Source organism: Pseudomonas aphyarum, assembly GCF_028657055.1.
Taxonomy (GTDB): Bacteria; Pseudomonadota; Gammaproteobacteria; order Pseudomonadales; family Pseudomonadaceae; genus Aquipseudomonas; species Aquipseudomonas aphyarum.
Window position 1 is genome coordinate 113,342 of sequence record NZ_JAMDGS010000002.1, and the last position, 56,032, is coordinate 169,373.

Here is a 56,032-nt window from a genome sequence, read left to right on the forward strand (position 1 = left end):
AAGCAGGTAGACGCCACGGGCATCAGCGACGGTATATAACTATATTAATGGTTTGAAGAATAAATCTAGAACTTTTTTATCAAAGTGCCATTATTCCTGCTTCAGCGATCCTCCCGACGCCGACGCTCCACCAGCGGCACCAGATAAACCGGCACCTTGGACAATTGCAGCAGCCGGGCTGCCGTTCGCCCCAAAGGTGTTTCCGCCCCGACCCCGTGGCTGTGACTTCCTACGATCAGCAAATCGACAGAGAGTTTCTGCACCTGATCGAGAATCACCTGTGACGGATCGCCCTGCAGCACCCGCACCGCGCGTATCCGTTGCAGGTCCTGCTCGCCCTCGTCCCCCAGCTCTTCACGAAAACTGTCGAGCACCCGCTGCTCGATATTGGCGATGACGGTTTTCAGACCCTGACTGTGAAATTCGTTCAACGCCTGTTCGTCGAGATAGCTCTGCAACACCGATTCGGCAAACAGCCCCATGGGTTCCACCGCGTGCACCACGTACAGATCGGCATTGAACGTTCGCGCCATCGCCAGGGCATGCTGCATCACTAACGGTGCGTACAGACCGAGGTCAGTGGCATACAGCATCGAACGAATCATATGACCTCCTCGCGTGCCAACATGGCGGAGATTTGATTCAGCTTAGCAGTGCCTTGGCGAGTACGACGTGCGACGCAACGTCTTGAACCACGTGGGCTTTAGACCGCCGGTTCGTTGCTGATGCCGTGGGGCACGTGACCGGTCGCCACGACTTCCCGGGCCAGCTCGCAGTGGCCGGCCTGATCGTCGAAAAACACGTCGGCGGCGAAGGCTTCGAGGAACGCCGATTTGGTCAGGCCACCGAGAAACAGCGACTCGTCCAGACGAATGTCCCATTCGCGCAAGGTGCGGATCACCCGCTCGTGAGCCGGCGCCGAACGCGCGGTGACCAGGGCGGTGCGAATCGGGCACTCCTCATCGGAGAACTCGCGCTGCAACAGATTGAGCGCCGCGAGAAAGCCCTTGAACGGCCCGCCGCGCAATGGTTCGCGAGCGGATTCACGCTCCTTGGCCTGGAAGGCTTCGAGGCCACCGGATTGATAGACCCGCTCCGATTCGTCGGAGAACAGCACCGCGTCACCGTCGAAGGCGATGCGCAATTCATCGCTGGCCGCGCGACTGGCGCCGCCGGACAGAATGGTCGCCGCCGCGAAACCGGCATCCAGCGCAGCACGCACGTCCTCAGCGTGAGTAGAAAGAAACAGGTCGCAACCAAAAGCCTTCAGATACGGATAAGGACTGCGCCCGCCGACGAACGCCGCACGGGAAATCGCCAGGCCGTAATGACCAATGGAGTTGAAGACGCGCAGGCCGGTGTCGGCACTGTTGCGCGACACCAGAATCACCTCGACCCGGGCGCGGCCGAGGCGACTGTTGAGGTTGAGCAGTTTTTCCACCAGCGGAAAGGCATCACCCGGCGCGAGGATTTCGTCTTCGTGATCGATCTGATATTGCCGGTAGGCTTCCACGCCACTCGACTCATACACCTTGTGGCTTTCGCTCAGGTCGAACAGGGCACGGGACGAAATCGCCAGCACCAGTTTGTCATCGATGTTCTTGGCCATGCCTTTCCCCCAGTACAACCGGTTTAAACGTTACGCCGGTCGATAAAGCTCAATGTGCGATGCAACGATTCGATTCGCGGCAACTCGCAGCCTGCCGCTTTTGCCGCCGCCAAAGGACGAGCGTAGATCGCCTCGAGCTCCAGCGGTCGCTTGTGCAAAAAGTCGTGGTACATGCTCGGCCAATAGTCGGGCATTTTCTCGGTCATCATGAACAGGTATTCGGCGTAACCGGGCGGCATATCGTGACCGCAGGCCTTGGCGCCCTGCACCACTTCAGCCATCAGCGCCTGAATCAAGGCGCGGCTGTCCGCGTCGGCCATCAACGGCGTGGTGCTGGCACCGAGCAACACCGAAAGGCCGTTGTAGGGAATGTTCCAGACCAGTTTCTGCCAGCGCGCCTGATGCAGGTTCGGCATCGCCTGGGAGTCGAGACCGGCGGCGCGGAACAGGCCGGCGCCCTCCTCGACGATTGCCATACGCGCCGCATCATCCGGTGCCGGGCCGCTGTGATACCCGACGTTCACCGCCCCCAGCGCCTGGTGAGTGATCTGCCCCGGCCCTTCGCGGTGGACGCAGATCAGACACAAACCACCCAGCAAGTGCAGGGAGTCGGGCAGCAACGTCCGCAAGCTGTCTTCGACGTCGAGGCCGTTTTGCAAGACGAGCACTTTCGCGTCGGGTTTGGCCGCCTGAATGATCGACGGCGCCAATCCGGCATTGCTGGTGGTCTTGGCGCCGACCAGCAGCCAGTCGCAAGGCGGCATGTCTTCCGCTGACGAATAGGCCTGCACCGGGTTCAGCGTCAATGCGCCATGCACGGCACTGTCCACCTGCAAACCGCGCTCGGCGACTGCGGAAAATTCACTGCGCAACAGAAAGTGCACATCGAACCCGGCCCGGGCCAGCATCACCCCGTAAAATCCTCCGATGGCGCCGGTGCCGATAATTCCCACCACCGGTTTGTTCACTGCTCCCATCACGGCAACTCCTCTGCAATTCGACCCAGCGCCTGCGCCACGGCTGCGTTCAGCTCATCGACATTCAGGCGCGTGTGCACTGCCCCAAAGAACTCGCCGTCGCGCACCACAAACAGCGCCGGCAAATGAAAGACCTGATAACGCTCGACCAGTCCGCCGTTGTCACCGGCATCGATCCAGCACACGCGATCGACGGCAAGATCGAGCCCCGGCAACACTTCGCGGGCATAACGGCAACTGGCGCAGCCGACGCTGGTGAAGATCACCAGCGAAATGCCGTTCATCGCCAGCAGCCGTTGGTCGGCGTCAAAATCGGTCAGCTGCGATTCGACCACTATACTGGGGGAAACAATGTCAAATGGCCGACACAGGGAGTCTGTGCTCATGGGACGGTTTATTCCTCATCCGGATGATGTGCCCGTTGAATTGACCTTGCTCACACCGGAGTGTATTTCGCGTCAACGGCTGCACACTATCAGCCTCGGCGGCATCGCTTGCAATTACCACCGTGCCTGGCGCCATGGCACCGCCTTGCAGGTGCGCATGCCGACCATCAATGCCGATTTCGCCTATCCGGGCTATGTGGCCTGGTGCCTGCGTCGCAAAAAAGGTTATCTGGTCGGCATTGCATTCACTGATGAGCAGACGCTGTTCAGCGCGCGAATGGGTGAGCAGGTGTGTCAGATCGAGCGCTATTGCCGAATCAACGATGCCCACGATGACCTGCAGGATATCCAGGCGCGCGCCCTGCAATGGGTCGAGCAACACGCCGAAGAGTTCTCCCACGATAGCGTTCGCAAGGCTTTTGCGTAACCAGAGCTGGACTGAACAGTTACTTGCCCATTGTCTAGCAGGCGTCTAACGCGATAAGGTTCGGCTCCCCGACGCGCTTAAATCCGCTGTGCTCCGCCGCGCGGGGATCGCTGGCGGCCGGCACCCGTGACCTGACGAGTAAACGATGGCTGATTTACCGATCAACGACCTGAACGTCGCTTCCAACGAGACCCTGATCACTCCCGATCAGCTCAAGCGTGATATCCCTCTGAGCGACGCTGCCCTGCGCACCGTCACCAAGGGTCGCGAGGTCATCCGCAACATTCTCGATGGCACTGACCATCGTCTGTTCGTGGTGATCGGCCCCTGCTCGATCCACGACATCAAGGCTGCCCACGAATATGCCGATCGCCTGAAGGTGCTGGCGGCAGAAGTCTCGGACACCCTGTATCTGGTCATGCGCGTGTATTTCGAAAAGCCACGGACCACCGTCGGCTGGAAAGGCCTGATCAACGACCCGTACTTGGATGACTCGTTCAAGATCCAGGACGGTCTGCACATCGGTCGTCAGTTGCTGCTGGACCTGGCCGAGAAAGGCCTGCCGACCGCCACCGAAGCCCTCGACCCGATCTCCCCGCAGTATCTGCAGGACCTGATCAGCTGGTCGGCTATCGGCGCCCGCACCACCGAATCCCAGACCCACCGCGAGATGGCTTCCGGCCTGTCCTCGGCGGTCGGCTTCAAGAACGGCACCGACGGCGGCCTGACTGTGGCGATCAACGCCTTGCAGTCGGTTTCCAGCCCGCACCGTTTCCTGGGCATCAACCAGGAAGGTGGCGTGTCGATCGTCACCACCAAGGGCAACGCCTACGGTCACGTGGTGCTGCGCGGCGGTAACGGCAAGCCGAACTACGATTCGGTCAGCGTCGCCCTGTGCGAGCAGGCGCTGAACAAGGCCAAGATCAAGCCGAACATCATGGTCGATTGCAGCCACGCCAACTCCAACAAGGATCCGGCCCTGCAACCGCTGGTGATGGAGAACGTCGCCAACCAGATCCTCGAAGGCAACCAGTCGATCATTGGCCTGATGGTCGAAAGTCACCTGAACTGGGGCTGCCAGGCGATCCCGAAAGACCTCGCCGACCTGCAATACGGCGTGTCGATCACCGATGCCTGCATCGACTGGTCCGCTACCGAAAACACCTTGCGCAGCATGCACGCCAAGCTCAAGGATGTCCTGCCGAAACGTCAGCGCGGCTGACAGCCGTTTCGCAGGCATAAAAAAACGCCGGGCATTGCCCGGCGTTTTTGTGTGTGCGGTGAGGTCAGTCAGATCTTGGCGGTGCGCCGCTGATGACGCTCCATGTAACGCTCCACATAGGAGCACGATGGAATGACCGTGTAGCCCATTTCATCGGCGTACTGCAACGCCCGCTCGGTCAGGGCTGCCGCGATGCCTCGGCCACGCAAGGCGTTGGGCACGAAGGTGCGGTAGATATCCAGGGTCTGTTTCCCCAGATCCATATAGGTCAGGTAGGCACGATGACCGTCCACATTGGTCTCGAACTGATGACCAGCCTGGTCATGGTGGATGGACAACGCCTCGCTCATCACTACTCCTCGCGGGTCTCGAATTCTGACCCCTACCTTACCGATGTTTTCCCGGCGAAGGAACATCTACGCCACCCCGTGCCTGATGGACACCGAGAAGAACTGCACCGATCTCGCGCAACCCGAGCACGTATCAAATAGTAGGCACCATTGGCGAAAATGCTCAAGGTACGCTCGTCATCACGCAGATTGACGGGGCAGTTCCGGTGGACTCAGGGCCGGTTCGGGAGACGATCTTCCCGAGCCGAAAGGCTGAACATCGCCGGATGTTGAGACTTAAGACGAGCCCCCTGTTTTAAAGTCACCTCAACATGGACAAAGATATGCGAGGCGCTGCGCAAATTCGCAACAAAAGTGTGGACGAATCCATATAGACAGACTTTAGCCACTACCTGCAAAACAACGCGCAGCAACGGGAACTTTTTCTCATTAACTCGCTCATCTCGCGGCTTCCAGCTGGATATTTTTTATACAACGCAGTTAAAAGTTGCTCGAAAAAGAATCAACGCCTACAATTTTTTTTGCTTCTTGCCTCACGTCAGTTTACTTACTACAAGTAATGGGTAGTATGTACGCCGGCTATTTCCTCAATCGGAGGAGACAGCCACTTAATTGAAAGTCCTTGAAGGGGAACACGATGAACAACGTTCTGAAATTCTCTGCTCTGGCTCTGGCCGCAGTTCTGGCTACCGGTTGCAGCAGCGCATCGAAAGAAACCGAAGCACGTCTGACCGCTACTGAAGACGCAGCTGCTCGCTCCCAGGCTCGTGCAGACGAAGCTTACCGTAAAGCTGATGAAGCTCTGGCTGCTGCTCAAAAAGCACAACAGACTGCTGACGAAGCTAACGAGCGTGCTCTGCGCATGCTGGAAAAAGCTAGCCGCAAGTAATAGTCCTTCGGGATTGTTATCAAGCCGACCCATTTTTTGGGTCGGCTTTTTTGTGCCTGCAGTTTTCTGCGGGCAATAAAAAACCCGCCGCTGCGCAAGCCTCGGCGGGTTTTGTCTTTCAGCTTACTGCTGCAGGTCGATCGGTGCGCTGGAGACCATCGGCGCCGAGGTGCTCGGCGTGCCGATTTCGGTTGGCAGGCCATCTTCGGCCGCCACCACATCACGCACCACATCCCAGTCCATGCGCAGGTTGTTGGTGATGTCTTCACGCTTGAGCATCGCGTTGATCACGGCGGTGTGCTTGTCGACCACCGACGGGTTGCCCTTGTCGTCGATCGGCGTGTGCGCTTCCAGATATATCTTGCCGCCACTGCGACCGAACTTGTAGGCGTCGTTGAGGATTCGTACCGAAGTCCCCACCGGCACCATGCCGGCCATTTCCAGCACGTTGTTGTTGAACATGCGGAAGCAGCCGTGGCTGGTGCGCATGCCGATACCGAACTTCTTGTTCGAGCCGTGGATCAGGTAGCCTGGCGTGCCCAGGGTGAACTTGAACGGGCCCAGCGGGTTGTCCGGACCGGCCGGCACCACGTTCGGCAGCGGATCACCGTCGGCGGCGTGTTCAGCCTTGATCGAGGCAGGCGGCGTCCAGGTCGGGTTCGGTGTCTTGGCGGTGATCGTGGTGTGCGCGATCGGCGAGCCCCAGCCTTCACGACCGATACCCAGCGGGAAGGTGTACACCACGTTCCGGCCTTTCGGGAAATAGTAGAGGCGGTATTCGGCCAGGTTGATCACGATACCTTCGCGCGGGCCCGGCGGCAGGATGAAGCGGGTCGGCAGAACGATTTCGGTGCCGGCACCCGGCAACCAGGCATCGACGCCCGGGTTGGCCGCGACCATTTCCGAATAACCCAGATCGTAGGTGGTGCCAAGATCGGCAAAGGTGTCTTCGTACTTGGCCTTGATCACCTGCACCTGGCCGATGATGTCCTCACCGGGCGGTGGCAGTGGAAACTCCAGTGCGGCAACGGGACCGGCCACACACAGGGCGGCAAGAGACAGGCAGCGGGTGACGGCAGGAAAACGCGGCAACATCCGGAGAATCCTTCGCAAGATCGACAAGGGTAATAAGAACGCGATTGTACACCGCGCCCAGAGAATTCGGGGAGATACGCCGATGGGCTGGCATCACTCTTCATGATTGAAGCGGCTGCCCGCCCAAACTGCATTCAAAAGAATGATTGCGCTTAGAGCTCGAAACGCAGCTCGGGCCAGATCGGCGAGGTGCCGCGCTTCTGCGATTCGAGGATCGCCCGGCACAGCGAACACAGGCGCTGATCCTGGAACACCCGGCGATCCACACTCGACCAGCGCGGTTGCGCAGGCAGCAGACTGCCGCACAGGGTGCGGTCAGCCGAGCCACCGAGCTCCAGTTGACGGGTCACCAGATGCACTCGCACTTCCTGGCAGGCGAACAGATCCAGCTGTTCGTCAGGCTCGATCAGTTGGTAGGCAAACAGGGACCAGGCAGAACGCGGCATCGGGGGCTCCATTTAGGGGGGCGCCACATTAGCCGAAAGCCTGCCGCTAGAAAAGCCTCATAGCAGCGGTTTTAGCGTCGGCCAGACATTTTCCAGCAACTTGCCCTGAGCCCCGGCCGCCGGGTGCAGACCGTCGGCCTGCATCAAGTCCGGATGCCCGCCCACACCGTCGAGGAAAAACGGCACCAGCGGGATTTTTTTCTCCTCGGCGAGTTTGCCGTAGACCTCGGCAAAGGCATCCGTGTAACGCTTGCCGTAGTTGGGTGGCAACTGCATGCCGAGCAACAGCACCTTGGCACCGCTTTGACGGGAGCTGTCGATCATCGAAGCAAGATTTTGTTGCAATTGCGTCGGCGGCATTCCGCGCAGGCCATCGTTGCCGCCCAATTCGAGGATCACCAGTTCCGGTTTGTGCTCTGCAAGCAGCGCCGGCAGCCGCGCCTGGCCTCCGGCACTGGTGTCGCCACTGATGGACGCATTGACCACTTTGTCGTCAAAACCTTCGGTCTTGAGCCGCTGTTCGAGCAACGACACCCACCCCAGCCGGGTATCCAGTCCGAAACCGGCGCTGATACTATCGCCAACGATCAGGACTGTACCCGCCGCTGCGTTCTGGGCCATGCACATCAAGGCCAGGCCAGCACTCAAAAACCACACACGCATCGGATTCTCCATGGGCGCAAGCATTCTCACCGCGAAGAACCTTAGCAAAGTGGTTCCCAGCGCGGAAGGTGAACTGACCATCCTGCACGAACTCAGCCTGGAATTGAACAAGGGCGACAGCCTGGCCATCGTCGGCGCGTCCGGTTCCGGCAAATCCACCCTGCTCGGTCTGCTCGCCGGCCTCGATCTGCCAAGCAGCGGCGAAGTGACGCTCGCCGGTCAAGGCCTGAGCAATCTTGACGAAGACCAGCGCGCGCGCATTCGCGCCGAACACGTGGGTTTCGTCTTTCAATCTTTCCAGCTGCTCGACAGCCTCAACGCACTGGAAAACGTCATGCTGCCGCTGGAGCTCGACGGCCGCAAAGACGCCCGCAGCCGCGCCACCGAACTGCTGCAACGGGTCGGCCTCGGCCAGCGCCTGACTCACTCGCCGCGCCAGCTCTCCGGCGGTGAACAACAGCGCGTGGCGATTGCCCGGGCGTTCGCCGCCGAGCCGGACGTGCTGTTCGCCGACGAACCCACCGGTAACCTCGACAGCCACACCGGCGAGCGCATCAGCGACTTGCTGTTCGAATTGAACAAGGAACGCGGCACCACCCTGGTGCTGGTGACCCACGACGAACGCCTGGCCCATCGCTGCCGGCGCCTGATCCGTCTTGAAGCCGGCCTGTTGGTCGCCCCTCTGGAGCCTTGATGGCACGTCTGCCGCTGTTGCGTCTGTTCAGTCTCGCCCTGCGCCAACTGCTGCGCGATGCCCGCGCCGGTGAACTGCGGGTGCTGTTTTTCGCCTTGGTCGTGGCGGTCGCGGCGAGTACCGCGATCGGCTATTTCGGCGCCCGCCTCAACGGCGCGATGATGCTGCGCGCCACCGAGTTTCTCGGCGCCGACCTGTCACTCGAAGGTAGCTCGCCGGCTCGCCCGGAACAGATCAGGAGCGGCACCGAGCTACGCCTGGATCATGCGCAGGTGGTGGAGTTTTCCAGCGTCATTGCCACGGACAACGGCATTCAGCTCTCCAGTATCAAAGCCGTCGACCGCGCCTATCCGCTGCGCGGCGAATTGAAAAGCGCCCCCGCGCCCTACGCGACAGAAGAAGCCGGTGGCGAGCCGCAGCCCGGTGAAGCCTGGGTCGAAGCACGCCTGCTGACGGCGCTGGACCTGAAGATCGGCGACAGCATCGACGTCGGCATGAAGACGTTGAAACTGACGCGAGTGCTGACTTACGAACCGGATCGCGCCGGCAACTTCTACAGCCTGACGCCACGAGTACTGATCAACCTCGACGACCTCGCTGCGACCGGCGTGGTGCAACCCGGTAGCCGGGTGAGCTACCGCGAACTGTGGCGCGGTGAGCCGCAGGCGCTGGAAACCTATCGCCAACTGATCAAACCGGGCCTCGCCGCCAACCAGCGGATTCAGGATGCCCGCGACGGCAACCGACAAATCGGCGGCGCACTGGGCAAGGCCGAACGTTATCTGAACATGGCCAGTCTGGTCGCCGTGCTTCTGGCCGGTGTCGCGGTGGCGCTATCGGCCAACCGCTTTGCCAGCCGCCGTTTCGATGCCAGCGCCCTGCTGCGTTGCCTGGGCCTGTCGCGCCGGGAAACCCTGGTGCTGTTCAGTCTGCAACTGACGGTGCTCGGCCTGCTCGCCAGCCTCAGCGGCGCCCTGCTCGGCTGGCTCGCGCAATTGGGATTGTTCGCGCTGCTGCATGATCTGCTGCCGACCGACGTTCCGCCGGGCGGCTTGCTGCCGGCACTGGCCGGCATCGGAACCGGACTGGTGGCGCTAGCCGGTTTCGCCCTGCCACCGCTCGCCGCACTGGGCCGCGTGCCGCCATTGCGGGTTTTGCGGCGGGACATGCTGCCGATTCCATCAAGTACCTGGATGGTCTACGGTGCGGCACTCGGTGCGCTCGGGTTGATCATGTGGCGACTGAGCCTCGACCTGCTGCTGACGTTCGCCCTGCTCGGCGGCGGTGTGGTCGCCGCGCTGGTGCTCGGCGGTTTGTTGCTGTTGCTGCTGCAAAGCATGCGTCGCCTGCTCGCCCGCGCCTCCCTGCCGTGGCGTCTCGGGTTGGGTCAGTTATTGCGCCACCCATTGGCGGCAGCCGGCCAGTCATTGGCTTTCGGGCTGATTCTGCTGTCCATGGCGTTGATCGCCTTGCTGCGAGGTGAACTGCTCGACACCTGGCAGAACCAGTTGCCGAAAAACGCCCCCAACTATTTCGCCCTGAACATCCTGCCGGCGGACAAACAGGCGTTCACCGATCACCTGATCAATGTCTCGGCCCAGGCCGCGCCACTGTATCCGGTGGTGCCGGGACGGCTGATCAGCATCAATGGCGAAGCGGTGCAGCAGATCGTCAGCAAGGACTCGGCCGGCGACCGCGCGATCCAGCGCGACCTGAGCCTGACCTGGGCGGCGGATCTGCCGGCGGGCAACAAGATCACCGCCGGTTCGTGGTGGAACGGCCAACCTTCGGATGACGTTCCGGGCGTTTCGGTGGAAGGCAAGGTAGCCGAGAGTCTCAAGCTCAAGCTGGGCGATCACATGGTGTTCAGCGTGGGCGGGGTCAATCGCGAAGCGAAGGTCACCAGCCTGCGGGAGATCAACTGGGACAACTTCCAGCCGAACTTCTTCATGATCTTCCAGCCTGGCACCCTGAAGGATCTGCCGGCGACCTACCTGACCAGCTTCTATCTGGCCCCCGGTCACGATCAGCAGATTGTCGAGCTGTCGCGAGCATTCCCGGCGGTGACCATCCTGCAGGTCGAAGCCTTGCTCGAACAGCTGCGCAGCATCCTCGCCCAAGTCACCCTGGCGGTGGAGTATGTGTTGTTGTTTGTGTTGGCGGCGGGGATGGCGGTGCTGTTTTCCGGGTTGCAGGCAACCCTGGATGAACGCATTCGCCAAGGAGCGTTGTTGCGCGCGCTGGGGGCCGAGCGGCAGTTGCTGATCAACGCGCGACGGATCGAGTTCGGCTTGCTCGGCGCGGTCAGCGGATTGCTCGCGGCGATCGGTTCGGAAGTGGTGAGTCTGGTGCTGTATCGCTTCGCCTTCGACCTGCCGTGGCATCCTCATCCGTGGTTGCTGCTGTTGCCGTTGATCGGCGCGGCGCTGATTGGCGGCGCCGGCGTGTTCGGCACGCGGCGTGCGCTGAACGCCAGCCCGCTGACAGTGTTGCGCGAGGGTTGATAGACTCCAGCCGTCTTAATCAAAAGAAGTTGCCATGAGCCGTTATCGCCCTCCCCGCACCGCCGGCACCGCGCTGATCACCCCCGAAGGTGAAGCGCGGATGCGCGCCGAATTCCATGAGCTGTGGCATGTGCGCCGTCCGCAGGTGACGCAGTCGGTCAGCGAGGCGGCGGCTCAGGGTGATCGTTCGGAAAATGCCGAGTACACCTACGGCAAGAAAATGCTGCGCGAGATCGACAGTCGCGTGCGCTTTCTCACCAAACGCCTTGAGGCGTTGAAAGTGGTCAGCGAAAAACCGAGTGATCCGAACAAGGTCTACTTCGGCGCCTGGGTGACCATCGAAGACGAGGACGGCAAACAGTCGCGCTATCGCATCGTCGGCCCGGACGAACTGGACCTGAAACTCGGCCTGATCAGCATCGACTCCCCGCTGGCCCGCGCCCTGATCGGCAAGGCGCTAGATGCGGAAGTACGGGTACAGACGCCGACCGGCGAACAGTTCGTCTACATCGTGGCGATCGAATATCCCTGACGCTCAGCGCCGGGTGATCAGGCCCTGGCGTGCGACACGGGTCAGTTGGCGAATCATTTCCGGCGCTTCTTCGAGGCTCGGGGCCTGAATGACGGCCAGATCGAAACTGTCATCGGCAAAACGCGCCAGCGACTCACCGTCTTCAACGAACTGGATCAGGAAGGCGGCAGGACCGCCGCTGCGACGTGGCCAGCCATCGAGATAACGCAACAGCGTCGGCTGATGTTTGCCGCCAAGCAGGATTTTCGGATTGCGCTGGGTGATGTGTGCCGTGATCGGCGCGGGACGTGCTGGAGGGCGTAGTGCATTCATCGTGTCGTGTCTCTGCCTCAAAAGTCTGCATGGCAGGTGAGAGGCAACACCGAACCAGCGCTTTAGCGGTATTTCGAAGCCCTGTTCCGGCTTCTGACGGCAACTGAAGAATAGTCACCTGGCGCCCCGCAAGTAGCTGTTTAAATCGGCGCATGAGCGGCATCCTAGAGAACGTGACCGGCCAGTGTCAAGAATCAGCCGCAACAAAAAAGGCCCGCACAATGCGGGCCTTTTGCTTGAGCCAGAGCCTTCAACCGGCGATGGCGCGATCCACCGAGAGCTTGCCGGCGCCTTCGATCAGCACCGCGAGGCTGCCGCCGAGCAGGGCCAGAGCGAACTCGTAACCGTTGTTGGCCATGAACAGACCGTTGCTGATGTGCACGGTGAAGATCGCCACCAGCGACAGGAAGGTCAGACCCAGTGCCGCCGGGCGAACCAGCAGGCCGATGATCAGCGCCAGACCGGCGAAGAACTCGGTGCCGCCGGCCAGGGTGGCCATCAGGTAACCCGGGGTCAGGCCGATGCTTTCCATGTATTGCGCAGTGCCTGCCAGACCGTAGCCACCGAACAGGCCGAAGAGTTTCTGCGAACCGTGGGCGGCGAAGATCACGCCGACGGCAATGCGCAGAATGGTCAGACCGTAGCCGGCGCGGGTGAACAGAACCTTGTTGATCAGAGAGCTCATGTTGCGTTTCCTTGTTGTCAGAAGTGCTTGTTGGTTGGCCGCTATATTAATCAGTTAATTTCATGTTAAAAGCGCAAAAATTCCGCCATAACAATCAATTTATTAGATCATTTGCGTGAGACCACTTTCTGCCCCCGGGGCTCCAACGACTCCCGCTCCCGGTCGAACGCCAAGTAATACTTGTTCACGCTATTAACATAGCTGACGGCCCCCATTCCCACCTGCTCCATGGCGATGCGCTCGACCTGGAAAAACCACTGGTTGGGATTCAGGCCGCGACGCCGCGCCTCGGCGCGCATGCCTTGCACCCGCTCCGGGCCGATGTTGTACGCCGCCAGAGTGAACGCCATGCGCTCGCGTTCGTTGAGCTTGGGACTGTTGAAGAACTTGCGGCGGATCATCGCCAGGTACTTGGCCCCGGCCTGCACATTTGCATCGAGATTCTGGATATTGTTGACGCCGACCCGCTGCGCGGCGGACGGGGTGATCTGCATCAGCCCGGTCGGCCCGCTGCCGCTGCGCGCGTTGGGCTGCAGCGCCGACTCCTTGAACGCCAGCGCTGCCAGGTTGAGCCAGTCCATGTTCTGCGCTTCGGCGTGCTTTTGCAGGGTCGGGCGCAGTTTTTCCAGGCGCTGACGGTCAGCCTTGGCCAACGGATAGTGCACCTGATAGAGACGGCGGTAGATCCGCAGGAACGCCGCATCTTCGTTCGACGGTTTTTTGTAGCCCGTCAGGAAGCGGTCGATGCTGGCCCGCAACATCGAGGCATCACGGCGCACGAACCAGTATTCCTCGCCCGGTTCGCTGATCATCACCTGACGGTCGAAACGCAGCTTGGGCAGGATCTTGCCCCAACGCTCGGCAATCGGTTGCTCGACGATGGTCAGGTGGAAGATCCCGCCCTGAACCATCTCCAGCACATCCTCGACCGCCAGCGTCGGATCGACCCATTCGATCTTGATCGGCGCCAGCTTGTGCAGCGCCAGCTTCTGGTTGAGCTGGCTGACCGCCTCCCCCGCCGCACTGCCGGTGGGCAGCGCCAGGGTTTTGCCGGCCAGTTGCTCGACCTTGGTGTAGCGCTTTTCACCCTTGATGCCGACCAGCACCAGTGGCACGTTGCTGGCGATCGGCTCGCTGCTGGCGACCGCGTGGCCCGGTTGCAGCTCGAGCAGTTCACCCGGCGCAACAAGATCGCCTTCGCCGCGCTGCAACGCGCCGAGCAGTTGATCCTTGGCTTTGGGGATGATCTTGAGGGTGATTTCCTGGCCATCGCGGGAGTGGCCATTGAGGTATTGCTCGAAGGCGCGCAGCCGGTGGTATTCGATGCCGATGGCCTGGCCCTGGACTTCGCCGGAGCTGTTGCGGCTCTGATTGACCAGCACTCGCAAGACGCGGCTGCTGCGGATTTCGGTCAGGTCGCGGACCTTGGCGGCCGGCACGGCTTGCAGCGGCCCGGGCAGCCGCGCGACCGCCGTCATCGGCAGTAGCAACGAACCACACAGCAGGAGCAAAACCGAGGGACGAACCATCCACTCTCCGGAAAGAATACGGGGCGCTTTCACCGCTGAGCGGTCGCAAAACACCGACGAAAACAGAGCGCCTGGAGCGCTGATAAAGTGCGAGAGACTGGCACAGTGATGGCAACTCTGCCACCCCAGCCTGCCTCGCGGCCTCAACAGACAGCCATAAGCCGTTGTAGTTCTTGGCTTTTCTTATAAATCTACAGCTCTGATATGCTTTCCGGCCTTCGGCCCGAGGTAGCACCATGCAACTCATCGATATCGGCGTCAACCTGACCAACCCCAGTTTCGCCGACAAACACCAGGCCGTGCTCGACCGCGCTTACGATGCCGGGGTCTGCCAACTGGTGCTGACCGGCACCAGCGTCGAAGGCAGCGAACAGGCACTGGAGCTGTGCCAGCAACTGGATCCGGACGGCCAGCGACTGTTCGCCACCGCTGGCATTCACCCGCATTCGGCCAGCGACTGGAACGCCGACAGCGCACGGCGTCTGCGCAGCCTGCTGCAGGAATCTAACGTGGTGGCGGTGGGCGAATGCGGGCTGGATTTCAACCGCGATTTCTCGCCGCGCCCGCAGCAGGAAAAAGTCCTCGAAGAACATCTGGCGCTGGCTGCCGAACTGCAATTGCCGGTGTTTCTGCACGAACGTGATGCGAGCCAGCGCCTGCTGGAAATCCTCCGTGACTTCCGCGACCGATTGCCCGCCGCTGTGGTGCATTGCTTCACCGGTGAGCAGACAGCGCTGTTCAGCTACCTCGATATGGACCTGCACATCGGCATCACCGGCTGGATCTGCGACGAGCGTCGCGGCACCCATTTGCATCCGCTGGTGAAGGAAATCAAACGCGGTCGCCTGATGCTGGAAAGCGATGCGCCGTACCTGCTGCCGCGCACATTGCGGCCGAAGCCGAAAAACGGCCGCAACGAGCCGGCGTATCTGACCGAAGTGCTGCGCGAAGTGGCATTGCATCGAGGCGAAACCGAAGAGGATCTGGCGGCCCACACCACCGCCTGCGCGCGTGCGTTTTACGGTTTACCTACCCTGCCCTAGCCGAGGCGAATGCATCACTTGTTGATGCACATCAAGATCCGGACACCTGCGTAGCGGCACAATAATGGCACCTTGCCAAAACTGTTTCCGCTATCAGAGAAGACCTCCATGGGTGCCTGGCTTAGCAATATCTCGCTGAAATACAAATTCTGGGCGGTCAACGCGGTCGCCTTTGTCACCACCCTGTTACTGGTGCTGTACGCCGTACAGCTCGAACAACAAGCCCGCAGCCACGCCGCGCAAACCTCGGCCCAGGCCCAGGCGCAGTTGCTCAAGGCCTGGCCGGCCGGGCAAGCACTGCCCAAATCCGATCAGGTACTGACTTTCAAACGCGGCGAAGCGCCGCGCCTCAACGATCAGCCTCTGCTGGAGATTACCGACAGCAGCGGCTGGATCGAGATCAGTCACCTGCCATTGTTCGGTGAAAATCCGCTGCTCGGCGCCGAGGTCTTCAGCCGTGCCGATGGCCAGCAGGTCGCCGTGACCGCCTACGCCCCCAGCCTCAGCCAGGTGTTCAGCGAGCGCTTCGCCAACTACGCGGTGGCGGTGTTCATCCTGATGCTGGCGATGCTCGGCGCTTCACAATTGTTGATCCGCTTTCTGCTCAGCCAGCTCAACACCCTCAAGGACGTGATGCTGCACGTGGAGAAAACCGGCGACCTCGCCGCCCGCGTGCCGCTGGCCTGTAAGGATGAAGTCGGTCAGATGGCCAACGCGTTCAACGCGATGCAGGCCGGTTATCAGCGAGTGGTGACCACCGTGGCCAACACCGCGCGACAACTCGACGTCGGCGCGGCGCGACTGGCTTCGAGCATGAACGAGGTACGCCACGGCATGCTCGGCCAGCAGAGCGAAACCGATCAGGCCGCCACGGCGATCAACGAAATGACCGCCACCGTCTACCACATCGCCCAGCACGCCGGCGCCACTCGCGATCTGTCGCAGACCGCGGATGGCCTGGCCGGCAGCGGCCAGCAAGTGGTGAGCCGGGTGCAGACTTCGATTGCCGGGCTGTCCAGCGGCGTGCAACAGACCGCCGAGATGATCCAGCGTCTGGCCGAGGACAGCCAGAAGATCAACGGCGTGGTCAGCGTGATTCATAGCATTGCCGAACAGACCAATCTGCTCGCACTTAACGCCGCGATCGAAGCGGCGCGCGCCGGGGAAATGGGGCGCGGGTTCGCGGTGGTCGCCGACGAGGTGCGCAACCTCGCCAAACGCGTGCAGACCTCCACCGATGAAATCACCACCATGGTGTCGGCGTTGCAGGCCGGCACCCGCGACGCGGTGGACTTCATGCAGGAGAGTTCGTACAAGGCCGACGACTGCGTGCAGCAGGCGCAAGAGGCCGGCGAAGCGCTGGCGGAAATCACCGGAGCGGTGGCGCAGATGCGCGAGAGCAACACGCAGATTGCGGTGGCGGCGGAGCAGCAAAGTCAGGTGGCCGAAGAGATGAACCGCGCGGTGGTGAGCATTCGCGATGTCACCGAAAACACTGTGCAACAGACCGTGGATTCGGCGACCACCAGTAACGAGTTGGCGACACTGGCCGGGGAACTGAACAAGGCGATAGGCCAATTGAAGCTCTAGGGGGCAACATCAAGATTGGCCATTGTTCCTATCACTTCAATAGCCAACCTTGATTCGCCGCCCCGGCTGCCCGGGCCTATTCTTCAACCATGTACCGAACATGGAATGAGGAGCAGCAACATGGGCAAACGTCACCCCAACCTTCCCGCGTGGCAATGGCGCGCGTACCCGAACAACCATCAGCACCCGACCAATCTGGTGCTGCACCTGATTGCCGTGCCGCTGTTCATTGTCGCGTTTCTGTTAATCGTCTCGGGGGTGTTCAGCCTGAGTCTGGCGAGCGTGGCGATCGGCGTGATCGGCATCATCGCGGCGCTGGGTCTGCAGCGTCACGGTCACAGCCTGGAGGCGCAAGCCTCCGAGCCGTTCAGTGATCGCAAGGACGCCGTCTCGCGTCTGCTGGTCGAGCAGTTCCTGACGTTTCCGCGGTTCTTCCTCAGTGGCGGCTGGTTCCGCGCCTGGCGCGAACGCCATCGCCGCCATTGAGTCAGGCGAAGATCGTCACCGTCTGCCGACTCATGGCAATCAGCTCACCCTTCGCGCTCCACAGCTTGGCGGCGACATGGCCGTAACCGTCAGCCGCATACTCGATGTCCGCCAGGTATTGGCAAAAATCCAGCGTGCTCAAATCGCGTAACGGATGAACGAATTCGATGGTCCAGGTCAGCGTGCTGCCCGGTGCCGGTTTCTTCAGGTAAGGCAACAGCGCGGGAGGCCAGGCATCGACCAGCGCCAGCAGGTGCGCCTCGTTGACCGGCTCTTCCTTCACATCCCCGCGCAAACGCACCCAACCGCCCATCAGCCGCGATTGATTGCCCGTGAACGGCATGCCGCCGACACTCCAGCGCATCGCCAGATGACGCATGAACTCGGGCGTTACACCTTTGATGTACGGCAGTTCCTGGCAGTCGTCCCAGTGCTTCATCTCCGGCGCGGGATACGCTTCAACCGCCACTTCCGACGGCCGCGAAGCCCCGAAGCTGCCTTGCACCATCGTCACCACCTGGCCGTTTTGCACCGCACGCCCCAGCACCTGACTGACCGCCTTGCCTTCGCGCAGCACTTCGACTTCAAAGCTCACCGGCACTTCGGGCTCGACCGGGCCGACAAAAGTGATCGCCAACGAACGCACCGGCCGATCGGCAGGCACCTTGCTCCGCATCACTTCAAATTGCAGCGCGGCCACCAACCCGCCAAAACTGGCCCGGCCCTGCCCCCACTCCGCCGGAATCGTGACCTCCGGTTGACGACGGACAGCATCGATCAGATCGCAAAAGCGCATGGAAACCTCGGACACGAAAAAGGGAATGACCGGATCTTAACCAGCGCGGCAGAGCGGCGCAGCGTCCATTCCGGTCAAAGAGACTGACAGATAAGACAGCGGTGCTGCGCGCCAGCGGGTTTCAGGACTTGAAGCAGGCCGCGCTGAGTTTTTCCAGCACCCGGTCGGCCTTGATTTCGGCCTGGATCATGGTCGCCTGCCAGGTGGCGACGCAGGGTTGCAGATCCGGCTCCAGCTCGGCGCGGGCCAGCCATTGCCAGCAATCGTGCCAGTCACCGAGGGCGCCTTGTGCGGATTTAAGACGGGTCAATGCGGGTTTCGGCAGGCGATCGAGTTCGGGATAGGCCTCGATGCCGTAACGTACACGCTTGATCAGCAGCCGCAGGCGATGGCGGTCGTGGGCCGGATCGTGCAGCGCCACGTCGAGGTTCTTCCATTGTTTGCCCAGACGTTTTTCGATGCGTTTGTCCAGGCGTTCGAGCAATCCCTGGCGCTGGGACGCGCGCAAAAAACGCGGAAAGGCATCGAGCATCATCAGCAGCGACGCCACTTCGGCGCTGGCCGCCAGCGCCGGGTAGGCCTCGGCCATCTGTGCCATGCGCCGCTGCGCGGCTTCGGGCTGACCATGTTCGAGCAGATACGCCGCCAGCACCTCGCGGTCGCGCCATGGCGTGGTCAGTTGCCCCACCGCAGCGGCCGCATCTTCCAGTTGTTCGACACCGGGCAAACCGCGCAACGGTCGCAGCAGACTGCGCAAGCGCCGTACGGTGGTGCGCAGATCGTGCAGCGCCTCAGGATCAGTCCGGGCGGTCAAACGTGCCTGACAGGCCAGCAGCCTGACTTCCAGGCTCAAGACATGAGCCACCAACCGATCAACCAACGCAGACATCGCTTGCTCCTGAATTCAATGGCTTTGCACGAGTGTGCGCCGGCGCAAGCGACCTGCCCTTGCGCCACGTCAGCAGCTTAGCGCCCGGCGCGGGATTCGCGAATGTAGAAACGCGCTTTTTCGGCTTTCTTGGTGCAGCCTTCGAACCCCTCGAATTGCTGTTGGGTCTTGGCCGCCGTCAACAGCGACAGCGCCTTGGAATAGCTGACGGTGCCGGCAAACCCTTCGGCCTTCGCCAGATCCAGTTCATGCCACGCCGCGTCGAGCTGGCTGCCGCAGCTGTCGCGGTAAGCGGTCTTGCCGGCGCAACCGGCCAATGCCAGCGCCATCAACGGCACACAGATCCAGGCTTTCATCACTCACACCTCAAAGATAGGTCAACAGTCGTGCAGGTAAGACGGTGCGCCAGCGAAAAAGTGCCTTGTGTCCCGCAATTGCACCGCACTGCAAAAGATAACGCCGACGGGTCATGAAGTATCGAAAAAACGACGCCATCGCCGCCCCGAACGACCCCGGCGATTGTCGCCCGGCCCTCGATGGGTGCATTGTGGAACCTTGCCGGGAGGAAGTCGGATGAAAAAGCGTGTCGCACTGGTGCTGGGCTCCGGTGGCGCCCGGGGCTATGCCCATATCGGGGTCATTGAAGAGATCGAACGACGGGGCTATGACATCAGTTGTATTGCCGGCTGTTCAATGGGGGCCGTGGTCGGCGGAATCTACGCCGCCGGCAAGCTCGACGAGTATCGCAACTGGATCGAAAGCCTGGATTACCTCGACGTGCTGCGGCTGGTGGACGTCAGCTTCCGCCTCGGCGCGATCCGTGGCGAAAAAGTCTTTGGCCAGATCCGCAAGATCGTCGGCGAGATCAACATCGAAGACCTGCGCATCCCCTACACGGCGGTGGCCGCCGACCTCACCAATCAACAGGAAATCTGGTTCCAGGAAGGCTGCCTGCATCAGGCGATGCGGGCCTCGGCAGCGATTCCCAGCCTGTTCACCCCGGTGATGCAAGGCAACCGGATGCTGGTGGATGGCGGCATTCTCAACCCGTTGCCGATCGTGCCGGTGGTGTCGAGCCACTGCGACCTGATCATCGCGGTCAATCTCAACTCGACCAACCAGCGCCACTACAAACTGCCGGTGATCCAGCGCCCCGCCGCGTTCCGCACGCGCTTCGACAGCCTGATCAATTCGTTGGGCTCGAAGATGCCGTTCCGCCGCAAACAGGCCGAGCAACTGCTGATGCTGGAACAGGAAGCGCTGCGTGCCGAAGCGGCGGACATCAATCCGTGGGTCGAAGGTGCCGAGCCGGAAACCCAGCAACCGGCCGCCGCCCCGGAACGCGATGGCGCGCCGAAATCAGCCACCGGCTCGTTCATCATCGATAACGTCGGACCTGCTTCATTGCTCGACCTGATCAACCAGAGTTTCGAGGTGATGCAGACCTCGCTGGCGCAGTACAAGATCGCCGGGTATCCGCCGGACATCCTGATCAACGTGCCGAAGCGGGTGTGCCGGTTCTTCGAGTTCTACAAGGCGCCGGAACTGATCGCGCTGGGTCGCGAGATTGCCCGGGATACGCTGGATCGCTACGAGAGCGAGCAGAACTAAAGGCTGCTCTCGCTCAACAAGCGATAACCGACGCCGGCCTCGGTCACGATGAATCGTGGCCGGGTCGGGTCGTCCGCCAGTTTCTGCCGCAGATGCCCGACCACGATGCGCAAGTAGTGGCTGTCCTCGGTGTGAGTCGGGCCCCAGATGTCCTTGAGCAATTGCTGCTGGGTGATTACCCTCCCCGGATGCCGCGCCAGTTGCGCCAGCACTGCGTATTCCTTGCGGGTCAGGGCGACTTCGACGCCGTCGAGCAACACCCGGCGATACGCCAGGTCCACGGTCAGCGGGCCGAAACTCAACGCGGCCTGCTGCGCTTCCCCGGCCGGTGCCTGACGCAGCAACGCACGCACCCGAGCGAGAAATTCCTGAATGCCGAACGGCTTGGTCACGTAGTCATTGGCGCCGCCATCCAGCGCCTGGACTTTCTGCCCTTCGCTGGCGCGCACCGACAGCACCAGCACCGGCGCCGTGGCCCACTCGCGAAACTCGCGCAGCACTTGCTGGCCGTCCATGTCCGGCAGGCCGAGGTCGAGCACCAGCAGATCCGGTTTGTTCAGCGCCGCCTGGGCCAAGCCCTCGGCGCCGGTGCCGGCCTCCAGCACTTTGTAGCCCTGAGAAGCGAGGCTGATGCGCAGGAACTTGCGGATCTGCGGTTCGTCATCGATGACCAAAATGGTCGCGGTCTGGCTCATGAATTCACATCAACACAAAAGAGTGGCAAGAGAGTAGCGCAGCGCGGATCAGGCTTCACCGTCCATCCCCGGTTGCGTCTGCAACGGCAGGTGCAGGGTGATGCAGGTGCCGCGTCCATCGATGCCGTCGCCGACACTGATCCGCCCGCCATGGGCACCGACCATGCCCTGACAGATCGCCAGCCCGAGGCCGGTGCCCTGCCCGCCCCGATCCCCCCGGGCGGCGGTGTAGAACATGTCGAAAATCTTCGCCCGCTCATCGACCGGAATCCCCGGCCCTTCGTCGCTGACCGAGAAAAACACTTCGCTGTCATCCGCCCCTGCGCGCAATTGCAGACGACCGTGGGACGGTGAGAAGCGGGCGGCGTTTTCCAGCACGTTCACCAGCGCCTGCTCGATCAGCGCGGCATGCACGAACAACAGCGGCAGTTCGGCTGGCACATCGGTCGCGACCTGCAATGACGACAACACCGCCCGCAGTCGATTGAGCGCACTGCCGACGATGTCCGCCGGCGACACCCAGTCCCGCGCCAGCTTCAGGGCGCCGTGGCCGAGGCGAGTCATGTCCAGCAGGTTCTGGATGTAGCGGTCGAGACGCTCGGCTTCATCGCGGGTGCCTTCGAGCAGCTCGCGGCGATCCTCCAGCGGGATCGCTTCGCCGAGCGCCAGCAGGCTGTCGATGCTGCCGCGCATCGAGGTCAGCGGCGTGCGCAGATCGTGGGACACCGAAGCCAGCAAGGCACTGCGCAGTTGTTCGGTTTCGCCGTGCAGGCGCGCGGCTTCCAGGTCATCGGCCAGTTGTGCCCGGGCCAGGGCCTGAGCCAGCGGCTGGCTCAGCGCGGTCAGCAAACGCCGGCGTTGCCCGCTCAAGGTCTGGCCTTCCTTGGCACACACACCGAGCAGCGCCAGCGGCCCGTCTTCCACCGACAGCGGCCACCACCACCAGCGCCCGAACGGCAACGTGCCGGTGCCCATGCCCGCCGGTTGATCGTGTTGCCAGGCCCAGTCTGCGGCGGCGCGCTCGGATTCCGTGAATTGCAGCGGCCCGCCGGTTTCGACTTTCCAGCCGCCCTGCCCGTCGCGATTGAGCAGGCACAGTTGCAGATCGCTCCAGCCATTGAGGTGCTGCGCGGCGGCGCTGACCACGGCCTGACGGTCGGTGGCAGCGGTAAGTTTGCGCGACAGGTCGAGCAGTTCGGTGGTCTCTTCCTGGGTATCGCGCAGCGCCTGCAATTGTCGCCGCTGACGCGCCGCGAGGTTGCCGGTGAGCGCCGCCATCAGCAGGAAGAACAGCAACGTCAGCACGTCCTCTTCGCGCTGGATGCTGAAGGAGAAATTCGGCGGAATGAACAGAAAGTCATAAGTCAGAAACGACAACGCCGCACAGGCCAGCGCCGGGCCGAGGCTGCTGCGCACCGCCACCAGCAACACCGCCGCAAGAAACACCAGCGAGATGTTCGGCAGCGGCAGCACGCTGGACACCGCCCACGCCAGCGCACTGGCCAACAGCGTGGCGACCAGCGCCAGCGCATAGTCAAACCACACCAGCGTCGGCGCTACACGCGGGCGCGGTTGATGCTGTTCCTGATCACTGTCCAGCACGTTGATTTCCAGACCATGGGCCTGACGCAGCAAACGTGCCGCCAGCCCGCCACCGAACAGGCGCCTGCGCAAGCGTGGTCGCGACTGGCCGACCAGCACCAGACTCGCCCGCCGTTCAGCCGCATGCTGAATCAGGGTTTTCGCCACTTCGCCGGCCCGCAGCAGCACCACTTCGCCGCCGAGGCGTTCGGCCAGTTGCTGGGCGCTTTGCAGACGCAGGCGCGATTGTTCATCGCGCACGCTGCCGTTATCGACATGCACCAGACTCCACGGCAAATGCCGACGCTGGGCAACCCGACTGGCGTGTCGCACCAGCCGTTCGGCCTGGGCATCGCCATCGACGCCGACCAGCAAGCGCCCTCGCACCGCCGGCGCGGCTTGGCCGAGCTGGCGATAGCCCTGAGCGAGATCGTTATCGACCTGTGCGGCAGCGGTCTGCATCGCCAGTTCGCGCAGCGCGGTGAGGTTGGTCTGGGTGAAAAATGCATCGATTGCGGCGCGCGCCTGTTCCGGCACGTAGACCTTGCCTTCGCGCAGGCGCTCAAGCAATTCGCGGGGCGGCAGGTCGATCAGCAGCAGTTCGTAGGCTTCTTGCAGCACCCAGTCCGGCAGGGTTTCGCGTACCTGCACACCGGTGATGCCGCGCACCTGATCGTTGAGACTTTCCAGGTGCTGGACGTTGACCGTGGTGTAGACGTCGATGCCGGCGGCGAGCAGTTCCTGAATGTCCTGCCAGCGTTTGGCGTGGCGACTGCCGGGGGCGTTGCTGTGGGCGAGTTCATCCACCAGCACAAGCTTCGGTTTGGCGGCGAGCAGGCCGTCGAGGTCCATTTCTTCGAGCGTCACGCCGCGATATTCCGAGCGCACCAGCGGCAGTTGCGGCAAGCCGCCGAGCAGCGCTTCGGTTTCGGCGCGGCCGTGGGTTTCGACCACGCCGGCGATGACTTTCACGCCTTGGCGCAGCTGGCTGTGGGCCGCCTGCAACATCGCGTAGGTCTTGCCCACGCCTGGCGCTGCGCCGAGGAAAACCTTGAGCCGGCCGCGTCCATCGCGGGGCAAGTCTGCTAACAGCGCGTCGGCGCGGCCGGAGTCACTCATGCTTGAAGCTCTCTCTTCCTGATGTGATCGCGATTCACAGCTTTTCCAGCGCCATGTTCAGCGCCAGTACATTCACCACTGGCGGGCCCACCAGCGGCTGTTCGATGTGCGCGTCGAGCAACTGCTGCAAGGTCGCCACCGGCAGATTGCGCGCTGCCGCAACACGCGCCAGTTGATAGGCAATCGCCGCCGGTGGCAAGTGCGGATCGAGACCGCTGCCGGAGGTGGTCAACAGCGCCAGCGGCACCGGGCCCTGGCCGGGCACCTGCAGCTTGTTGGCGTCATCGATCACCCGAGTGGCCAGCGCCGGATTGCTTGGCGAAAGGTTGCTCGCGCTGCTCGACACGGTGGCGAAGGCACCGGCCGAAGGACGCGGATGGAACCAGGCATCGCCAACAAAATCCTGAGCGATCAGCGACGAGCCGCGCACCTTGCCTTCGGCATCGCGCACCAGGCTGCCGTTGGCCTGCTCGGGGAAAGCGACCTGCGCGACGCCCGTAACTACCAGCGGATAGGCAACGCCGGTGACCAGGGTCATCAGCACCAGCAGGCTCAGGGCCGGACGTAACATTGTGGACATTTCAAAATCCTCGAATTCATTGGGCAAACTTTGGTGGGGTGTCAGGAAGATCCCTCCCCCTCACCCCAGCCCTCTCCCCCAAAGGGGGCGAGGGGGAAAGGGAGCCGATTGGGGGCTTTTCAAGACCTGAGTTCGGCTCGATATCTCAGGTCGATGTATCTTCAGAAAACACCTCGGTCAGTCCCTTTTTCTGAAGGAAAGGGAGCCGATCTTTGTGCTTTTCAAATCCTGAGTTCGGCTCGGTAATTCAGGTCGGTGTAACTCCAGAAAACACCTCGGTCAGTCCCCTCTCCCTCCGGGAGAGGGTTAGGGTGAGGGCTGGATCTCAAGCCGTGTAGAGATACAGCGAACACCTTTAACTCAAACCAGATGCAACGCCGTCAACAGCATGTCGATCGCCTTGATCCCCACGAACGGCACCAGAATCCCGCCCAGGCCATAGATCAGCAGGTTGCGTCGCAGCAACGCCGCCGCACTCGCCGCCTGCACCCGTACACCACGCAGGGCCAGCGGAATCAGCACGACGATGATCAAAGCGTTGAAGACGATGGCCGACAGGATCGCGCTCTGAGGGCTGCTCAAATGCATGATGTTCAACACCCCCAGTTGCGGGTAGATCGCAGCGAACAACGCCGGCAGGATCGCGAAGTACTTGGCCACGTCGTTGGCGATGGAAAAGGTCGTCAGCGCGCCACGGGTCACCAGCAACTCCTTGCCGATCTGCACCACATCCAGCAGCTTGGTCGGGTCGCTGTCGAGGTCGACCATGTTGGCCGCTTCGCGCGCGGCTTGCGTGCCGTCGTTCATCGCCATGCCGACGTCAGCCTGGGCCAGCGCCGGGGCATCATTGGCGCCGTCGCCACACATCGCGACCAGACGACCGTCGTTCTGCTCGTGACGGATACGGGCGAGCTTTTTCTCCGGCGTGGCCTCGGCCAGCACATCGTCGACGCCTGCTTCAGCGGCGATCGCGGCAGCGGTCAGCGGGTTGTCGCCGGTGACCATCACCGTGCGAATTCCCAGCTTGCGCAGTTCGGCGAAACGCTCGCGGATGCCCGGCTTGACCACGTCTTTGAGGTGGATCGCACCGAGCAGTTTGCCGTCGGCGCAGACCAGCAACGGGGTGCCGCCGCTCTGGGCGATCTTGTCGATTTCCCGGGACAGCGCCGGGGCCAGATCCTTGCGTTGTTGACCGAGGAAGGCCAGCAGCGAATCCACCGCGCCCTTGCGGAACACACGGCCCTGATAGTCGACACCGGACAAGCGGGTTTCAGCACTGAACGGCACGGCGGTCAGGGTTTCCAGCGCCGGTTCCGGCTGCGGATTGGTGCCGCGCAGGTACTCGACGATGGACTTGCCTTCGGCAGTTTCGTCGGCCAGCGAGGCGAACAGCGCGCCTTCCGCCAATTCACGGGCATTCACACCCGGCGCCGCATACACCGCGCTGCAACGACGGTTACCGAAAGTGATGGTGCCGGTCTTGTCCAGCAGCAACACATGCACGTCACCCGCCGCTTCCACCGCACGACCGGACTTGGCGATCACGTTCAGGCGCACCAGACGATCCATCCCGGCAATCCCGATCGCCGACAGCAGACCGCCGATGGTGGTCGGAATCAGCGTGACCAATAACGCCACCAGGAACACCAGCGGCAGGCTGCCGTTGGCGAAGTGGGCGAACGGTTGCAGGGTCACGACCACCAGCAGGAAGATCAGGGTCAGACCGATCAGCAGGATGTCCAGCGCGACTTCGTTCGGGGTCTTCTGGCGTTTGGCGCCTTCGACCAGCGCGATCATGCGGTCGAGGGTCGACTCACCGGGGTTGGCGGTGATCTTCACCAGCAACCAGTCGGACACCAGCCGGGTGTTGCCGGTGACGGCGGAGCGGTCGCCGCCGGACTCGCGAATTACCGGCGCCGATTCGCCGGTGATCGCCGCTTCGTTGACCGCCGCGATGCCTTCGATGACTTCGCCGTCACCGGGGATCATCTCCCCCGCTTCGACGCGCACCACATCGCCCTTGCGCAGGCTGGTGGCCGGTACGACCTGGAAGCTGCCGTTGGCCAGTTTGCGTCGGGCGCTGAGGCCTTCGCTGCCGGCCTTGAGGCTGTCGGCGCGGGCCTTGCCGCGACCTTCGGCGAGCGCTTCGGCGAAGTTGGCGAACAGCACGGTGAACCACAGCCACAGGGCGATTTGCGCGGCAACGAAAGTCGGCACGCTGCTGTCGGGAATGAAGCACAGCACGGTGGTCAGGATCGCCGTCAGTTCGACCACCAGCATCACCGGCGAGCGCTGCAACTGGCGCGGGTCGAGCTTGACGAACGCTTGCACCAGCGCCGGGCGCCACAGGGCGCTGATCGCGGTTTTCGCTTGTTCCGGCGCCTTGACGGCGGCGGGTTTGATTGCGGGCATATTCATCATCAGCTCCTTAGAAGCCCATGCTCAGGTGTTCAGCGATTGGGCCGAGCGCCAGGGTCGGCAAGAAGGTCAGGCCGCCCACCAGCAAAATGGTCACGGTCAACAGGGTCACGAACAGCGGGCCGTGGGTCGGGAAGCTGTTCTGGCCGATCGGTGCGGTTTTCTTCATCGCCAGGCTGCCGGCCAGGGCCAGTACCGGGAGGATGTAACCGAAGCGCCCGATCAACATGCCCAAGCCGAGCATCAGGTTGTGAAACGCGGTGTTGGCGCCGAAGCCACCGAACGCCGAACCGTTGTTGGCACTGGCCGAGGTGTAGGCGTAGAGCAGCTGACTGAAACCGTGCGGGCCGGGGTTGCTCACCGCCGCCACCGGGCCCGGCAGGCTCGCGGCAATCGCGCCGAGCACCAGTACGCCGACCGGCATCACCAGCAGGGTGACGACCAGCAGTTGCACTTCACGGGCCTGGAGTTTCTTGCCGAGGTATTCCGGAGTGCGGCCGATCATCAGGCCGGCGAGGAACACCGCGATCAGCACGTTCAGCAACATGCCGTAGAGCCCCGCGCCGACGCCGCCGAAGATCACTTCGCCGACCATCATGTTGACCAGCGCGACCATGCCGCTGAGCGGGTTGAGGCTGTCGTGCATGCCGTTGACCGAACCGTTCGACGCCGCGGTGGTGGTCACCGACCAGAGCACGGTGGCAGTGGTGCCGAAGCGCGCTTCCTTGCCTTCCAGCGGAGCGGTCTGTTCGACGGCGACGTTGTTCAAGGCAGGGTTCGGTTGATACTCGGCCCACAGCGAAGTGGCGCCGCCGATGATGAACAGCGCGAGCATGCAACCGATGATGGCGCGGCTCTGGCGCAGGTCCTTCACGTAGTGGCCGAAGGTGAACACCAGCGCCACCGGGATCAGGATGATCGACGCGACTTCGAACAGGTTGCTCCACGCGGTCGGGTTCTCGAACGGATGTGCCGAGTTGACGCCGAAGAAGCCACCGCCGTTGGTGCCCAGTTGTTTGATCGCAATCTGGCTGGCGGCAGGGCCGAGCGGGATCACCTGATCAACGCCCTGCATCGTCACAGCATTCACGTATTGCGCGAAGGTTTGCGGCACGCCCTGCCACACCAGGTACAGCGCCAGCAGCAGGCACAGTGGCAGCAAGCCGTAGAGGGTGGCGCGGGTCATGTCGACCCAGAAGTTGCCGAGGGTCTTGGTGGACTTGCGCCCGATGCCACGGCACAGCGCAACCAGCACGGCGAGGCCGGTGGCGGCGCTGACGAAGTTCTGCACGGTGAGGCCGACCATCTGGCTCAGGTAGCTGAGCGACGCTTCGCCGCTGTAGGCCTGCCAGTTGGTGTTGGTCATGAAGCTGACGGCGGTGTTGAACGCGAGGGTCCACTCCTGGCCCGGCAGGTTTTGCGGGTTCAGCGGCAGGTGATCCTGAAACAGCAGGATCGCGAACAGCAGCAGGAAACCGGCGAGGTTGAACGCCAGCAGCGCCAGCGTGTACTTCTGCCAGCTCTGTTCATCCTGCGGATTGACCCCGGCGATGCGGTAACAGCCGCGTTCGACCGGGCCGAGAATCGGCGTCAGCCAGGTGCGCTGACCTTCCATTACCTTGTAGTAGAAGCGCCCGAGGAACGGCGCCGGCAGCAAGACCACCGCGAAGAATGCGAGGATCAGCCAATAGTCATAACTGTGCATAGCCGCTCCTAAGTCCGATCCGCGCGCAACAGCGCAACCAACAGATAAATGAACAGCCCCACTGCCAGCAGCAGTGACACCCCGTCCAGAACGCTCATGGAAGATCTCCGTGTTACGGCGTATTGCCGCGTGTGGAGGCATTGTCGGAAAGGAGGCTGTAAAGGAACGAGAGCGAGGGTGTGTGCGGGGCATAAAGAAAGCGTAAAGAGTGGGTTTATGCCTTCTTTACGACGGCGTTCGGCGGGCGGCGCACCTGACTGGCGCACGCAAATAAGGCTATCGAGCCGCGAACATCCCCGATACGACAGCTTTCAGCCCTTTACGACCCGCCAATACAAAATGGCACGCCCACTGCACACGCCCTTCCCCGAGCTTTCCAAACCGTTCAGGGAGCAAACGCATGAACACACAACTCAAACCCACGCTGGGCACGTTGCACCTGTGGGGCATTGCGGTGGGGCTGGTGATTTCCGGGGAGTATTTCGGCTGGAGTTATGGCTGGGGCGTCGCGGGAACACTGGGTTTCCTGGTGACCTCGTTCATGGTCGCGACCATGTACACCTGCTTCATCTTCAGCTTCACCGAACTGACCACGGCGATCCCCCACGCGGGCGGGCCGTTTGCCTACAGTCGCCGCGCCTTCGGTGAAAAAGGCGGATTGATCGCCGGCCTGGCGACGCTGATCGAATTCGTCTTCGCTCCGCCGGCAATTGCCTTGGCGATTGGCGCGTACCTGAACGTGCAGTTTCCGGCGCTCGATCCGAAACACGCGGCGGTCGGTGCGTACATCGTCTTCATGGGTCTGAACATTCTCGGTGTGAAACTGGCCGCGACCTTCGAGTTGATCGTCTGCGTCCTGGCCGTCGCCGAGTTGCTGGTGTTCATGGGCGTGGTCGCGCCAGCCTTCAGCTTCAGCAACTTCGCGCTCAATGGCTGGGCCGGCTCGGATATATTCGGTGCTCCGGCGATTGCCGGGATGTTCGCGGCGATTCCGTTCGCGATCTGGTTCTTCCTCGCCATCGAAGGCGCAGCCATGGCGGCCGAAGAAGCCAAGGATCCGAAACGCACGATTCCCAAGGCCTACATCAGCGGCATTCTGACCCTGGTGTTGCTGGCCATGGGCGTGATGTTCTTCGCCGGTGGCGTCGGTGACTGGCGCACCCTGTCGAACATCAACGACCCGCTGCCTCAGGCAATGAAAACCGTGGTCGGCGACAATTCCGGCTGGCTGCACATGCTGGTGTGGATCGGCCTGTTCGGGCTGGTAGCGAGTTTCCACGGGATCATTCTTGGCTACTCGCGGCAGTTCTTCGCCCTCGCGCGTGCCGGTTACCTGCCCGCCTCGCTGGCGAAACTGTCGCGCTTCCAGACCCCGCACCGCGCCATCATCGCCGGCGGCGTGATCGGTATCGCGGCGATCTACAGTGACGGCCTGATCAATCTCGGCGGCATGACCCTCACCGCCGCGATGATCACCATGGCGGTGTTCGGAGCGATCGTGATGTACATCATGAGCATGCTCAGCCTGTTCAAACTGCGCAAATCCGAACCGAATCTGGAACGCACCTTCCGCGCGCCGTGCTATCCGCTGATTCCGCTGATTGCATTGGTGCTGGCCGTGGTGTGCCTGGTGGCAATGGCTTGGTTCAATGCGCTGATCGGGCTGATCTTCCTCGGCTTCATGGCGGTCGGTTTCGGCTACTTCCTGCTGACCGGCCAGTTGCGCGCCAACGCCCCGGCAGATGCCATGCTCACCGGACTGTAAACCGCGACGGGCATAACCGGCCTAGAATGGAACCACTGCGAATGCACTTCGCTCAAAGTGGTATGCAGCGTTGCACGGCGAAACCCTCGCCCGTCGACCTGCCTTTAAGGAGAGCCGTTATGCCCTGGTATGCCTGGTTGATTCTGGTCGTTGCAATCGGCTCGATCGTCGGCGGTCTGATGATGTTGCGTGACACCGCCAACAAGGTCGAACTGACCGATGAACAACGCAAGCGCGTCGCTGAACGCAATGCCGAAGCGGACATCAAGGACGCGCAGGACCGCTGAACGAAAAACCCCGCCTGAATCGGCGGGGTTTGTTTTTTGTGGCGATTACTGTTCCCAGTCGGCCTTGGCGATGTGCAAGCCATGCAGGCCTTTGTACGCCGCACGTTCCGGCTGGCTCCAGCCTTCGAGCAATTCATCGTCCAGACGATAGATTTCCACACCGAGCGGGCGGCACACGGTCAGCGGATCCTGCGCATCCGGCCCCCACATCGCCAATGACAGATCACCACCCGGGCAGGTCGACAACGCACACAGCAAGTCGATTTCGGCGAAGAACTCCAGGTAATCGCCCTTCTGCGCCGGGCAGGCCTTCATGAAATACAGGTCATCGTGATTCAGGCCGGTGCACTGAAAAATGTTCAACACATCATGCACATCGAACTCGGTCAGGCCATGGGGCAACACGGCGCGGGTCAGGTTGGAATGGCAGTGATGATGAAAATCCTCGCCAGTGAGCATTTTGTTCACATAGGGATCGCAGCGCGTGCCGAGCAAATCGTGCAGGCGCCCGCCGTGCTCATCGATGCCATAGTCGGCCAGGCTGTCATCGGTGATGGTCACCAGCGGACGCAGAAAAGGCAGGTTCGACCAGAGACGGTCATGGGTGCTGACATGCGCACCCTGCAGTTGCCGGGTGCGTGCCGCCCACATCCGTTCGCGCGGATCGTGTGCGTTCCACACATTGAAATCGCCCACCTGGGGCCCGACCGGTGTGGTGACACGAAACACATGCCCTGCCGGAACATGCCAGGCGCGACCGGTGCGGATCGGCACTTCGAATTGTTCGATCAGCGTGCGCCCGTCCTTGCGGTCGCGAATCCGTTCGTAGAAAGGTGTATTGACCTGTAACGCCGAGCCTTTGCTGACCTGATAGGCGGCCGGGTAGTCTTTGTACATGATTCTCCTGCTCCTCAAGTGATGGCAACTTTGCAAGCTGCAACCACTATCCGTGCCAACCGTGGATGGCTGTTACGAACATGTCGGAGTCACCGGCCGTTTATTTAGAAGTAGAAGTACAGTCACCATTCAATTTGCATTGGTTAAGATGGCGATCTTGTTGCGGAGAGTTTAAATGCGTTACTCGCAGGATCATAAAGCCCAGACCCATCAGCGCATTATCAAGGAAGCGTCCGAGCGGTTTCGCAAGGACGGCATTGGTGCGACCGGTCTGCAACCTTTGATGAAGGCGCTGGGCCTGACCCATGGCGGCTTTTATTCGCATTTCAAATCGAAGGACGAGCTGGTTGAAAAAGCCCTGCAAGCGGCTGGCGATCAGGTTGCGGGCTTGTGCGAGGAGCTGTTCGCCCAGGAAAAACCACTGGAAGCCTTCATCGATACGTACCTCTCCGAATGGCACCAGACTTCTCCTCATGAAGGTTGCCCGCTGCTGACCATTTCGTCGGAACTTGGACTGCGCGGCCAGCCGAGTCCGACCAGCGATGAAGTGCTCAAGGCTCGTCTGGACCAGATCGAAGGCACCCTTGAAGGCGAGAACGCCGCCGAGCGCAGCATCGTCATCATGGCGACGCTGGCCGGGGCGCTCCTGCTGTCACGCAGTGTCGCGGATCCTGAATTTGCGCAGCAGATCCTCGACGTCACCCGCGAACACCTCAAGCGCTCGGAAGACTAAGCCTGCCAGCGCTTGAACAGCACGCTGGCATTGACCCCGCCGAAACCGAACCCGTTGGACAACGCATACTCGATCGGCATCGACCGCGCCTGACCGTGGACGATGTCCACGCCTTCGCTGGCCGGATCGGAATTTTCCAGGTTGAGGGTTGGCGGAACGATTTGATCGCGAATCGCCAACAACGTGAAGATCGCTTCCAGACCTCCCGCAGCGCCGAGCAGGTGGCCGGTTGCGGATTTGGTCGAGGTCACGGCGATTGCGTTTTGCGCGCCAAACACAGACTTGATCGCCGCCAGTTCACCGAGGTCGCCCACCGGAGTGGAAGTCGCATGCGCGTTTAGATGCTGTACCTGATCCGGCGTGATACCAGCCTGGTTCAGCGCCAGTTGCATTGCGCGCCTTGCACCGCTGCCGTCTTCCGGCCCGGCGGTCAGGTGATAGGCGTCGGCGCTGGTGCCGTAGCCGACCAGTTCGACCAACGGCTGCGCGCCGCGCGCCAGTGCGTGCTCCAGCGACTCGATCACCAACAGTCCGGCGCCTTCGCCCATCACAAAACCGTCACGTCCGCTGTCGAACGGACGCGAGGCGCGCTCAGGTGTGTCGTTGTAGCCACTGGACAAAGCCCGCGCCGCCGCGAAGCCGGCGAGGCTGACTCGATCAATTGATGCCTCGGCACCGCCGCACACCGCGATGTCAGCCTCACCGGCACGAATCAATCGAGCGGCGTCACCGATCGCCTGCACACCGGCGGCACACGCGGTGACCGGCGCACCGAGCGGGCCCTTCAGACCATGCTGGATCGAGACATGCCCCGCCGCCAGGTTGACCAGAAACGAGGGAATGGTGAACGGCGACAAGCGTCGCGGGCCTCGGCTGTCGGTGGTGCGCACCGCATCGGCAATCGCACCGAAGCCGCCGACACCGGAGCCGATGATGGTCGCGGTGCGCTCCTGAGCATGGGGCTCGATCGGGTGCCAGCCGGCCTGTTCAAGCGCCTGCCGTGCAGCCTCCATCGCGAACAGAATGAAACGATCCATTTTCTTCTGTTCTTTGGGCGGCGTGGCGCGATCCGGATCGAAACCCGCTTCGGCGTCCTCCTCCATTGTCGGCACCACGCCACCGACCCGGGTCGGTAGATCGGCAATTACCGCTTCCGGCAGGTTTCGCAATCCCGAACGCCCGGCCAGCAAGCGCTGCCAGACGACTTCGACGCCGCTTCCCAAGGGCGATACCAGGCCCATACCCGTGACAACTACTCGACGCTGATCCATATCGGGTTGACCTCTCGTGACTCAAAAGTCTTTTACTTGTAACGGCTGGCCGCCGAACTGTGGGACAGGTTGGGCGCCATCACATGACGGGCGGCGACGAAGGCTTGCCACTCGCCTGCATCGGGCAGCGAAGGAATCGTGACCAGTTCGCCCTGATCCAGACCAGACAGTGCGGCATCGACCATCTCGCCGGCTTCCATGACCATTTCCGCCGGAATGCCGCTGGCATCGAAACCGGAGCGCTCCCAGATTTCGGTGCGGGTCACACCGGGCAATACCGCCTGCACCTTGACCCCGGTGCCTTCCAGTTCGGTATTGAGCGATTGGGTCAGGCTCAGAACGTAAGCCTTGCTGGCGCTGTAGGTAGCATTGAAACGCTCGGGGAACAACGCGACCACCGACGCAATGTTGATGATCGTGCCGCGCCCGGCGCGGGTGAACGCCGAGGCGGCTGCGGCTGCCAGCCGGGTCAGCGTGGTGACGTTCAATTGGATCAGTTGCTCCAGCACCTCGGGATCGGCGTTGGCCAGCAAGCCATTGACTGCCACCCCCGCATTGTTGACCAGCAGGCTGATGCTGGAATCGCTGCGCAGACGTTGTTCAAGCTTGAGCACTTCATCCTTTTGCGTCAGGTCGGCCTTCAGCACTTCGACCTGAACGCCGTGCGCGTCCCGCAGTTTGCTGGCCGCGGACTCCAGACGCTCCTGATCGCGAGCCACCAGCAACAGATCAAAACCACGTGCCGCCAATCGCTCGGCATACACGGCACCGATGCCGGAAGAAGCGCCAGTGACCAGCGCCGTGCCTTGGGATTTCGGGGAATTCATGACGATACTCCTGGAATGCGTGAAGAATGAGCGACCGCTGAAAAGCAGAGGGCTTCAGTGGCGACTGAAATTATTATAGGCATAATCTCAAACCAATATGATAGCCGTAATTTTCTATTTTCCGACGGAAAGGCTGTCGCCCTCCTGCGACGCTTGAAGAAGGCGGGAAGCAAAAAGGGCCGGTCAATGACCGGCCCCTTGGCGTTGAACAATCAGCTTAGTTCACTTCCAGCTTGTCGCGATTGCGATCCAGAATCGCCTTGCCGATGCCTTTCACTTCCAGCAATTCATCCACGGATGCAAACGGCCCGTTTGTTTCACGATAAGCAACAATCGCTTTCGCCTTGGCCTCGCCCACACCTGCCAACTCCTTTTGCAGAGTGGCCGCGTCGGCACCGTTCAGATCGACCTTTTGATTTTCAGAAGTGGCTGACGCGCCCATCACCACGGGTGCCTTGTTCGCTTCGGGAGAAGCCAAAGGCGCAGCAATGGCGGCAATCGAGGCGCTGGTCAGCAAGGCAAAAATCAGGGAGTAGAAATATCCGGTACGCATAAGTGACGCTCCATCATCGTTTTAGAAAGCAGCTTTTCCGAAGCTGCTCTTCAAACTTAGGCGAGGATGGGGGCAAGTCAAAAATGCTTCCGTTACAGAATGTGAAACAATCAGGTATCCAGATGGCGCTGCTGGTGAATCCAGTCGACGATATCGCCATCCGGGGTGTAGCCGCTGACGGTTTTTCGCAAAAGCTGACGCACCCGGGCGTAATCGTCCTGGTCGACAGCGCTCAGCAATTCCTTCAACCGGCCTTTCAATACGTCCCAAGGCAGATGATCTTCGTTGGCACTCATGATCATCGGATGTTGGGTCGCCGATACGTTGTCGCCGATCAGCAGCTCCTCGTAAAGCTTCTCACCGGGACGCAATCCGGTGAACTCGATGGCGATATCACCCTGCTGATTCGTTTCAGAACGAACGCTGAAACCGGACAGATGAATCATTTTCTCCGCGAGTTCGACGATCTTCACCGGCTCGCCCATATCCAGAACGAACACATCACCACCCTGCCCCATGGAGCCCGCCTGGATCACCAGTTGCGCCGCTTCGGGGATGGTCATGAAATAGCGAGTGATTTTCGGGTGGGTGACTGTCAATGGGCCACCGGATTTGATCTGACTGTGGAAGAGCGGAATCACCGAGCCGGAAGATCCCAGAACATTGCCGAACCGCACCATGGTGAAGCGCGTCTTGTTGACCCGGGAGATGTTGCCATTATCGCCAAACAGCACCGGGGCGATCTCCCGACTCAACGCTTGCAGGATCAGCTCGGCCAAGCGCTTGGTACTGCCCATGACATTGGTCGGGCGTACCGCCTTGTCGGTGGAAATCAGTACAAAGTTGGAGACACCCGATTGCAATGCTGCCTGTGCGGTATTGAGAGTCCCGATGACGTTGTTGAGCACGCCTTCGGCAATGTTGTGCTCGACCATCGGCACATGTTTATAGGCAGCAGCGTGGTAGACGGTATCCACGCCCCAGGTTTTCATCACATCCAGCAGTTTGTCCTGGTGACGAATGGAACCCAGAATCGGCAGCAGCCGGACAGGAACGGACTTTCTGTTCGCCCTCTGTTCCAGCTCCGACAATATGCTGTACAGGTTGAACTCGCTGTGTTCGAACAGCAAAAGCGTGGTCGGGCCCAACTCGAAAATCTGCCGACAGAGTTCCGCACCGATCGATCCGCCCGCGCCGGTGACCATCACGGTCTTGCCTTTGATACAACGTTCGAGCAAGTCTGGTTGCGCAGGCACAGAATCGCGGCCGAGCAGGTCGGCAATGTCGACTTCCTGAATGTCTTCGACCTTCACCCGACCGCTGGCCAGGTCTGTGAAGTTTGGAACGCTGCGAATATGAAGGGGGAAACGCTCCAGAATAGTGAGAATTTCCCTGCGCCGCGCGCGGGTCGACGATGGCAGCGCCAGAAGGATTTCCTGCGCGCCGGTTACATCGATCATCTGCTGGATGTGTTTGGGTTTATAGACTTGCAGCCCGGCGATCGAACGATCCGAGATGCTTGGATCATCATCGATAAACGCCACGGGACGCATGACCCGCCCCATGCGAAGCGCCGCAACCAGCTGATTGCCCGCGACACCGGCACCGTAGACGGCGACTTTGGTCAGGCCATCATCTCGACTGGTGAACGGTACATGCTGGGAGGCACTGAACCAGTCGCCCATGAAATATTGGCGCATGCACAGACGCAGGCCGCCAATGATCACCAGGCTGAGCCACCAGTAGTTGAAGACAATGGAGCGCGGCACCACGGCTTCATGGTTGCTGTACCAGTAGACGGCAAGTGCCAGAATCAGCGACGAGAGAGTGACGGCCTTGATGATCGCAATCAGTGCATCGTTGCCGAAATAGCGCATCACGGCGCGATACATACCGAAGCGAATGAAAAGAGGGATCGCAACGACAGGCGCACAAACAAACAGCCAGAAATGCACCCTGAAAGGGTTGTACATATCATCGATGCCCAAGCGCACGATGAACGCCAGCCACAGGGCAACCCAGACCAGAATGATATCCGTGCCGACCTGAATCAGCCGCTTCTGGCGCCTGGGCAGCCCTACAAGGCGCAATCTGATCCTATCCATGAATTCTTCAAACACCTCAGCCTTCTCCTATCAACTGCCGCATCAGCGTGGTGAAACTCAATAGGCGCATTCCACCCACTTTAATCCTAAACAACAGAACTGTGACTCAATTCTTCACCGGCGCTTCGAGCTCCCCGGCCCGGAATATCACTGCCAGCGCAACCAGCGGAACGTATGCAAGGATCAATCCCAGGCTAGAGTTAAGGCCAAACCGCACAACGCCTGTGGCGATAGGCAACAACCAGAGCAAATTGATCGCACCGACCGCCAGAGTCACCGGCAAATGCTTGCCGAACCGACGGGAGGCGAACTGATAGGCATGGCTTCGGTGAGCCTCATAAACCTTGTCGCCTCTGAGCAGACGGCGAATCAGGGTAAACGTCGCATCGACAATGAAGACACCGAGCAGAATCAGCCATCCCCACAGCAGGTCAGGAGAGACCCAGGCCGCCTGCAGCGAAAGCCCTCCAAGGACGATTCCCAGAAAACCGCTTCCGGCATCACCCATGAAAATCCTGGCGGGCGGGAAGTTCCAGAACAGGAACCCTGCCACCGACACAGCCAGCAATAAAGGGGCCCGAAAGAGCTCTGTTGTGCCACTCAGCCAGTACAGGACACAGGCCCCAAGGCAAACGCATATCGCCTCGACGCTGGCAATGCCGTCGATTCCATCCATGAAGTTGTAAAGGTTGAGCAGCCAGACCAGGTAAAACGCAGCCAGTACATGACCCAACCAGCCGAGATCGAAAGATCCTCCACCGATTTCAACAACGGGTAATCCACCAATCCAGAACAGCAACCATATTGCCGCCGCAAAATGCCCCAACAAACGCCAGCGGGCAGCGATGTGCCCGTGGTCGTCCATGAAACCAATGACGGCAATCAGCACGCCGGCCCCGGCGATGGCGAAGAATGCGGACGAAGCAACCAGCGACTGTGCATACATGGCACAAAGCACGCCTGAAAAAACCACAACAATGGCCACCCCACCGCCTCGCGGCGTCGGCACAGAGTGCGAACTGCGCGCATTGGGGACATCCATCAGGCTGCGTGTCAGTGCATATCGGCGCAGCCATGCCGTGAGGATAAAAGAAGCAGCGCCTGCTGCCGGAAGAAGCCACCAGAAACTCATGCTTGACCAGATTCCAGAAAGTGCCGGGCGGTGGAAAGTAACGCCTGATCCAGCGTCACTGGCGGAGACCAACCCAATAAACGATAGTTTTTTTCAATATCGACCTGCAGCGACCCCAACAGGCGCTGACTCAACGCCCTCTTCCCCAACAGAAACGTCACACAGCGCAAGAGCCCGGAAGGCACGGGCAAAAGGCGTGCAGGTCGGCCCAGACAGACACTCATACGACGCAGCAACCCGGTCGTCGAAACATCCTCACCATCGCTCACCAGGAAAATCTGGTTGGCCGCAGCCGGATGCTCCAGACAAACCACAATGAGATCGAGCAGATTTTCGATGGCGACCAGGCTGCGGCGATTGTCGATGGCGCCCAGGGGCAATGGAACGCCCCGAGAAAGCCAGCGCATCATGTTGAGCATATTGGCTTTGACACCCGGGCCATAGACGAGAACCGGCCTCAGTATTACGACCTCCATACCACTCGTCGCAGCAAGCGCGAGCAAACCTTGCTCCGCCTCATGCTTGGATATGCCATAAGGATCGACAGGAGCAGGAACGTCATCTGCGGTATACGGTTTGTCACGGGGCGTACCCTCACCGTTGACCTTGATCGAGCTGATAAAAACGAAGCGTTTGACGCCGGCACTCGCCGCTTGACGGGCCAGGTTCAAGGTTCCTTCGACATTCACCTTGCGAAACGCCATCAGCGGATCAGCATCCGACTCGTGCATGACATGTACGCGCGCAGCCAGGTGGACAACAGCATCGACACCTTCCAATGCAGACTGCCAGTCCGTATCGCCGTCGAGCTCCGGCACGAAAGCAGACCGCACGCCGACAGGAAAATGATCAGGCCGATGGCGCGTCGAGGCAATCAGACTGTACCGCTGATCCATACAGAGGGCTTTAATCAGACTCTTTCCAACGAAGCCTGAACCACCGGTTACAAGAACTAACTTAGAACTCATTTCGATACTCTTTAGACATCCAGTCGACAGGCTTTCTTGGCATCGAAATTTCAATACTGGAGTAACCGCTCCAAGCAACTTTTTTTAGAAAGTCGATGGCGTGTCAAATATTGTAAATAATCTCTGATCTTTCTTTAACTTTCCCCATGGGTGGCACTTCCAGCCTTTAGCTGAAAGCGCCGCTGAACCTGGGGATCGTCCAGAAGCGATAAAACGTGCGAATAGTATCATGGCGCCTTCAGCAAGCCCATTCTGCAGGATGTTTAACGCTGCCGGCCAACCCGACTGAAATGGCACAGATACACATACAGGACCCGATGGCAGAGCATCTGGCACGACTGTCCGAGATTGACCAACCCAACCAGCAAAAAAGGTGACGCCCCGCCTGCTTCGGACTAAAATGCCACCTTTTTGCTATTGGTCGCGCGGTTGGCACATTGTCTGTGCGCAACTTTAACGTCAACACCGTACGTAAACGAGTATTTTGTGCAGATAATCATTCCAATGTCAGGCTTCGGCGAGCGCTTCCGTCGGGCCGGTTACACGGTGCCCAAGCCACTGATCGAAATCGACGGCAAGCCGATCATCGCGCATGTCATTGACATGTTTCCCGATGAAACGGACTTCATTTTTATTTGCAATCAGGATCATCTTGATAATCCTGATTACCACATGGCTTCCATCCTGCAACATTACTGCCCGACTGGTCAGGTAATTGGCATTCCTGCACATAAACTCGGGCCGATCCATGCCGTGCGCCAGGTGGAACACCTGATAAATCCCGACAAGCCAGTCATCGTCAACTATTGCGACTTCACCTGTTACTGGGACTGGCAGCACTTCAAGCAGTTCGTGAAGACGACTGCATGCGTCGGTGCCATTCCTGCCTACAAGGGCTTTCACCCCCATACACTCGGCAGTACCAACTACGCCTACATCCGTGAATCACGGGGCTGGGTGCAGGACATCCAGGAGAAACAGCCCTACACCGACAATCGCATGGAAGAGTTTGCGTCCAGCGGGACTTACTACTTCGACTCGGGCAAGACCATGAGTGAAGCGTTCCGTAACACCATGGAGCAGCAACTCAACGTCGGTGGCGAATACTACGTCAGCCTGGCTTACAAACCACTTCTGGCGAACGGACAACCTGTCGCGGTGTACCCACTGCAGCACTTCATGCAATGGGGCACGCCGGATGACGTCCGGGAATACAACGGGTGGTCAGCGGCGTTCAAAACCCTGAACCGCCCATTGCAACGCGCCCAAGCTACCCCGACCGGTACGCTGGTGATACCTATGGCGGGAATGGGCCAGCGCTTTGCCAAAGAAGGATATGCACTGACCAAACCGCTGATACCGGTATCAGGCAAACCCATGGTTACCCAGGCCACCGAAGACTTGCCCAAAGCAGGGCACCATGTCTTCGTTCTTCGCCAGGACATGCCAGGGCATGCCGAAATTGCCAAAGAGCTTGAGCGTGAGTTCCCCGGAACCGTGATTGAAACGATCGCACACGTGACTGAAGGCCAGGCTTGCACCGCCCTGCTCGGACTGGAGGCTCTGGAACGAGCGGTTACTCATGTGCAAGGCCCCGTCACTTTTGGCGCTTGCGACAATGGCGCCCTTTATGATGAGCGAGCCTTTCAGGCCCTGATCGACAATCCGGAAGTGGACGTGATCGTCTGGGGTATCAGAGGGAATGCAAATGCCGTTCGTCACCCTCAGATGTTTGGCTGGATCGATGCTGAAAACGGTCGGATTCGCGGTATCTCGGTGAAAACGCCATTGCAATCTCCGGCCACGGATCCGATCGTACTCGGGACCTTTACATTCCGCCGCGCAGAAGACTTCCGCCAGGTGGTCTCGCGTTTGATTCAACGTGATGGCCGTATCAATGGCGAGTTTTATATTGATTCGACGATCAACGATGCCATCGAATCGGGCCTTCGCTGTGAACTCTTCGAAGTTGACAGTTACCTGTCGTGGGGAACACCGAACGACTTGCGCACATTCGAATACTGGCAGTCCTGTTTCCACAAATGGGCAGGACATCCTTATCGACTGCAGAACGATGGCCGTATTCCACGCGACGCGATTGCAGAACTTGAGTCGCGCTACCAGGCGACAGTACCTGCACTTCCCGGCGCAGCAGCATGATCAAGCGTGAGCTTGCAGTCTTTCTGGTCGTGGGCTCGCTGACGGTCCTGATCGACTTCCTGACCTATCGTGGCCTGGTCTGGACCGGATGGATCACTGTCGACCTGGCCAAGGCGGTCGGTTTTCTGACCGGCACACTGTTTGCCTACTTTGCAAACAAGGCATGGACATTCGGTCATCAGGAGCATGTGCCCGGCAGCATCTGGCGCTTCATCCTGCTGTACGCAATCACATTGGGTGCAAACGTTCTGACCAACGCCGGGTGCCTGGCATTGCTCAACACACTGCCCATTGCGGTCCCGTTTGCATTTTTGGTTGCCACGGGTGTATCGGCCGTTCTCAACTTCCTCGGAATGAAGTTGTTCGTGTTCAAGGCTCGCGGCCTTACGGAGAAATCATGAAGCTTTCGCTCATCATCCCCTGCTACAACGAGTCGGCCAATTTGCCGTTGCTGCTGGAGCGCTGCAAAGGCTTGATCGAACAGCCTGGCGTAGAGGTGATCCTGGTTGACAATGGTTCCACCGACGACAGCCCGCAAGTTCTGGAGCGTCTCTTGCCGTCCTACCCGGGTTGCAGAAGTATCCGGGTCGACGTCAATCAGGGTTACGGGTACGGCATTCTGTGCGGCCTGAACGCCGCTGAAGGCGAGATTCTCGGCTGGACTCATGCAGACCTGCAAACCGATCCGATGGATGCATTGCGCGGCCTTGCGTTCTTTGACCAGCACGGGCCCGACATTTTTGTAAAGGGGCGCCGGTTCGGCCGGCCACTGGCCGATGTCGTGTTCACCTTCGGAATGAGTGTTTTCGAAACGATTCTGCTCGGCAAACCGATGTGGGACATCAACGCTCAGCCCACCCTGTTCTCCAGGGCTTTTTTCCAGCGCTGGCAGGCGGCCCCGTCGGATTTCGCGCTGGATCTGTATGCGTATTACCAGGCCCACGTTCAGGGGCTGAAGGTCTATCGATTCGACGTACATTTTGGTGAGCGCGCCCACGGCGTTTCACACTGGAACGTGAACTGGGCAGCCAAAAGAAAATTCATTCGCAGAACTGTCGACTTCAGTTTGCAACTTAAGAAGAGTCTAAGGACATGAAGCTCATCTCGCATCGGCGCAACACCCGTCAGGAACTCAACTCCACCGATGGAAAGTATGGAATTGAAGTCGACATCCGCAGCTGCGGCAACCAACTGATCATTCACCACGACCCCTGCGTACCGGGCGAGTCGTTTGATGAGTGGATTGCCGATTACCGGCACGGCACCCTGATTCTGAACGTCAAGGAAGAAGGTCTGGAAGCACGCTTGATCGCGCTGATGAAAGACAAGGGAATCGAAGATTACTTTTTCCTTGATCAGTCGTTCCCGTTCCTGATCAAGTGGTCCAAAGCCGGCGAGCGACGCTGCGCCGTTCGAGTATCCGAGTTCGAGTCAATTGAAACAGCCATGACTCTGGCAGGCAAAGTTGACTGGGTCTGGGTCGACTGCTTTACCGAGTTCCCGCTCAGCCATGATGACGCCAGGCGGCTGCAGGATGCCGGCTTCAAACTGTGCCTGGTTTCCCCCGAACTTCAGGGACGCAACGCAGAAACCGAAATTCCATTGCTGGCGAAGCTATTGGCCGAGCGCAACATCGTTGCCGAAGCCGTTTGCACCAAGCGACCGGACCTCTGGGAAACGTTGGCTGCAGACGCATGAATATGAAGCTTTTCTGCCAGCCGTCCTTTTTGACCGGACTGGTTCTTCGCCTTGCACTGGTGCTCTGGGTAACCCCCGCACCAGTGACCGAATGGTACCTGCCATTTCTGGACACCAGCACCAACACGCTGACACTGAACCCGTGGGGCACCTGGCTCGACCTGGGTGGCGCCATTACGGCATTCCCTTATGGTTACGTCATGTGGCTGGCGTTCCTGCCCGCCATTCTGGTGTGCAAGGCGCTCGCCCTCCCCCTGATGCTCGGCTACGGCGCGACGCTGATTGGTGCAGACATCCTGCTGCTGGCCGTGCTCAGGAAAATCGTTCCCGGTCGGGATCGCCTGCTGCTTGCCGTGTACTGGCTATCGCCAATCGTGATAGTCGGCAGTTACGTACTCGGATTCAACGACCTGATTCCCGTTCTGTTGCTGGCCGGATCGCTTTACTTCTTCAAGCGTGCGCGACTGATCCTCTCGGGCCTGGTATTCATCACTGCGGTTTCAGCCAAGCTGAGCATGATACTGGCTCTTCCATTCTTCCTGATCTATCTGCAGCACAATCGCCCGCTGCGCCAACACCTGCCACGCTTGCTGATCGGTCTGGGCGCAGGAACCCTTGCCACTGTTCTGCCGTTTCTGTTGTCCAGCGCAGGCGTGAGCATGCTGATCAACAACCCCGAAATCGGGAAGGTCTACGAGCTCGCATTCAGTATTGGCGACTCATCGCTGCTTTATGTGGTGCCCCTCGCCTATCTGCTGATGCTTTATGCGGCCTGGCGGATCAAGCGTCCGAACTTTGAACTCTTTCACTCCTTGCTTGGTCTGGTGTTCCTGCTTGTTGTCCTGATGACGCCGGCGTCTCCCGGCTGGTTTATCTGGGCCATTCCTTCACTGGTTGCCTATCAGGCAGCCAGCAACCGGATTGCGGTCGCCATCACGGCAATCTTCTCGCTGCTGTATGTGGTGGGCGCTCTGCTGATAACCCCGGACGCCAGATTGATCGTCGAGCAGGCCGCATGGCTACCGCAAGCCACCAGCCATTTGCTGTTCGGCGGCAAACTGTCGTCGCTGGTCCACACCGCGATGGTCGCGACGGGTATCGTCCTGGCCATCCGCATCTGGCGAGAATCCGTCAGCCGCAACGATTACTTCCGCCTCAGCCGCAAGCCGTTCGTCATTGGCGTCGCCGGCGATTCCGGTGCGGGCAAAGATACGTATTCGGATGCGATAAAAGGCCTGTTCGGCAGTCATTCGGTCACCACCCTTTCCGGTGATGACTACCATTTGTGGGATCGTCAGAAACCCATGTGGCAGGTCATGACCCACCTGAACCCGATGGCCAATGACCTCGAAGGCTTCGCCAATGACCTGGTGGCATTGACGGACTCGAAGAATATTCACTCCCGGCACTACGATCATCAAACCGGCCGCATGAGCAGGCCTTTCATGATTCAGAGCAACGACTTCGTCATTGCCAGTGGTTTGCACGCGCTTTATCTGCCGATTCTTCGCGAGTGCTACAACCTGAGTGTCTACCTCGATATCGACGAAAGCCTGAGACGTCACTTCAAGCTTCAGCGCGACGTACATCAGCGCGGGCATACCGAAGAGAAAGTGCTGGCTTCCTTCACACGCAGGGAGCCGGATTCGGCGCGCTTTATCCGGCCACAAGCGGCCCATGCCGACCTGGTGCTGTCTCTGCAACCCATACATCCGCGCATTCTGGAGGGGGCCGGTAAAAACCACCCTCTGCACTTCAAGATCGTCGCGCGTTCCCGCAACGGCCTGAATGAACTTTCGCTTACCCGAGTACTGGTCGGCGTTTGCGGGCTGCATGTCGACATGGCTACACGTAACGACGCGACTGAAGTCGAGTTGACCATAGAAGGCGAAACATCGGCCCAGGATATCGAAATGGCAGCGCGGATGATCTGCCCGCGCATCTTCGAATTCCTCGATCTCAAGCCGCAATGGCAAGACGGCGTCATGGGGTTAATGCAGCTGATTACCCTCTCCCATATCAACCAGGCACTGACAAAACGGTTCATATAGTGAAGATTTTTGCACCCGAGCGATTCGATCGCCTCCCCGACGCCATTTTGTTCGACACCGATAACACGCTGTATCCCTACGACCCTGCACATGCAGCGGCACAGCAAGCCGTCAGGGATAAAGTGGTCAGTACGTTCTCCATCAAGCCGGAAGTATTCGATGCCGCTTTCAAAGAGGCACGCCAGCAAGTAAAGACCCGACTGAAACACACCGCGTCATCCCATAGCCGCCTCCTGTACCTGCAACGCATGCTCGAAATCATGGGGCTGGGCTCTCAGGTACTGCTGGCCCTTGATTTCGAACAGACCTACTGGCGCACGTTCCTGAGCAATGCCGTACTGTTCGACGAGGTCAAAGACCTCCTGGACGATTTGCGGCTGCTGGGCATCCCCACCGCTATCGTGACCGACCTGACAGCCCAGATTCAGTTTCGCAAAGTGGTCTATTTTGGGCTGGATCATTATTTCGATTACATCGTGACCAGCGAAGAGGCGGGCTTCGACAAACCTCATGCGGCCCCCTTCGAAATCGCTCTGGAAAAAATGCGCCCCAAAGGCGACTGCATTTGGATGATCGGCGATAACCCGATCAACGATATCCGCGGCGGACGCGAACAGATCAACGCCGTGACCTTGCAAAAGATCCACACCGGTACGCCACTGGGCACTGACGAAAATGCCCCCGATGCTGCCTTTACAGAGTTCCGTGATCTGCGCCGCCTGATTGCCAGGCTTGGAGAGAAAAATGAGCTTGCATGAATCGGTTCGCCAGTTTTGCTCTGAAATCGGTAAAGACCGGCTACTCGTTCAGGGCGCTGGCGGGAACGTATCCTGGAAGGAGAACGATGTTCTCTGGATCAAGGCCTCGGGCACGTGGCTGGCCGAAGCAGGCGAGAAGGACATTTTTGTACCCGTCCAGCTCGATCACCTGACCACGTCGCTAAAGAACGGAGACTATGCCGTCGCCCCGCGAGCGGTCTCGAACTCGCCACTGAAACCCTCGATCGAGACGCTGCTGCATGCCTTGATGCCCCATCGCATCGTGGTCCATGTGCACGCAATTGAAGTACTTGCACACTTGGTTCGCAAAGACTTCGACCTTGCGAACTACCCCGCGCTGGATCCGTCACTCAACGCCCGAACCGTTGAATACTGCAAGCCGGGCGCCGAACTCGCGGAAGCGGTTGCCAGCCAACTCGACGGTACGGCCAGCACACGCGTGGTGTTCCTGAAAAACCACGGGGTGATCATTGGTGGTGACACCCTTGCCGACATCAGCGAAGTCCTTGATTACCTGACCCGTTTTTTCGCAGCCCCCGCTAGCGCCGCACCAGCGACAGCACCCGGCGCCTCACTGGTTCTGGCCAACGGCGTTGTGTTCTCCCCTGCCGCCCCGGCGCAACTGCAGGAAGTCGCCATAAGTCCCAACCTGGCGGACCGGCTGAGCAATGCCTGGGCGCTTTATCCGGATCACATTGTTTTTCTTGGCCCTCATCCATGGCTGTTTGCGTCTCTTGAAGAATCAAAGACAGCCCTCGACAACATGAACGACCTGCCAGACGTCATATTCGTTCGCGGCCTGGGTACATTCACCCGCGACACAATGAACAAGGCAAAAGTCGCCCAACTGCTTTGTTACTACGACGTGATGACAAGATTGAGCGACGACACTCAGCTATCGACACTGACCGATGCACAGATTTCCGAACTGATCGATTGGGATGCCGAGAAGTACAGAAGAGGTTTAAATGAAGTCAAGTAAGCGGCTGACAGGTCAGCAATATCTGTCCATCCTGGCCTGCGTGCTACTCACCGCCATGGTGAGCATCTACACCATGACGACCTATATGAAAGGCCCCCTGAACGGCAACTTCGATCACTACCTGATGCAGGCTGATCGCTGGGGCATGCCTGAAGACATCAAACAACGTGGGGTTACGCCGCTCTATCTGGATGAATGGAATTCGGGATGGGACGGCCAGTTTTACTACTACATCGCCAATGACTTGATGGGACTCAAAGATACCCCCGAGCACATTGACGCCGATGCCTATCGCTATCAGCGAGTCGGTATTCCGGTGTTGTCGAAAATCCTTTCGCTGGCCCTCTTTCAGGACTGGGTGAGTCCTTTCATCTACTACCTCACGCATTTCCTGTTGATCTTGCTTGGCACGGCTGTGGCAGCACGATTCTTTATCAAGGAAGGCGTGCCGGCCTACTGGATCATTCCCTGGGCCGTCGGCATGGGAACACAGATCACGCTGCTGAACGGATTACCGGATGGCGCCGCCGACGCGCTGCTGATCATCGGCATGATTTCGGCCTATCAGAAAAAGTACGGAATCTACGCGCTCGCCATTACGTTCGCGTGCCTGTCCAGAGAAGCCTATGTGGCGTTCCCGGCGCTCTTCTTCGGTGCGCAGGTTCTGGAGCGCCTGATCAAACGGAAGTCGATCAGGCCGGTTCCGGAACTTCTCGTCATGCTTTTCCCGCTTGTTGTCTTCGTGGCCTGGCACACCTACATCCGCCTTCATTTCACCATGACGCCGGCCGAGCAAGGCACTTCGATTCTGGGCGTGCCATTCCTGAATCTGCTGACCCACATGATTGCGGGCCTGCAAGGCCACTACCCGAAAATGGGTAGCGGGTGGGATTCCTACATGGCGGGCACAGGCCTGGTGCTGTTTACGATCCTGCTGGCCTGGACGATCTGGACGATCGCAAAGACTCGTCCCGTTCAATCGGTACTTCAGGGCAATATTGTCAGCAATACCACCGTGGCTTTCACGCTCACGCTCTGCCTGTTGTATCTGTGTTTTGGCGAGACCGTGATCTGGAACTTCACCGGCTACATGAAGGCTGGCGGCCTGTTCCTGTTCTGTATTCCATTCATCGCAGCCATCAATGGCCGCCGCCCGCATGCAGCAACCTTCGTGCTCGCGATGGGCATTACGGCCTTCTTCTCCTGGCAGGGCTGGCTGCTGCGGGTCGATCAGCCGACGATCAAATACAAGTTTGACGTGCAATGCCATCATCTGAAAATCGATACCGGCAGTACTTGCCGTGAACACTTCATATGGAGCGGGGATGAACTGGCAGGCCTGGTCGGTACTGTGCAAAACGGCAACCGGGTTGCTGCACAGGGGCTGACACCGAGCGGATTCATATCCTTCGGCCCCTATATCGAACTGCCCAAGGGCAGGTATCGAGTGGAGTTGACGATTTCCGGCGATGGCAGCGATCTTGGCTACACCGACATCATCGGGATCAACTCCAGGGATACGGCCGTCACGCTGTCCAAGCAACCCCTGACAGCCGGCGATGACGTCAAGATTCAAACCGAGCTGGACGTCGACGAAAGCTTCATCAGAAACCTCGAAGTCCGTACGTGGTATCAGTCGGGCAATCTATCGTTGAAGTCGTTGAGTGTAGAACGGTTGGCGAACTGACCAAAAAAAGGCTTCCGGCGCACGAGCGACGGAAGCCTTTGGTTGATCAGCGAATGTCAGATCTCTCGCAATGAGATGCTCTGAACCGTCATGGCAGACTCACCTTTCCAATGAATACGGAATTCTATTTTGTTGGGGGCGGCGTCGGTAACCTGAAAATGGAAATCCAGATCCCGGACATTGCCATTGGTTCCTGCAAGCTCGATTTTTTGCAGCTGCACTCCAGACATCGCATCCGACACTTCAACGAAATCAACCTGCTGGCTCTCTGGTGCTACGCTACTGTACCGAACATTGAGCTTGAACTTTCCTTGACCCAAAGGCTTATACGGCCCATAGACAAGCAATCCTGCCTTGTCGGTCGTCGGGCTGACGACGCGATCATTCCCTGAAATCGTTCCCGCAAACGAAGGCAAGTCTTTGGCAAGATAGACCACATTGCTTGAATGGGGCATTTTCTTGAACCCGGCGCAGACAACAACTACCAACGCCACCACGAGGGCTGCCTTGATTACACCACGGGCTCTCTTTTCAGTAGTGAAACCCAGCAACAACACAAGACTAACGATTGCAAACCAGGCGTAATTCAATAGGTAGCCGTAGGCCCAATCCGAATTGTACAACATCGGCAACCAGGACCTAACTGGCACATAGAACGCCGAGTACTGGGTAATCCACGCAGCCTGACCTCTGTTGTAATAATCCACGCCATCAATCGCATACTTGTAGAACAGGTACGCCTGCACTGCCAAACATAGCGCTACGACTACTCCGAATACACGCACCCTTGTCGCAGACAATTGCAACAACCCATAAACGACAGGAATGTAAAATACTACTTGAGCAGACCATCCGAAGCGGCCAGAAAAGCTGGCACCACCGTACCAGGCCGGATGCATCGCATTGGGAACAATCAATGATAAGAACACCAGGCCCCAGACGAGAGTAAATTGGCGATGGCGGCGAAACATCTCACCCAAGGCCAATACACCGATCAGGTTTACCGGATTCTGAAATAGAAACCCTTGATTCTGATCAAAAATCAGACCTAAGAAAACCATAAAACTGGTTTTGCTGATTTCCAATGCATTCCCTACATAGGGACCAGAAACTTTGCCAAACGCGTAATAGTTATAACTGGCCAGCAGCATGCACGAAATACCGGCAATCAGTAACACGCCCAAGACACGTTTGTATTCTTTGTTTTCCTGATAAATCCTCGCCGACACTCCCAGTATCAGGATCACACAGGTCGCCGCTAGTTTGATTTGCAGCCATGGCAGGAAAGCGATTGCACAAGCCAACAGAAGATCGGCGAACAAGCCTCGACGTTGTTGTGCAGTGTAGAACCAGTAAAGCCCTAAAGCTGACAACAGCCCACCGAGCATATCCGGGTATACCTGATTAGCAGCAGGTATCAACGGTAGTGATACGCAAGCGAGCAACGTAGAAAAAAAACGATGGCGCAAATCAGGCGAAAACAGACCGGTGACCTTCCATACAACAAGCACCACCAAGGCACCGCAGAAGATCAAAAACAGCTTCGCTCCAATTATTCCACCGAGAACAAAAGGCAGCGCAAGCAAGAGCGGCAACCCGACGTTATGGTAATTATATAACCCGTGCGGCCCTAAAGTAGCGTGAGTATTAGCCGGTGCGGGGGTATCGTTTGCCGCCGCCATACCCCACTTGAATATTTCTTTAGTCGCAAACTCTTCCTTGTAAGGCAAGGTCTGTTCAAAAGTGTGGTGCTTCGCAATACCACTCGCCATAACCAGATAATGTGGCTCATCACCGGTCAGCGTATTAACCTCAGAGCGTTCCCACAACGCTAAGGTCGTCAAGGAAAAAACAAAGTAGATACATAAGACAATAGGCAGGTACAGCTTATCGACCTTCACAATTCAACCCCATCAAATTTATTATTCATGCATTGCCGCATCGAGACCTTATCCTTTTTGGCAGAAAACATAACGCTTATCGAGTTGATATTTCACTAGGTAGCCGATTATCAGGCCGATCACGCCGCCCATGTAACGCATCTCCTTGGTTTCAAACATATGGTTGAAACCAAACTCAAACCCCCAAAACACCACTGTCGTAGCCAATCCCATCAGGCTGTACAACGCAAAGATACGCGTATCGTGCACAGCACTTCTGGCCCGAAATCGAAAAATATATCGCTTATCGAGAATGTACTTGACCACCAGCCCGACTCCCGTGCCCACGACAACTGAGAGCAGGACACCGAACTTGCCTGAATATCCCTGAATCATCAGTTCCTGGGCGCCAATATTCGCAACGGTCGCTATCATGGCGAGAAGCGCATAGGTTAAAACTAATTGCATGATGCCAAACTCCAAAATGAGTGACGTGTGGCACGTATTGAATGATCGCGCGTTACTACTTAAGCAGGGTAACGCTTAGAGACTCAGTCTCTTGAATACGAACTGAGGAACATGACGAATGATCAGCATGATCAGGGCCCAAAACCGAGGGGCGTACAGTGTGTCGGTTTTACGCTCGACGCCCCTGACGATCAGTTTTGCGACGTTTTCCGCGCTGGATACCAGTGCCGCCGGTAATGGCAATCCTTGAGTCATCGGGGTAGCGACAAATCCTGGCCTGATGTCCATTACATGAACACCCACCTTGAACAGTCGAGCACGCAACCCTTCGCAGAACGTGGAAACTGCAGCCTTGGCGGTGCCATAGAGATAGTTGGAAGGTCGCCCCCGATCCCCCGCCACTGACGAAATAACGGCCAAAGTGCCACATCGCTGAGTTTCAAACTGATTGGCCAGTCGTGTCATCAATGCGATGACTGAGGTTCCGTTATTTGCCAACTCCAGCAGCGCCAGCTCTGCATCGTCTTCGCAGGCCTTTTGATCGGGCAGCGTGCCGTGGGCAACCAGAGCGATGTCAATCTGCCGAAGTGTCGCGATGCAGTGTTCAATCATGGCCGAGTGAGCGGAAAAATCCGTAGCATCCATGTTGAAAAGCGTTACTTTCCCGGCGCCTCGCGCACGAAGGTCCGCTGCCGTTTGTTCCAGCTTCTGGTTATTGCGCGCAACCAGAAAAAACTCGCTTCCCTGCGCAGCCCATAGGCGCGCGCACGCCGCAGCAATGGCCGATGTTGCGCCAACAATCAGAATTCGTTTCATGCGGTTACTCGCTTCCAGAATCGGGACATCAGAATGGGATCACGCAACGCCTCCAGTGCTTCCCAGGCCGGGTACGCCTGCCTGAAATCGCTGCCGGTCATGTGGGCATCCTTCGCCGGATACAGCCGCCCTCCCGCCGCCCGCACAATAGCGTCGAGCCGGACAAACAATGGCGCAAGGCTGGCACTCTGAGGAAAATCCAGGGCCAGTGAAGTGCCGGGCAAAGGAAAGGACAGCAACCCTGGTGAAACTGCATCGCCGCAGCGCTTTAACACCGCCAGGAACGAGCCCTGCCCGGCATTGGCAATGGCCGTCAGCAGTTCAGCCATCGCCACCTCGGCGGCCGCATCAGGGATCACGCATTGGTATTGTTGAAAGCCGCGACGACCGTAGATGCGATTCCAGTGCAGCAGACGGTCCAGCGGGTAGAAAAAGGGCTCGTAGCTGCTTCGCTGGCGCGTCCGATTGGCCGGATGCGCTCGCCAGTACGCGCTGTTAAATCCCTTCAAGGTGAAGTTGTTGATCAGGGACATCGGGGGAACAAGCGGCACGCTCAACTTTGAACGCTCATTGACTTCTAGAGAGCCATACGGAGCATGATCCCCAACGATGAAAACACCGCGCCCGCTTTGACTGCCTTTAGCCAGGCAATCGATCCAGGCGACGCTGTATTCATGTTGCTGATCCAGTTCGGCGGACAAACTGAAAAACTCTGCCAGATTGGCAAAACGCACGACCGTGCTTTCGATCTGGCTTGAATGTATGGGCATCAGCTGAATTTCCGCCCAGGTAATCACCCCCGTCAGCCCCAGCCCGCCAATGGTGGCGGCAAAAAGCTCGGCATTCTCCGTGCCAGAACAATTCAGAAGCGGACAACCATGACGTTGCAAACCGAAACGCAGCACATGGTTACCAAAGGTGCCCCGAAGATGATGATTTTTCCCATGAACATCGTTGGCAATTGCTCCGCCCAGCGTCGCAAATTGAGTACCCGGCGTGACGGATAGAAACCAACCCCTGGGGATTGCGATGGCGAGAATCTCGGACAGCGTGACCCCGGCCTCGGCAAGCACCCTTCCCTGCTGCCAGTCCACCTGGATAAAGCGGTCCAGCGAACGCATATTCACGACTTGATCGCTGGTCGCCAGACAACTGTCGCCATAACTGCGCCCATTGCCGTATGGCAAGGTAAGACTGTTCTCGGCGACAACCGAGTCGAGAACGCCCGTCACTTCCCCCGCCCAGCTGCAGCCGTGTCCGGTCTGCGGAGCATAGGGAAAGCGCCCCCAGGAGTGAAGCTGGCGAGTCATGCCGCCACCCAGAACACCAGACCGAACAACGCTCCTACTATTAGGCTTACCCTGTCCTTGATCGCGAAAACCACCGGATCATCATGCATATGCCCACGATGCGTCACCATCCACAATCGCGTGATCCAGAACAGCAGCAGCGGGCAAGCCAGCCAGATAAATTGCGGGTGCGCATAAAGCCCAGTATCGGCTTGATCGTGGATATAAAGTGCCAGCACCATGACAGCCAAGTAGCCGGACGAGGCTCCCAGCGAAGAAATCATCTCCAGGTCTGCTGGATAATAGCCCCGACCTCTGGTTTTTTCGGTATGGCCCTTTCGCCGCGCTTCTTTCAATTCGGAGTAGCGCTTCACCAGAGCCAGACTCAGAAACATGAACATCGAAAAAGCCAATATCCAGAATGTAAGCGGCAACTCGAACGCCGCAGCCCCCGCAATGATGCGTACGGTATAGAGCATCGCCAATGCGATGACATCGATGGCCATCAGCCGCTTCAAGTAAAGCGAGTAGGCTGCCGTCAGCGCGTAATAGGCTGCCAGTACGCTTGCAAATTCCCAGGGCAGCCACAGGATCGCACCACTGAATGAAGCGACAAGCAGAATGGGGAAAACAATCAACCCTGCCTTGATCGATATACGCCCGGCGGCAAATGGGCGCCTGCATTTGGAGCGATGGTGACGATCATCTGCCAGATCCAGCAGATCGTTAAGCAGGTAAACGCTGGAAGCACACAACCCGAAGAGCAGAAAAGCCAGCACCCCTTGCAACAGAAGGAGTGAATTCGATAACTGATGAGCAGCTAGCAATGGCACGAAGATCAACGCATTCTTCATCCACTGATGCATGCGCAACGCCTTCATCCAGTCCCTGGCGCCACCGAAATTGTTCCGTATCACTTGTACGACATTACCCTGAGCCCGAGCACGCCCCTCCACTCCAAGATCCGGGTTGACTACAAAGGCGTGGCGGGCCGAACCCCACACAGCGATATCGTCACGGGAGTTTCCCGCGTAATCGAAGCCCTGCTCGCCATAGTGCTTGACCAACAAGTCGCGCTTGCGATGAGAAGACAGATTTGTTTGCCCATCGGAGGCCAATACCTGATCAAACAATTGCAGGTGCTCGGCCACCCGCTCGGCCAGAGAAACGTGGCTGGCAGTTGCCAGGATCACTGTCCGCCCCTTGGCTCGCTCGACAGTGATCAGTTCTATTACAGAAGGGTCGTAGGGCAGGACACTGACATCAACGTCGGTTGCCAAGGCCAATCCTTCTTTCAAGGCAGCCTTGCCTTTAATCAGCCAGCCCATCAATTTCAGCAGGCCCAGCGGCTGATGACGAATGAATTCCACACCGGTTTCAAGTAAAAGATCAGTACGCAGCAGCGTGCCATCTAGATCAATGACAAGTGGCGGAGCCGGAGCGATGACAGTCACAATAACCATTCCCTGTAAGTTGAAATAAAGCCAAAAAATCGCCCACGCCATGGATTGAAGTCGCGAGGTCATATGGAGGACGCAGCGCCCTCTGGACGAGCTCGTTTATTCAGACGTCGATCAAACTACCAAAACGTTTGGGAGATCCTCCCCGACCGAGTCCGTTGACTGAGGCCAGTGGACGCGTCGTTAAACTCTGGAAAACCTTAGTTCCAATTTAGAGCTGAGCTGATACCCCAGATTGCGACTCGGCAGTTCCAACCAGCGGAATGAGAACACCGAAAAAACCCCGATCAAAAGAAACAGCACCCCATTAAATACAAGCATGGAGATCGCCCCAGCATGGCCTACATAAAAATAGCCGACCATCCATATCAACGGAATGTGCACCAAATAGATGGAGAAGGACAGCTCACCCACTCGAGCGAATATAACGGCGAGGCGGCGTGGCATCAAACTTCCTTTGTCCGGCAAGGAGAGTACAAGAAGAGCGACACACCCCAGAACAATAAAGAAATAAGCCTTGCCAAAGAAATGTGCCGTCGCATACATGCAAGCCAGAATAACCAATGGCACAAATAGCCACGAAGACCAGCGCCGCCGAATCTCACAAGCCCACCCTGTAAGCGGAACGCGAAAATGATAAACCAACACCCCACAAAGCATGGGCTCAATACGAAATATCCCCCACATTGGCCACCCCTGAAAAGCCAAGTAGAAAAGCACTACCAACATCGTCCCGATCAAAGCATAAAGCGCACGCCCGCGCACCACGATGAAAAACAAGGGCAACAATAGGTAGAACCATTCTTCCAGAGACAATGACCAGTAATACCCAAATATCCCGCAGCCATCGGCTTTTACGCACTCGACATACAGAAAAATATGCGCCCACTGAAAAATCGCTGCGAGGGCGTGGTGAGCATTTTTTGAAAAGTCTCCAAACCATGGTGTCAGGTAGGACAGCCCGGTCCAGAACACAACCCACACCACAGCGGGCACGATGGTCCGGAACCAGCGCCGCGCAAAATAAACACGCAAAACCGAGAAGTTATCCTGCAACCCTGCATTCAGTGCACGGGACAACGAGGAACTGACGAGAAAGCCACTGATGACAAAGAAAAGATCAACGCCAAAAGAACCATTGAACAGGGCAAGAAACGATTTCAAGGCTTCGGGGATAAACGCTACCGCCGCCATGTGGTAAGAAACGACCAGCATGATCGCCATTCCACGCAACACATCAATGTCGCGATTGTACTTACCCTCCTTCATACGCCCCCACTCAACAGCCATTAAAGTTAAACATCATGCGCACAGGGCGCGAACGGGCGCTTCATAAAAAAGCAGATTGCACTTCACCGCCGAGCGGGTCTGGAAACGTGACGTTTACACCA

General features: G+C 59.2%; 55 protein-coding genes (1 of these 55 only partly in view). 21 read left to right on the forward strand and 34 right to left on the reverse strand.

From position 1 onward, the window contains the following. Positions 1-101: 101 nt before the first annotated feature. The 4 genes from M5G18_RS02195 to M5G18_RS02210 all read right to left on the reverse strand — a co-directional run bounded on the left by M5G18_RS02195 (position 102) and on the right by M5G18_RS02210 (position 2,972). Complete coding sequence (locus M5G18_RS02195; RefSeq protein ID WP_007955683.1) at positions 102-605, reverse strand: universal stress protein; 504 nt, start codon at positions 603-605, stop codon at positions 102-104. 98 nt (positions 606-703) lie between these two features. Then, positions 704-1,609 (reverse strand): 5'-nucleotidase, encoded by a 906-nt coding sequence (locus M5G18_RS02200; RefSeq protein ID WP_007955682.1) that lies wholly within the window; start codon positions 1,607-1,609, stop codon positions 704-706. Between the two features lie 23 nt (positions 1,610-1,632). After that, positions 1,633-2,589 carry a putative 2-dehydropantoate 2-reductase gene (locus M5G18_RS02205; RefSeq protein WP_273898461.1) on the reverse strand — a complete coding sequence of 319 codons (957 nt, stop codon included), beginning with the start codon at positions 2,587-2,589 and terminating at the stop codon, positions 1,633-1,635. Continuing rightward, the gene (locus tag M5G18_RS02210; protein ID WP_273898462.1) at positions 2,586-2,972 is read right to left on the reverse strand and encodes a thioredoxin family protein; all 387 of its coding nucleotides are present in this window, start codon (positions 2,970-2,972) and stop codon (positions 2,586-2,588) included. Before M5G18_RS02210 ends, M5G18_RS02205 begins: the two co-directional genes overlap by 4 nt. Here M5G18_RS02210 and M5G18_RS02215 point away from each other — a divergent pair. Together M5G18_RS02215 and M5G18_RS02220 are read left to right on the forward strand one after the other, a co-directional pair. Next, the gene (locus M5G18_RS02215) at positions 2,971-3,399 is read left to right on the forward strand and encodes a PilZ domain-containing protein (protein WP_007955677.1); all 429 of its coding nucleotides are present in this window, start codon (positions 2,971-2,973) and stop codon (positions 3,397-3,399) included. The genes M5G18_RS02210 and M5G18_RS02215 overlap by 2 nt on opposite strands. 145 nt (positions 3,400-3,544) lie before the next feature. After that, on the forward strand, positions 3,545-4,621 hold the full coding sequence (locus M5G18_RS02220) for a 3-deoxy-7-phosphoheptulonate synthase (protein WP_011335309.1): 1,077 nt from the start codon (positions 3,545-3,547) through the stop codon (positions 4,619-4,621). A 68-nt stretch (positions 4,622-4,689) separates the two neighbouring features. Here M5G18_RS02220 and M5G18_RS02225 read toward each other — a convergent pair whose 3' ends face one another. Then, a complete protein-coding gene (locus M5G18_RS02225; RefSeq protein WP_007955658.1) occupies positions 4,690-4,971 on the reverse strand; it encodes a GNAT family N-acetyltransferase in 282 nt (93 codons plus the stop codon). A gap of 637 nt (positions 4,972-5,608) precedes the next feature. On the opposite strand from M5G18_RS02225, the gene oprI reads away from it, so the two are divergent. Next, complete coding sequence (gene oprI / locus M5G18_RS02230; protein ID WP_003183784.1) at positions 5,609-5,860, forward strand: outer membrane lipoprotei OprI; 252 nt, start codon at positions 5,609-5,611, stop codon at positions 5,858-5,860. A 123-nt stretch (positions 5,861-5,983) separates the two neighbouring features. Here the strand turns inward: oprI and M5G18_RS02235 are convergent, their stop codons facing one another. The 3 genes from M5G18_RS02235 to M5G18_RS02245 form a co-directional block, all read right to left on the reverse strand. Next, positions 5,984-6,955 (reverse strand): L,D-transpeptidase family protein, encoded by a 972-nt coding sequence (locus tag M5G18_RS02235; protein WP_179694172.1) that lies wholly within the window; start codon positions 6,953-6,955, stop codon positions 5,984-5,986. A gap of 152 nt (positions 6,956-7,107) precedes the next feature. After that, entirely contained in the window at positions 7,108-7,401 is a 294-nt protein-coding gene (locus M5G18_RS02240; protein ID WP_007955656.1) for a hypothetical protein, read from the reverse strand. A 57-nt stretch (positions 7,402-7,458) separates the two neighbouring features. Continuing rightward, entirely contained in the window at positions 7,459-8,064 is a 606-nt protein-coding gene (locus M5G18_RS02245; RefSeq protein ID WP_007955652.1) for an arylesterase, read from the reverse strand. A 10-nt stretch (positions 8,065-8,074) separates the two neighbouring features. On the opposite strand from M5G18_RS02245, the gene M5G18_RS02250 reads away from it, so the two are divergent. Genes M5G18_RS02250 through greB form a run of 3 tightly spaced genes read left to right on the forward strand, consistent with a single transcriptional unit; the run spans position 8,075 to position 11,794 of the window. Continuing rightward, complete coding sequence (locus M5G18_RS02250) at positions 8,075-8,758, forward strand: ABC transporter ATP-binding protein (RefSeq protein WP_007955651.1); 684 nt, start codon at positions 8,075-8,077, stop codon at positions 8,756-8,758. Beyond that, on the forward strand, positions 8,758-11,262 hold the full coding sequence (locus M5G18_RS02255) for an ABC transporter permease (RefSeq protein WP_273898463.1): 2,505 nt from the start codon (positions 8,758-8,760) through the stop codon (positions 11,260-11,262). The genes M5G18_RS02250 and M5G18_RS02255 overlap by 1 nt, the downstream gene beginning before the upstream one ends. Positions 11,263-11,296: 34 nt before the next feature. Next, positions 11,297-11,794, forward strand: coding sequence for a transcription elongation factor GreB (gene greB / locus M5G18_RS02260; RefSeq protein ID WP_039770483.1), 498 nt, complete (start codon positions 11,297-11,299; stop codon positions 11,792-11,794). Between the two features lie 3 nt (positions 11,795-11,797). On the opposite strand, the gene M5G18_RS02265 is transcribed toward greB, so the two are convergent. From M5G18_RS02265 to M5G18_RS02275, 3 genes are all read right to left on the reverse strand, one after another. Beyond that, positions 11,798-12,106 carry a hypothetical protein gene (locus M5G18_RS02265; protein ID WP_085607170.1) on the reverse strand — a complete coding sequence of 103 codons (309 nt, stop codon included), beginning with the start codon at positions 12,104-12,106 and terminating at the stop codon, positions 11,798-11,800. A gap of 250 nt (positions 12,107-12,356) precedes the next feature. Continuing rightward, positions 12,357-12,791, reverse strand: coding sequence for a DoxX family protein (locus tag M5G18_RS02270; protein WP_007950955.1), 435 nt, complete (start codon positions 12,789-12,791; stop codon positions 12,357-12,359). A 107-nt stretch (positions 12,792-12,898) separates the two neighbouring features. Beyond that, positions 12,899-14,320 (reverse strand): MltF family protein, encoded by a 1,422-nt coding sequence (locus M5G18_RS02275; protein ID WP_273898464.1) that lies wholly within the window; start codon positions 14,318-14,320, stop codon positions 12,899-12,901. A gap of 236 nt (positions 14,321-14,556) precedes the next feature. Between M5G18_RS02275 and M5G18_RS02280 the strand changes: the two genes are divergently transcribed. From M5G18_RS02280 to M5G18_RS02290, 3 genes are all read left to right on the forward strand, one after another. Then, a complete protein-coding gene (locus M5G18_RS02280; protein ID WP_273898465.1) occupies positions 14,557-15,363 on the forward strand; it encodes a TatD family hydrolase in 807 nt (268 codons plus the stop codon). 108 nt (positions 15,364-15,471) lie between these two features. Continuing rightward, positions 15,472-16,953, forward strand: coding sequence for a methyl-accepting chemotaxis protein (locus M5G18_RS02285; RefSeq protein ID WP_273898466.1), 1,482 nt, complete (start codon positions 15,472-15,474; stop codon positions 16,951-16,953). Between the two features lie 120 nt (positions 16,954-17,073). Then, on the forward strand, positions 17,074-17,439 hold the full coding sequence (locus M5G18_RS02290; RefSeq protein WP_007950951.1) for an Mpo1-like protein: 366 nt from the start codon (positions 17,074-17,076) through the stop codon (positions 17,437-17,439). A gap of 1 nt (position 17,440) precedes the next feature. On the opposite strand, the gene M5G18_RS02295 is transcribed toward M5G18_RS02290, so the two are convergent. The 3 genes from M5G18_RS02295 to M5G18_RS02305 form a co-directional block, all read right to left on the reverse strand. Further along, positions 17,441-18,235 (reverse strand): acyl-CoA thioesterase, encoded by a 795-nt coding sequence (locus M5G18_RS02295; protein WP_273898467.1) that lies wholly within the window; start codon positions 18,233-18,235, stop codon positions 17,441-17,443. 121 nt (positions 18,236-18,356) lie between these two features. Next, positions 18,357-19,124 (reverse strand): CHAD domain-containing protein, encoded by a 768-nt coding sequence (locus tag M5G18_RS02300; RefSeq protein ID WP_273898468.1) that lies wholly within the window; start codon positions 19,122-19,124, stop codon positions 18,357-18,359. A gap of 77 nt (positions 19,125-19,201) precedes the next feature. Further along, entirely contained in the window at positions 19,202-19,480 is a 279-nt protein-coding gene (locus tag M5G18_RS02305; protein ID WP_007950948.1) for a hypothetical protein, read from the reverse strand. 217 nt (positions 19,481-19,697) lie between these two features. Here M5G18_RS02305 and M5G18_RS02310 point away from each other — a divergent pair, with 217 nt between their 5' ends. Further along, positions 19,698-20,735 (forward strand): patatin-like phospholipase family protein, encoded by a 1,038-nt coding sequence (locus tag M5G18_RS02310; RefSeq protein WP_085607182.1) that lies wholly within the window; start codon positions 19,698-19,700, stop codon positions 20,733-20,735. Here M5G18_RS02310 and M5G18_RS02315 read toward each other — a convergent pair. The 6 genes from M5G18_RS02315 to kdpF form a co-directional block, all read right to left on the reverse strand. Continuing rightward, positions 20,732-21,430 (reverse strand): response regulator, encoded by a 699-nt coding sequence (locus tag M5G18_RS02315; RefSeq protein WP_273898469.1) that lies wholly within the window; start codon positions 21,428-21,430, stop codon positions 20,732-20,734. The genes M5G18_RS02310 and M5G18_RS02315 overlap by 4 nt on opposite strands. Before the next feature lie 48 nt (positions 21,431-21,478). Continuing rightward, positions 21,479-24,130, reverse strand: a complete 2,652-nt coding sequence (locus M5G18_RS02320; RefSeq protein WP_007950944.1) for a sensor histidine kinase — start codon at positions 24,128-24,130, stop codon at positions 21,479-21,481. Between the two features lie 34 nt (positions 24,131-24,164). Beyond that, positions 24,165-24,710, reverse strand: a complete 546-nt coding sequence (kdpC, locus tag M5G18_RS02325; protein ID WP_011335328.1) for a potassium-transporting ATPase subunit KdpC — start codon at positions 24,708-24,710, stop codon at positions 24,165-24,167. Between the two features lie 360 nt (positions 24,711-25,070). Next, positions 25,071-27,128, reverse strand: coding sequence for a potassium-transporting ATPase subunit KdpB (gene kdpB, locus M5G18_RS02330; RefSeq protein WP_273898470.1), 2,058 nt, complete (start codon positions 27,126-27,128; stop codon positions 25,071-25,073). A 10-nt stretch (positions 27,129-27,138) separates the two neighbouring features. Continuing rightward, entirely contained in the window at positions 27,139-28,833 is a 1,695-nt protein-coding gene (gene kdpA / locus M5G18_RS02335; protein WP_039770510.1) for a potassium-transporting ATPase subunit KdpA, read from the reverse strand. Between the two features lie 8 nt (positions 28,834-28,841). Then, positions 28,842-28,931 carry a K(+)-transporting ATPase subunit F gene (gene kdpF / locus M5G18_RS02340; protein ID WP_007950940.1) on the reverse strand — a complete coding sequence of 30 codons (90 nt, stop codon included), beginning with the start codon at positions 28,929-28,931 and terminating at the stop codon, positions 28,842-28,844. 302 nt (positions 28,932-29,233) lie between these two features. On the opposite strand from kdpF, the gene eat reads away from it, so the two are divergent. Both eat and M5G18_RS02350 read left to right on the forward strand, forming a co-directional pair. Further along, the gene (gene eat, locus M5G18_RS02345) at positions 29,234-30,598 is read left to right on the forward strand and encodes an ethanolamine permease (protein ID WP_085607188.1); all 1,365 of its coding nucleotides are present in this window, start codon (positions 29,234-29,236) and stop codon (positions 30,596-30,598) included. 119 nt (positions 30,599-30,717) lie between these two features. Continuing rightward, positions 30,718-30,885 (forward strand): DUF2897 family protein, encoded by a 168-nt coding sequence (locus M5G18_RS02350; protein ID WP_007950938.1) that lies wholly within the window; start codon positions 30,718-30,720, stop codon positions 30,883-30,885. Between the two features lie 45 nt (positions 30,886-30,930). Here the strand turns inward: M5G18_RS02350 and M5G18_RS02355 are convergent, their stop codons facing one another. Continuing rightward, positions 30,931-31,782: an urea carboxylase-associated family protein gene (locus M5G18_RS02355; RefSeq protein WP_273898471.1), complete on the reverse strand. Its 852-nt coding sequence runs from the start codon at positions 31,780-31,782 to the stop codon at positions 30,931-30,933. Between the two features lie 175 nt (positions 31,783-31,957). Here M5G18_RS02355 and M5G18_RS02360 point away from each other — a divergent pair, with 175 nt between their 5' ends. Beyond that, the gene (locus M5G18_RS02360) at positions 31,958-32,515 is read left to right on the forward strand and encodes a TetR/AcrR family transcriptional regulator (RefSeq protein ID WP_007950936.1); all 558 of its coding nucleotides are present in this window, start codon (positions 31,958-31,960) and stop codon (positions 32,513-32,515) included. Here M5G18_RS02360 and fabF read toward each other — a convergent pair. The 6 genes from fabF to M5G18_RS02390 form a co-directional block, all read right to left on the reverse strand. Next, positions 32,512-33,786 (reverse strand): beta-ketoacyl-ACP synthase II, encoded by a 1,275-nt coding sequence (gene fabF, locus M5G18_RS02365; RefSeq protein ID WP_273898472.1) that lies wholly within the window; start codon positions 33,784-33,786, stop codon positions 32,512-32,514. The genes M5G18_RS02360 and fabF overlap by 4 nt on opposite strands. A gap of 32 nt (positions 33,787-33,818) precedes the next feature. Further along, on the reverse strand, positions 33,819-34,613 hold the full coding sequence (locus tag M5G18_RS02370; protein WP_085607194.1) for an SDR family NAD(P)-dependent oxidoreductase: 795 nt from the start codon (positions 34,611-34,613) through the stop codon (positions 33,819-33,821). Between the two features lie 217 nt (positions 34,614-34,830). Beyond that, positions 34,831-35,166, reverse strand: coding sequence for a ComEA family DNA-binding protein (locus tag M5G18_RS02375; RefSeq protein WP_273898473.1), 336 nt, complete (start codon positions 35,164-35,166; stop codon positions 34,831-34,833). 110 nt (positions 35,167-35,276) lie between these two features. Continuing rightward, on the reverse strand, positions 35,277-37,271 hold the full coding sequence (locus M5G18_RS02380; RefSeq protein ID WP_273898474.1) for a polysaccharide biosynthesis protein: 1,995 nt from the start codon (positions 37,269-37,271) through the stop codon (positions 35,277-35,279). Between the two features lie 106 nt (positions 37,272-37,377). After that, positions 37,378-38,403, reverse strand: coding sequence for an MraY family glycosyltransferase (locus M5G18_RS02385; protein WP_273898475.1), 1,026 nt, complete (start codon positions 38,401-38,403; stop codon positions 37,378-37,380). Next, complete coding sequence (locus M5G18_RS02390) at positions 38,400-39,371, reverse strand: UDP-glucose 4-epimerase family protein (protein ID WP_273898476.1); 972 nt, start codon at positions 39,369-39,371, stop codon at positions 38,400-38,402. The genes M5G18_RS02385 and M5G18_RS02390 overlap by 4 nt, the downstream gene beginning before the upstream one ends. A gap of 486 nt (positions 39,372-39,857) precedes the next feature. On the opposite strand from M5G18_RS02390, the gene M5G18_RS02395 reads away from it, so the two are divergent. Genes M5G18_RS02395 through M5G18_RS02430 form a run of 8 tightly spaced genes read left to right on the forward strand, consistent with a single transcriptional unit; the run spans position 39,858 to position 48,728 of the window. After that, positions 39,858-41,531 carry an NTP transferase domain-containing protein gene (locus M5G18_RS02395; protein ID WP_273898477.1) on the forward strand — a complete coding sequence of 558 codons (1,674 nt, stop codon included), beginning with the start codon at positions 39,858-39,860 and terminating at the stop codon, positions 41,529-41,531. Beyond that, positions 41,528-41,932, forward strand: a complete 405-nt coding sequence (locus tag M5G18_RS02400; protein WP_273898478.1) for a GtrA family protein — start codon at positions 41,528-41,530, stop codon at positions 41,930-41,932. Before M5G18_RS02395 ends, M5G18_RS02400 begins: the two co-directional genes overlap by 4 nt. Next, positions 41,929-42,627, forward strand: coding sequence for a glycosyltransferase family 2 protein (locus tag M5G18_RS02405; RefSeq protein WP_273898479.1), 699 nt, complete (start codon positions 41,929-41,931; stop codon positions 42,625-42,627). The genes M5G18_RS02400 and M5G18_RS02405 overlap by 4 nt, the downstream gene beginning before the upstream one ends. Beyond that, positions 42,624-43,229: a phosphatidylinositol-specific phospholipase C/glycerophosphodiester phosphodiesterase family protein gene (locus M5G18_RS02410; protein WP_273898480.1), complete on the forward strand. Its 606-nt coding sequence runs from the start codon at positions 42,624-42,626 to the stop codon at positions 43,227-43,229. The genes M5G18_RS02405 and M5G18_RS02410 overlap by 4 nt, the downstream gene beginning before the upstream one ends. Beyond that, positions 43,226-45,280 carry a hypothetical protein gene (locus M5G18_RS02415; RefSeq protein ID WP_273898481.1) on the forward strand — a complete coding sequence of 685 codons (2,055 nt, stop codon included), beginning with the start codon at positions 43,226-43,228 and terminating at the stop codon, positions 45,278-45,280. The genes M5G18_RS02410 and M5G18_RS02415 overlap by 4 nt, the downstream gene beginning before the upstream one ends. Then, positions 45,280-46,038, forward strand: a complete 759-nt coding sequence (locus M5G18_RS02420; RefSeq protein WP_273898482.1) for an HAD family hydrolase — start codon at positions 45,280-45,282, stop codon at positions 46,036-46,038. The genes M5G18_RS02415 and M5G18_RS02420 overlap by 1 nt, the downstream gene beginning before the upstream one ends. Then, positions 46,025-47,041 carry a class II aldolase/adducin family protein gene (locus M5G18_RS02425; RefSeq protein WP_273898483.1) on the forward strand — a complete coding sequence of 339 codons (1,017 nt, stop codon included), beginning with the start codon at positions 46,025-46,027 and terminating at the stop codon, positions 47,039-47,041. Before M5G18_RS02420 ends, M5G18_RS02425 begins: the two co-directional genes overlap by 14 nt. Next, the gene (locus M5G18_RS02430; protein WP_273898484.1) at positions 47,028-48,728 is read left to right on the forward strand and encodes a hypothetical protein; all 1,701 of its coding nucleotides are present in this window, start codon (positions 47,028-47,030) and stop codon (positions 48,726-48,728) included. The genes M5G18_RS02425 and M5G18_RS02430 overlap by 14 nt, the downstream gene beginning before the upstream one ends. Before the next feature lie 56 nt (positions 48,729-48,784). On the opposite strand, the gene M5G18_RS02435 is transcribed toward M5G18_RS02430, so the two are convergent. The 7 genes from M5G18_RS02435 to M5G18_RS02465 form a co-directional block, all read right to left on the reverse strand. Continuing rightward, positions 48,785-50,629: a hypothetical protein gene (locus M5G18_RS02435; RefSeq protein ID WP_273898485.1), complete on the reverse strand. Its 1,845-nt coding sequence runs from the start codon at positions 50,627-50,629 to the stop codon at positions 48,785-48,787. A gap of 48 nt (positions 50,630-50,677) precedes the next feature. Further along, positions 50,678-51,076, reverse strand: a complete 399-nt coding sequence (locus M5G18_RS02440) for a GtrA family protein (protein WP_273898486.1) — start codon at positions 51,074-51,076, stop codon at positions 50,678-50,680. A gap of 75 nt (positions 51,077-51,151) precedes the next feature. Continuing rightward, the gene (locus M5G18_RS02445) at positions 51,152-51,892 is read right to left on the reverse strand and encodes an SDR family oxidoreductase (protein WP_273898487.1); all 741 of its coding nucleotides are present in this window, start codon (positions 51,890-51,892) and stop codon (positions 51,152-51,154) included. After that, positions 51,889-53,202, reverse strand: coding sequence for an FAD-binding oxidoreductase (locus tag M5G18_RS02450; protein ID WP_273898488.1), 1,314 nt, complete (start codon positions 53,200-53,202; stop codon positions 51,889-51,891). Before M5G18_RS02450 ends, M5G18_RS02445 begins: the two co-directional genes overlap by 4 nt. Then, entirely contained in the window at positions 53,199-54,644 is a 1,446-nt protein-coding gene (locus tag M5G18_RS02455; protein WP_273898586.1) for a UbiA family prenyltransferase, read from the reverse strand. The genes M5G18_RS02450 and M5G18_RS02455 overlap by 4 nt, the downstream gene beginning before the upstream one ends. 180 nt (positions 54,645-54,824) lie before the next feature. After that, on the reverse strand, positions 54,825-55,931 hold the full coding sequence (locus M5G18_RS02460; RefSeq protein WP_273898489.1) for an acyltransferase family protein: 1,107 nt from the start codon (positions 55,929-55,931) through the stop codon (positions 54,825-54,827). Between the two features lie 93 nt (positions 55,932-56,024). After that, on the reverse strand, positions 56,025-56,032 hold the end of the coding sequence (locus M5G18_RS02465; RefSeq protein ID WP_273898490.1) for a glycosyltransferase family 4 protein. It continues 1,102 nt past the right edge of the window; 8 of the gene's 1,110 nt are visible here — the last part of the coding sequence; the start codon falls outside the window, past its right edge; its stop codon occupies positions 56,025-56,027.

What these genes read in the sequence shown, in the direction of transcription:
- M5G18_RS02195 (WP_007955683.1), bottom strand. Translation starts at nt 605, where the DNA reads ATGATTCGTTCGATGCTGTATGCCACTGACCTCGGTCTGTACGCACCG.
- M5G18_RS02200 (WP_007955682.1), bottom strand. Translation starts at nt 1,609, where the DNA reads ATGGCCAAGAACATCGATGACAAACTGGTGCTGGCGATTTCGTCCCGT.
- M5G18_RS02215 (WP_007955677.1), top strand. Translation starts at nt 2,971, where the DNA reads ATGGGACGGTTTATTCCTCATCCGGATGATGTGCCCGTTGAATTGACC.
- M5G18_RS02210 (WP_273898462.1), bottom strand. Translation starts at nt 2,972, where the DNA reads ATGAGCACAGACTCCCTGTGTCGGCCATTTGACATTGTTTCCCCCAGT.
- M5G18_RS02220 (WP_011335309.1), top strand. Translation starts at nt 3,545, where the DNA reads ATGGCTGATTTACCGATCAACGACCTGAACGTCGCTTCCAACGAGACC.
- M5G18_RS02225 (WP_007955658.1), bottom strand. Translation starts at nt 4,971, where the DNA reads ATGAGCGAGGCGTTGTCCATCCACCATGACCAGGCTGGTCATCAGTTC.
- oprI (WP_003183784.1), top strand. Translation starts at nt 5,609, where the DNA reads ATGAACAACGTTCTGAAATTCTCTGCTCTGGCTCTGGCCGCAGTTCTG.
- M5G18_RS02235 (WP_179694172.1), bottom strand. Translation starts at nt 6,955, where the DNA reads ATGTTGCCGCGTTTTCCTGCCGTCACCCGCTGCCTGTCTCTTGCCGCC.
- M5G18_RS02240 (WP_007955656.1), bottom strand. Translation starts at nt 7,401, where the DNA reads ATGCCGCGTTCTGCCTGGTCCCTGTTTGCCTACCAACTGATCGAGCCT.
- M5G18_RS02245 (WP_007955652.1), bottom strand. Translation starts at nt 8,064, where the DNA reads ATGCGTGTGTGGTTTTTGAGTGCTGGCCTGGCCTTGATGTGCATGGCC.
- M5G18_RS02250 (WP_007955651.1), top strand. Translation starts at nt 8,075, where the DNA reads ATGGGCGCAAGCATTCTCACCGCGAAGAACCTTAGCAAAGTGGTTCCC.
- M5G18_RS02255 (WP_273898463.1), top strand. Translation starts at nt 8,758, where the DNA reads ATGGCACGTCTGCCGCTGTTGCGTCTGTTCAGTCTCGCCCTGCGCCAA.
- greB (WP_039770483.1), top strand. Translation starts at nt 11,297, where the DNA reads ATGAGCCGTTATCGCCCTCCCCGCACCGCCGGCACCGCGCTGATCACC.
- M5G18_RS02265 (WP_085607170.1), bottom strand. Translation starts at nt 12,106, where the DNA reads ATGAATGCACTACGCCCTCCAGCACGTCCCGCGCCGATCACGGCACAC.
- M5G18_RS02270 (WP_007950955.1), bottom strand. Translation starts at nt 12,791, where the DNA reads ATGAGCTCTCTGATCAACAAGGTTCTGTTCACCCGCGCCGGCTACGGT.
- M5G18_RS02275 (WP_273898464.1), bottom strand. Translation starts at nt 14,320, where the DNA reads ATGGTTCGTCCCTCGGTTTTGCTCCTGCTGTGTGGTTCGTTGCTACTG.
- M5G18_RS02280 (WP_273898465.1), top strand. Translation starts at nt 14,557, where the DNA reads ATGCAACTCATCGATATCGGCGTCAACCTGACCAACCCCAGTTTCGCC.
- M5G18_RS02285 (WP_273898466.1), top strand. Translation starts at nt 15,472, where the DNA reads ATGGGTGCCTGGCTTAGCAATATCTCGCTGAAATACAAATTCTGGGCG.
- M5G18_RS02290 (WP_007950951.1), top strand. Translation starts at nt 17,074, where the DNA reads ATGGGCAAACGTCACCCCAACCTTCCCGCGTGGCAATGGCGCGCGTAC.
- M5G18_RS02295 (WP_273898467.1), bottom strand. Translation starts at nt 18,235, where the DNA reads ATGCGCTTTTGCGATCTGATCGATGCTGTCCGTCGTCAACCGGAGGTC.
- M5G18_RS02300 (WP_273898468.1), bottom strand. Translation starts at nt 19,124, where the DNA reads ATGTCTGCGTTGGTTGATCGGTTGGTGGCTCATGTCTTGAGCCTGGAA.
- M5G18_RS02305 (WP_007950948.1), bottom strand. Translation starts at nt 19,480, where the DNA reads ATGAAAGCCTGGATCTGTGTGCCGTTGATGGCGCTGGCATTGGCCGGT.
- M5G18_RS02310 (WP_085607182.1), top strand. Translation starts at nt 19,698, where the DNA reads ATGAAAAAGCGTGTCGCACTGGTGCTGGGCTCCGGTGGCGCCCGGGGC.
- M5G18_RS02315 (WP_273898469.1), bottom strand. Translation starts at nt 21,430, where the DNA reads ATGAGCCAGACCGCGACCATTTTGGTCATCGATGACGAACCGCAGATC.
- M5G18_RS02320 (WP_007950944.1), bottom strand. Translation starts at nt 24,130, where the DNA reads ATGAGTGACTCCGGCCGCGCCGACGCGCTGTTAGCAGACTTGCCCCGC.
- kdpC (WP_011335328.1), bottom strand. Translation starts at nt 24,710, where the DNA reads ATGTCCACAATGTTACGTCCGGCCCTGAGCCTGCTGGTGCTGATGACC.
- kdpB (WP_273898470.1), bottom strand. Translation starts at nt 27,128, where the DNA reads ATGAATATGCCCGCAATCAAACCCGCCGCCGTCAAGGCGCCGGAACAA.
- kdpA (WP_039770510.1), bottom strand. Translation starts at nt 28,833, where the DNA reads ATGCACAGTTATGACTATTGGCTGATCCTCGCATTCTTCGCGGTGGTC.
- kdpF (WP_007950940.1), bottom strand. Translation starts at nt 28,931, where the DNA reads ATGAGCGTTCTGGACGGGGTGTCACTGCTGCTGGCAGTGGGGCTGTTC.
- eat (WP_085607188.1), top strand. Translation starts at nt 29,234, where the DNA reads ATGAACACACAACTCAAACCCACGCTGGGCACGTTGCACCTGTGGGGC.
- M5G18_RS02350 (WP_007950938.1), top strand. Translation starts at nt 30,718, where the DNA reads ATGCCCTGGTATGCCTGGTTGATTCTGGTCGTTGCAATCGGCTCGATC.
- M5G18_RS02355 (WP_273898471.1), bottom strand. Translation starts at nt 31,782, where the DNA reads ATGTACAAAGACTACCCGGCCGCCTATCAGGTCAGCAAAGGCTCGGCG.
- M5G18_RS02360 (WP_007950936.1), top strand. Translation starts at nt 31,958, where the DNA reads ATGCGTTACTCGCAGGATCATAAAGCCCAGACCCATCAGCGCATTATC.
- fabF (WP_273898472.1), bottom strand. Translation starts at nt 33,786, where the DNA reads ATGGATCAGCGTCGAGTAGTTGTCACGGGTATGGGCCTGGTATCGCCC.
- M5G18_RS02370 (WP_085607194.1), bottom strand. Translation starts at nt 34,613, where the DNA reads ATGAATTCCCCGAAATCCCAAGGCACGGCGCTGGTCACTGGCGCTTCT.
- M5G18_RS02375 (WP_273898473.1), bottom strand. Translation starts at nt 35,166, where the DNA reads ATGCGTACCGGATATTTCTACTCCCTGATTTTTGCCTTGCTGACCAGC.
- M5G18_RS02380 (WP_273898474.1), bottom strand. Translation starts at nt 37,271, where the DNA reads ATGGATAGGATCAGATTGCGCCTTGTAGGGCTGCCCAGGCGCCAGAAG.
- M5G18_RS02385 (WP_273898475.1), bottom strand. Translation starts at nt 38,403, where the DNA reads ATGAGTTTCTGGTGGCTTCTTCCGGCAGCAGGCGCTGCTTCTTTTATC.
- M5G18_RS02390 (WP_273898476.1), bottom strand. Translation starts at nt 39,371, where the DNA reads ATGAGTTCTAAGTTAGTTCTTGTAACCGGTGGTTCAGGCTTCGTTGGA.
- M5G18_RS02400 (WP_273898478.1), top strand. Translation starts at nt 41,528, where the DNA reads ATGATCAAGCGTGAGCTTGCAGTCTTTCTGGTCGTGGGCTCGCTGACG.
- M5G18_RS02405 (WP_273898479.1), top strand. Translation starts at nt 41,929, where the DNA reads ATGAAGCTTTCGCTCATCATCCCCTGCTACAACGAGTCGGCCAATTTG.
- M5G18_RS02410 (WP_273898480.1), top strand. Translation starts at nt 42,624, where the DNA reads ATGAAGCTCATCTCGCATCGGCGCAACACCCGTCAGGAACTCAACTCC.
- M5G18_RS02415 (WP_273898481.1), top strand. Translation starts at nt 43,226, where the DNA reads ATGAATATGAAGCTTTTCTGCCAGCCGTCCTTTTTGACCGGACTGGTT.
- M5G18_RS02425 (WP_273898483.1), top strand. Translation starts at nt 46,025, where the DNA reads ATGAGCTTGCATGAATCGGTTCGCCAGTTTTGCTCTGAAATCGGTAAA.
- M5G18_RS02430 (WP_273898484.1), top strand. Translation starts at nt 47,028, where the DNA reads ATGAAGTCAAGTAAGCGGCTGACAGGTCAGCAATATCTGTCCATCCTG.
- M5G18_RS02440 (WP_273898486.1), bottom strand. Translation starts at nt 51,076, where the DNA reads ATGCAATTAGTTTTAACCTATGCGCTTCTCGCCATGATAGCGACCGTT.
- M5G18_RS02445 (WP_273898487.1), bottom strand. Translation starts at nt 51,892, where the DNA reads ATGAAACGAATTCTGATTGTTGGCGCAACATCGGCCATTGCTGCGGCG.
- M5G18_RS02450 (WP_273898488.1), bottom strand. Translation starts at nt 53,202, where the DNA reads ATGACTCGCCAGCTTCACTCCTGGGGGCGCTTTCCCTATGCTCCGCAG.
- M5G18_RS02455 (WP_273898586.1), bottom strand. Translation starts at nt 54,644, where the DNA reads ATGGTTATTGTGACTGTCATCGCTCCGGCTCCGCCACTTGTCATTGAT.
- M5G18_RS02460 (WP_273898489.1), bottom strand. Translation starts at nt 55,931, where the DNA reads ATGGCTGTTGAGTGGGGGCGTATGAAGGAGGGTAAGTACAATCGCGAC.